This is a genomic window from Nocardioides conyzicola (genome assembly GCF_039543825.1).
GTDB lineage: Bacteria > Actinomycetota > Actinomycetes > Propionibacteriales > Nocardioidaceae > Nocardioides > Nocardioides conyzicola.
The window spans coordinates 449,692-504,473 of the sequence record NZ_BAABKM010000001.1; the positions used below are offsets into that span (position 1 = coordinate 449,692).

Annotated in this window: 56 protein-coding genes and 1 tRNA gene (2 of these 57 only partly in view); 25 read left to right on the forward strand and 32 right to left on the reverse strand. The window is 72.0% G+C overall.

All coding sequences use genetic code 11. The features are described from left to right. Nucleotides 1–171: the start of a matrixin family metalloprotease gene (locus tag ABEA34_RS02210; RefSeq protein WP_345518783.1), read on the reverse strand. 879 nt of this gene lie to the left of the window's left edge; 171 of the gene's 1,050 nt are visible here — the first part of the coding sequence; it begins with the start codon at nt 169–171; its stop codon lies off the left edge, out of view. A gap of 508 nt (nt 172–679) precedes the next feature. Here ABEA34_RS02210 and ABEA34_RS02215 point away from each other — a divergent pair. The 3 genes from ABEA34_RS02215 to ABEA34_RS02225 are packed head-to-tail and all read left to right on the forward strand — an operon-like array spanning nt 680 to nt 3,619. Next, the gene (locus tag ABEA34_RS02215) at nt 680–1,672 is read left to right on the forward strand and encodes an ice-binding family protein (RefSeq protein WP_345518785.1); all 993 of its coding nucleotides are present in this window, start codon (nt 680–682) and stop codon (nt 1,670–1,672) included. Next, on the forward strand, nt 1,669–2,397 hold the full coding sequence (locus ABEA34_RS02220; protein WP_345518787.1) for a class F sortase: 729 nt from the start codon (nt 1,669–1,671) through the stop codon (nt 2,395–2,397). The genes ABEA34_RS02215 and ABEA34_RS02220 overlap by 4 nt, the downstream gene beginning before the upstream one ends. A 13-nt stretch (nt 2,398–2,410) precedes the next feature. Continuing rightward, nucleotides 2,411–3,619: a putative glycoside hydrolase gene (locus ABEA34_RS02225; RefSeq protein ID WP_345518789.1), complete on the forward strand. Its 1,209-nt coding sequence runs from the start codon at nt 2,411–2,413 to the stop codon at nt 3,617–3,619. Nucleotides 3,620–3,756: 137 nt separating this feature from the next. On the opposite strand, the gene ABEA34_RS02230 is transcribed toward ABEA34_RS02225, so the two are convergent. The 6 genes from ABEA34_RS02230 to ABEA34_RS02255 all read right to left on the reverse strand — a co-directional run bounded on the left by ABEA34_RS02230 (nt 3,757) and on the right by ABEA34_RS02255 (nt 9,328). Then, nucleotides 3,757–3,830: transfer RNA gene (locus ABEA34_RS02230), tRNA-Met, on the reverse strand. A 48-nt stretch (nt 3,831–3,878) separates the two neighbouring features. Next, nucleotides 3,879–6,920, reverse strand: coding sequence for a UPF0182 family membrane protein (locus ABEA34_RS02235; protein ID WP_345518791.1), 3,042 nt, complete (start codon nt 6,918–6,920; stop codon nt 3,879–3,881). A gap of 13 nt (nt 6,921–6,933) precedes the next feature. After that, entirely contained in the window at nt 6,934–7,509 is a 576-nt protein-coding gene (locus tag ABEA34_RS02240) for a PPA1309 family protein (protein WP_345518793.1), read from the reverse strand. Then, nucleotides 7,506–8,558 (reverse strand): YlbL family protein, encoded by a 1,053-nt coding sequence (locus tag ABEA34_RS02245; protein ID WP_345518795.1) that lies wholly within the window; start codon nt 8,556–8,558, stop codon nt 7,506–7,508. Before ABEA34_RS02245 ends, ABEA34_RS02240 begins: the two co-directional genes overlap by 4 nt. A gap of 51 nt (nt 8,559–8,609) precedes the next feature. Next, nucleotides 8,610–8,855, reverse strand: a complete 246-nt coding sequence (locus ABEA34_RS02250; RefSeq protein ID WP_345518797.1) for a hypothetical protein — start codon at nt 8,853–8,855, stop codon at nt 8,610–8,612. Nucleotides 8,856–8,902: 47 nt separating this feature from the next. After that, nucleotides 8,903–9,328 (reverse strand): molybdenum cofactor biosynthesis protein MoaE, encoded by a 426-nt coding sequence (locus ABEA34_RS02255; protein WP_345518799.1) that lies wholly within the window; start codon nt 9,326–9,328, stop codon nt 8,903–8,905. A 48-nt stretch (nt 9,329–9,376) separates the two neighbouring features. Between ABEA34_RS02255 and ABEA34_RS02260 the strand changes: the two genes are divergently transcribed. Continuing rightward, entirely contained in the window at nt 9,377–10,678 is a 1,302-nt protein-coding gene (locus ABEA34_RS02260) for a zinc-dependent metalloprotease (RefSeq protein ID WP_345518801.1), read from the forward strand. Then, nucleotides 10,679–11,221 (forward strand): NUDIX hydrolase, encoded by a 543-nt coding sequence (locus ABEA34_RS02265; RefSeq protein ID WP_345518803.1) that lies wholly within the window; start codon nt 10,679–10,681, stop codon nt 11,219–11,221. 84 nt (nt 11,222–11,305) lie between these two features. Here the strand turns inward: ABEA34_RS02265 and ABEA34_RS02270 are convergent, their stop codons facing one another. From ABEA34_RS02270 to ABEA34_RS02280, 3 genes are all read right to left on the reverse strand, one after another. Next, on the reverse strand, nt 11,306–11,839 hold the full coding sequence (locus ABEA34_RS02270; RefSeq protein WP_345518805.1) for a M48 metallopeptidase family protein: 534 nt from the start codon (nt 11,837–11,839) through the stop codon (nt 11,306–11,308). A 9-nt stretch (nt 11,840–11,848) separates the two neighbouring features. Continuing rightward, a complete protein-coding gene (locus tag ABEA34_RS02275) occupies nt 11,849–12,889 on the reverse strand; it encodes a PHP domain-containing protein (protein ID WP_345518807.1) in 1,041 nt (346 codons plus the stop codon). 328 nt (nt 12,890–13,217) lie between these two features. Continuing rightward, nucleotides 13,218–14,024: an enoyl-CoA hydratase/isomerase family protein gene (locus ABEA34_RS02280; protein WP_345518809.1), complete on the reverse strand. Its 807-nt coding sequence runs from the start codon at nt 14,022–14,024 to the stop codon at nt 13,218–13,220. A 200-nt stretch (nt 14,025–14,224) separates the two neighbouring features. Between ABEA34_RS02280 and ABEA34_RS02285 the strand changes: the two genes are divergently transcribed. The 7 genes from ABEA34_RS02285 to ABEA34_RS02315 all read left to right on the forward strand — a co-directional run bounded on the left by ABEA34_RS02285 (nt 14,225) and on the right by ABEA34_RS02315 (nt 21,902). Then, nucleotides 14,225–14,383: a DUF5679 domain-containing protein gene (locus ABEA34_RS02285; protein WP_165356914.1), complete on the forward strand. Its 159-nt coding sequence runs from the start codon at nt 14,225–14,227 to the stop codon at nt 14,381–14,383. Nucleotides 14,384–14,532: 149 nt separating this feature from the next. Continuing rightward, nucleotides 14,533–15,309 (forward strand): hypothetical protein, encoded by a 777-nt coding sequence (locus tag ABEA34_RS02290; RefSeq protein ID WP_345518815.1) that lies wholly within the window; start codon nt 14,533–14,535, stop codon nt 15,307–15,309. A 10-nt stretch (nt 15,310–15,319) separates the two neighbouring features. Further along, nucleotides 15,320–15,964 (forward strand): TetR/AcrR family transcriptional regulator, encoded by a 645-nt coding sequence (locus tag ABEA34_RS02295; RefSeq protein ID WP_345518817.1) that lies wholly within the window; start codon nt 15,320–15,322, stop codon nt 15,962–15,964. Between the two features lie 200 nt (nt 15,965–16,164). Beyond that, entirely contained in the window at nt 16,165–17,514 is a 1,350-nt protein-coding gene (locus ABEA34_RS02300; RefSeq protein ID WP_345518819.1) for an ABC transporter substrate-binding protein, read from the forward strand. 94 nt (nt 17,515–17,608) lie between these two features. Next, on the forward strand, nt 17,609–18,526 hold the full coding sequence (locus ABEA34_RS02305; protein ID WP_345518821.1) for a carbohydrate ABC transporter permease: 918 nt from the start codon (nt 17,609–17,611) through the stop codon (nt 18,524–18,526). Further along, nucleotides 18,523–19,398, forward strand: a complete 876-nt coding sequence (locus tag ABEA34_RS02310; RefSeq protein ID WP_345518823.1) for a carbohydrate ABC transporter permease — start codon at nt 18,523–18,525, stop codon at nt 19,396–19,398. Before ABEA34_RS02305 ends, ABEA34_RS02310 begins: the two co-directional genes overlap by 4 nt. Nucleotides 19,399–19,451: 53 nt before the next feature. Next, nucleotides 19,452–21,902, forward strand: a complete 2,451-nt coding sequence (locus ABEA34_RS02315) for a beta-glucosidase family protein (protein WP_345518825.1) — start codon at nt 19,452–19,454, stop codon at nt 21,900–21,902. 3 nt (nt 21,903–21,905) lie between these two features. Here the strand turns inward: ABEA34_RS02315 and ABEA34_RS02320 are convergent, their stop codons facing one another. The 6 genes from ABEA34_RS02320 to ABEA34_RS02345 form a co-directional block, all read right to left on the reverse strand. Next, on the reverse strand, nt 21,906–22,067 hold the full coding sequence (locus ABEA34_RS02320; RefSeq protein ID WP_345518827.1) for a hypothetical protein: 162 nt from the start codon (nt 22,065–22,067) through the stop codon (nt 21,906–21,908). A 112-nt stretch (nt 22,068–22,179) separates the two neighbouring features. Continuing rightward, the gene (locus ABEA34_RS02325; protein WP_345518829.1) at nt 22,180–22,386 is read right to left on the reverse strand and encodes a hypothetical protein; all 207 of its coding nucleotides are present in this window, start codon (nt 22,384–22,386) and stop codon (nt 22,180–22,182) included. A gap of 35 nt (nt 22,387–22,421) precedes the next feature. Further along, nucleotides 22,422–22,586: a hypothetical protein gene (locus tag ABEA34_RS02330; RefSeq protein WP_345518831.1), complete on the reverse strand. Its 165-nt coding sequence runs from the start codon at nt 22,584–22,586 to the stop codon at nt 22,422–22,424. A 68-nt stretch (nt 22,587–22,654) separates the two neighbouring features. Next, nucleotides 22,655–22,993, reverse strand: a complete 339-nt coding sequence (locus tag ABEA34_RS02335) for a WhiB family transcriptional regulator (RefSeq protein ID WP_345518833.1) — start codon at nt 22,991–22,993, stop codon at nt 22,655–22,657. A 126-nt stretch (nt 22,994–23,119) separates the two neighbouring features. After that, a complete protein-coding gene (locus ABEA34_RS02340; protein ID WP_345518835.1) occupies nt 23,120–23,344 on the reverse strand; it encodes a hypothetical protein in 225 nt (74 codons plus the stop codon). 156 nt (nt 23,345–23,500) lie between these two features. After that, nucleotides 23,501–25,531 carry an ATP-dependent DNA helicase UvrD2 gene (locus ABEA34_RS02345; protein WP_345518837.1) on the reverse strand — a complete coding sequence of 677 codons (2,031 nt, stop codon included), beginning with the start codon at nt 25,529–25,531 and terminating at the stop codon, nt 23,501–23,503. Between the two features lie 79 nt (nt 25,532–25,610). Between ABEA34_RS02345 and ABEA34_RS02350 the strand changes: the two genes are divergently transcribed. Then, nucleotides 25,611–25,865 (forward strand): mycoredoxin, encoded by a 255-nt coding sequence (locus tag ABEA34_RS02350; RefSeq protein ID WP_345518839.1) that lies wholly within the window; start codon nt 25,611–25,613, stop codon nt 25,863–25,865. Nucleotides 25,866–25,910: 45 nt separating this feature from the next. Here the strand turns inward: ABEA34_RS02350 and nudC are convergent, their stop codons facing one another. After that, nucleotides 25,911–26,819 (reverse strand): NAD(+) diphosphatase, encoded by a 909-nt coding sequence (gene nudC, locus ABEA34_RS02355; protein ID WP_345518841.1) that lies wholly within the window; start codon nt 26,817–26,819, stop codon nt 25,911–25,913. A gap of 24 nt (nt 26,820–26,843) precedes the next feature. Between nudC and deoD the strand changes: the two genes are divergently transcribed. Further along, the gene (gene deoD, locus ABEA34_RS02360) at nt 26,844–27,560 is read left to right on the forward strand and encodes a purine-nucleoside phosphorylase (protein ID WP_345518843.1); all 717 of its coding nucleotides are present in this window, start codon (nt 26,844–26,846) and stop codon (nt 27,558–27,560) included. Here the strand turns inward: deoD and ABEA34_RS02365 are convergent. Beyond that, a complete protein-coding gene (locus ABEA34_RS02365; RefSeq protein WP_345518845.1) occupies nt 27,551–28,201 on the reverse strand; it encodes a hypothetical protein in 651 nt (216 codons plus the stop codon). The two genes, deoD and ABEA34_RS02365, sit on opposite strands and share 10 nt — an antisense overlap. Before the next feature lie 64 nt (nt 28,202–28,265). Here ABEA34_RS02365 and ABEA34_RS02370 point away from each other — a divergent pair, with 64 nt between their 5' ends. The 4 genes from ABEA34_RS02370 to add are packed head-to-tail and all read left to right on the forward strand — an operon-like array spanning nt 28,266 to nt 32,006. Further along, nucleotides 28,266–29,321, forward strand: coding sequence for an NAD(P)-binding domain-containing protein (locus ABEA34_RS02370; protein WP_345518847.1), 1,056 nt, complete (start codon nt 28,266–28,268; stop codon nt 29,319–29,321). Between the two features lie 10 nt (nt 29,322–29,331). Further along, nucleotides 29,332–29,922, forward strand: a complete 591-nt coding sequence (locus ABEA34_RS02375; RefSeq protein WP_345518849.1) for a helix-turn-helix domain-containing protein — start codon at nt 29,332–29,334, stop codon at nt 29,920–29,922. 57 nt (nt 29,923–29,979) lie between these two features. Next, complete coding sequence (locus ABEA34_RS02380) at nt 29,980–31,020, forward strand: isopenicillin N synthase family dioxygenase (protein ID WP_345518851.1); 1,041 nt, start codon at nt 29,980–29,982, stop codon at nt 31,018–31,020. Next, a complete protein-coding gene (gene add / locus ABEA34_RS02385) occupies nt 31,017–32,006 on the forward strand; it encodes an adenosine deaminase (protein WP_345518853.1) in 990 nt (329 codons plus the stop codon). Before ABEA34_RS02380 ends, add begins: the two co-directional genes overlap by 4 nt. Here the strand turns inward: add and ABEA34_RS02390 are convergent. Genes ABEA34_RS02390 through ABEA34_RS02400 form a run of 3 tightly spaced genes read right to left on the reverse strand, consistent with a single transcriptional unit; the run spans nt 31,981 to nt 40,324 of the window. After that, a complete protein-coding gene (locus ABEA34_RS02390) occupies nt 31,981–33,849 on the reverse strand; it encodes a patatin-like phospholipase domain-containing protein (RefSeq protein WP_345518855.1) in 1,869 nt (622 codons plus the stop codon). The genes add and ABEA34_RS02390 overlap by 26 nt on opposite strands. 53 nt (nt 33,850–33,902) lie before the next feature. Then, nucleotides 33,903–37,100 carry an ATP-dependent helicase gene (locus tag ABEA34_RS02395; protein WP_345518857.1) on the reverse strand — a complete coding sequence of 1,066 codons (3,198 nt, stop codon included), beginning with the start codon at nt 37,098–37,100 and terminating at the stop codon, nt 33,903–33,905. Continuing rightward, complete coding sequence (locus ABEA34_RS02400; RefSeq protein WP_345518859.1) at nt 37,097–40,324, reverse strand: ATP-dependent helicase; 3,228 nt, start codon at nt 40,322–40,324, stop codon at nt 37,097–37,099. The genes ABEA34_RS02395 and ABEA34_RS02400 overlap by 4 nt, the downstream gene beginning before the upstream one ends. A gap of 46 nt (nt 40,325–40,370) precedes the next feature. On the opposite strand from ABEA34_RS02400, the gene ABEA34_RS02405 reads away from it, so the two are divergent. Further along, nucleotides 40,371–40,964 carry a DJ-1/PfpI family protein gene (locus ABEA34_RS02405; RefSeq protein WP_345518861.1) on the forward strand — a complete coding sequence of 198 codons (594 nt, stop codon included), beginning with the start codon at nt 40,371–40,373 and terminating at the stop codon, nt 40,962–40,964. 71 nt (nt 40,965–41,035) lie between these two features. After that, entirely contained in the window at nt 41,036–42,193 is a 1,158-nt protein-coding gene (locus tag ABEA34_RS02410) for a CaiB/BaiF CoA transferase family protein (protein WP_345518863.1), read from the forward strand. A gap of 223 nt (nt 42,194–42,416) precedes the next feature. Here the strand turns inward: ABEA34_RS02410 and ABEA34_RS02415 are convergent, their stop codons facing one another. The 3 genes from ABEA34_RS02415 to ABEA34_RS02425 are packed head-to-tail and all read right to left on the reverse strand — an operon-like array spanning nt 42,417 to nt 45,965. Then, nucleotides 42,417–43,874, reverse strand: coding sequence for a benzaldehyde dehydrogenase (locus ABEA34_RS02415; RefSeq protein ID WP_345518865.1), 1,458 nt, complete (start codon nt 43,872–43,874; stop codon nt 42,417–42,419). 49 nt (nt 43,875–43,923) lie between these two features. Beyond that, a complete protein-coding gene (bar, locus tag ABEA34_RS02420) occupies nt 43,924–45,018 on the reverse strand; it encodes a barbiturase (RefSeq protein ID WP_345518867.1) in 1,095 nt (364 codons plus the stop codon). A 14-nt stretch (nt 45,019–45,032) separates the two neighbouring features. Beyond that, nucleotides 45,033–45,965, reverse strand: coding sequence for a carbamate kinase (locus tag ABEA34_RS02425; RefSeq protein ID WP_345518869.1), 933 nt, complete (start codon nt 45,963–45,965; stop codon nt 45,033–45,035). Between the two features lie 147 nt (nt 45,966–46,112). Here ABEA34_RS02425 and ABEA34_RS02430 point away from each other — a divergent pair, with 147 nt between their 5' ends. Further along, nucleotides 46,113–46,487: a DUF805 domain-containing protein gene (locus tag ABEA34_RS02430; RefSeq protein ID WP_345518871.1), complete on the forward strand. Its 375-nt coding sequence runs from the start codon at nt 46,113–46,115 to the stop codon at nt 46,485–46,487. 6 nt (nt 46,488–46,493) lie between these two features. Here the strand turns inward: ABEA34_RS02430 and ABEA34_RS02435 are convergent, their stop codons facing one another. From ABEA34_RS02435 to ABEA34_RS02445, 3 genes are read right to left on the reverse strand one after another with little or no spacing between them, the layout of a single operon-like run. Continuing rightward, a complete protein-coding gene (locus tag ABEA34_RS02435) occupies nt 46,494–47,237 on the reverse strand; it encodes an SDR family oxidoreductase (protein ID WP_345518873.1) in 744 nt (247 codons plus the stop codon). Next, nucleotides 47,234–47,641 carry a cupin domain-containing protein gene (locus ABEA34_RS02440; RefSeq protein WP_345518875.1) on the reverse strand — a complete coding sequence of 136 codons (408 nt, stop codon included), beginning with the start codon at nt 47,639–47,641 and terminating at the stop codon, nt 47,234–47,236. The genes ABEA34_RS02435 and ABEA34_RS02440 overlap by 4 nt, the downstream gene beginning before the upstream one ends. 12 nt (nt 47,642–47,653) lie before the next feature. Further along, nucleotides 47,654–47,848, reverse strand: coding sequence for a hypothetical protein (locus ABEA34_RS02445; protein WP_345518877.1), 195 nt, complete (start codon nt 47,846–47,848; stop codon nt 47,654–47,656). Nucleotides 47,849–48,113: 265 nt separating this feature from the next. On the opposite strand from ABEA34_RS02445, the gene ABEA34_RS02450 reads away from it, so the two are divergent. Then, a complete protein-coding gene (locus tag ABEA34_RS02450) occupies nt 48,114–48,239 on the forward strand; it encodes a hypothetical protein (RefSeq protein ID WP_345518879.1) in 126 nt (41 codons plus the stop codon). An 82-nt stretch (nt 48,240–48,321) separates the two neighbouring features. Here the strand turns inward: ABEA34_RS02450 and ABEA34_RS02455 are convergent, their stop codons facing one another. Further along, nucleotides 48,322–48,891, reverse strand: coding sequence for a TetR/AcrR family transcriptional regulator (locus tag ABEA34_RS02455; protein WP_345518881.1), 570 nt, complete (start codon nt 48,889–48,891; stop codon nt 48,322–48,324). A gap of 118 nt (nt 48,892–49,009) precedes the next feature. On the opposite strand from ABEA34_RS02455, the gene ABEA34_RS02460 reads away from it, so the two are divergent. Genes ABEA34_RS02460 through ABEA34_RS02470 form a run of 3 tightly spaced genes read left to right on the forward strand, consistent with a single transcriptional unit; the run spans nt 49,010 to nt 51,583 of the window. Continuing rightward, a complete protein-coding gene (locus tag ABEA34_RS02460) occupies nt 49,010–50,182 on the forward strand; it encodes an acetyl-CoA C-acyltransferase (RefSeq protein ID WP_345518883.1) in 1,173 nt (390 codons plus the stop codon). Next, a complete protein-coding gene (locus tag ABEA34_RS02465; RefSeq protein WP_345518885.1) occupies nt 50,179–50,877 on the forward strand; it encodes an SDR family oxidoreductase in 699 nt (232 codons plus the stop codon). The genes ABEA34_RS02460 and ABEA34_RS02465 overlap by 4 nt, the downstream gene beginning before the upstream one ends. Nucleotides 50,878–50,905: 28 nt before the next feature. Continuing rightward, the gene (locus ABEA34_RS02470) at nt 50,906–51,583 is read left to right on the forward strand and encodes a TIGR00266 family protein (RefSeq protein ID WP_345518887.1); all 678 of its coding nucleotides are present in this window, start codon (nt 50,906–50,908) and stop codon (nt 51,581–51,583) included. Here ABEA34_RS02470 and ABEA34_RS02475 read toward each other — a convergent pair. The 4 genes from ABEA34_RS02475 to ABEA34_RS02490 all read right to left on the reverse strand — a co-directional run. After that, nucleotides 51,580–52,263: an NAD(P)H-binding protein gene (locus ABEA34_RS02475; protein ID WP_345518889.1), complete on the reverse strand. Its 684-nt coding sequence runs from the start codon at nt 52,261–52,263 to the stop codon at nt 51,580–51,582. The genes ABEA34_RS02470 and ABEA34_RS02475 overlap by 4 nt on opposite strands. Next, complete coding sequence (locus ABEA34_RS02480) at nt 52,253–52,954, reverse strand: class I SAM-dependent methyltransferase (protein WP_345518891.1); 702 nt, start codon at nt 52,952–52,954, stop codon at nt 52,253–52,255. The genes ABEA34_RS02475 and ABEA34_RS02480 overlap by 11 nt, the downstream gene beginning before the upstream one ends. A 45-nt stretch (nt 52,955–52,999) precedes the next feature. Then, a complete protein-coding gene (locus ABEA34_RS02485) occupies nt 53,000–53,674 on the reverse strand; it encodes a hypothetical protein (protein ID WP_345518893.1) in 675 nt (224 codons plus the stop codon). A gap of 64 nt (nt 53,675–53,738) precedes the next feature. Continuing rightward, on the reverse strand, nt 53,739–54,782 hold the 3' portion of the coding sequence (locus ABEA34_RS02490; protein ID WP_345518895.1) for a hydantoinase B/oxoprolinase family protein. It continues 885 nt past the right edge of the window; the window shows 1,044 of its 1,929 coding nt (coding positions 886–1,929); its start codon lies off the right edge, out of view — the gene reads right to left on this strand; its stop codon occupies nt 53,739–53,741.

Sequence of the window (54,782 nt, forward strand, 5' to 3'; positions counted from 1 at the left end):
CTTGGAGGGGAACGTCGCCGTCACGGTGGTCGTGCCCTCGGCCGTCTCGCTGGCCGCCGGAGCAACCAGGCCCGTCGTCAGGACTGCGGCGGCAACGGTTGCGGCGACGGCGACCCTGGAGGCACAACCGGTGAGCCGGCCCCGCGTGGACCTGGAGAGGCTGCTGGTCATGGGTCGTGCCCTTCGCATCGGGCACGAGCCGGTCCGGACACCCGCACGGTGTGGCGGGTCCGACGCAGCAAGTCACTGACGGGTACCTCGACGTCCGTAGAAGAGATGTCATGACGCTAGAGCTGCGTGCTGCACAGCGGTGCCACGGGAGATCCACAGGAGAGCCATCGTTGGGCCACGAAATCCGCAGGCCGGATACTGGCTCGACGGGTCCAGGCGGCTGATGTTGTCCGGTTCTTGTCGCATTCTGGCGACGGTTACGGCCAACCGCGGCGACAGGGAGGACACATCACGGTCGGACAGCAGGTTTTTCTCTCGACGGCAAGGTCAACACCCCGGTCCGGGGTTACGTTCCAACGACCACTCACCACCCCGGACTTCGTTGGCATTCGGACCACAGGCTGTGACGCCTCCGGGGAATCTCACTCTCGGAGACTTCATGAGATTGCGTCACCTTGCCCTCATCCCTGGTGCGGCCGTGGCCACTGCCGCCGTCCTGGTGCTTGCCATGAACGGCCCAGCTGTGGCCGCCCAGCCGCAGGTGGGGCTCGGGACCGCGACCCCGTTCGCGGTCCTGGCCGGGTCGACCGTCACGAACACCGGTCCGTCCGTCATCTCTGGGTCCGTCGGCGTCAGCCCCGGCCAAGCCGTGGTCGGGTTCCCACCCGGCCTGGTGAACAACGGCACCATCCACGCCGCAGACGCCGTCGCGCTCCAGGCGAAGAACGACCTGGTGACCGCGTACAACGACGCCGCCGGCCGCGGCCCGGTCGTCGACAAGACCAGCCAGAACCTCGGCGGCCAGACTCTCGTCCCTGGCGTCTACGCCGCAGCATCCGCGATGGCCCTGACGGGCACCGTCACCCTCGACGCCGGCGGCGACCCGGACGCCGTGTTCGTGTTCCAGGCCGGCTCCACACTGAACACGGCCAGCAGCAGCCGCGTCGCACTCATCGGCGGCGCCCAGGCGTGCCACGTGTTCTGGCAGGTCGGCAGCTCCGCCACGCTGGGAACCACGACCCGGTTCGTCGGGTCCATCCTCGCCCTGACGTCCATCACCCTGCTCACGGGCGCCGACGTCACCGGCCGGGTCCTGGCCCGCAACGGCGCCGTCACCCTCGACACGAACACCATCACTCGCCCTGGCTGCACGGCTCCCGTCGCGCCGACCGCCAGCCCCACGCCCACCGGCACCCCCACTGGCACCCCCACGACCGGCCCGAGCGCCACCGCAACGCCGACGACAGGTCCGGGCACGACCGCTGCGCCCACGACTGGAACACCGACGGCCGGGACCGCCCCGACCGCCCCGGCCTCGCCTCCCACATCCGGCGGCACCATCGGCGGTCCCGGTGGTGGCGGCGGGATCCCGACCGGCCACCCGCACACCGGCGCCCAGTCGGGGGTGCCCCCCACCGGCGGATGGCTCGTCGCGGGCATCCTGTGCCTCGCAGGGGCCGGCACGGCTGCGGTTCGCAGCTCTACTCGTCGACGGTCGTGACACCCGGCCGTCCCGCCACGAGGTCGCAGACCTCCTGGCGGGTCCTCGCCGCGGCGCTTGCGCTCGCCGGGGCCCTGTGCCTCGTCATCTGGGCCGACCAGTCACCCCAGACCGAGCCCGGCACATCGAGCGGAACGACGTCGACATCGACGTCGACCCGCCAGACCACCGCGCCGACGACCGCACCAGCCCTCGAGAAGGCCCCGAATGCACCCGCGCCCGTGCAGGTGACCATCCCCGCCATCGGAGTCCACTCCGACCTCGTCCGGCTCGGGAAGCAGCCGAGCGGTGAGGTCGAGGTCCCGCAGGACCCGCTGCTTGCCGGGTGGTACGCACCCGGCGCTGCGCCCGGTGCGGTGGGCTCTGCCGTCATCCTCGGCCACGTCGACTCCACCGACGGGCCTGCCGTCTTCTACCGCCTCGAGGAGCTCGGCAAGGGCGACCGGGTCAGCATCGACCGGGCCGACGGCACCACCGCGGTGTTCGTCGTCCGGTCGGTCACGACGTACGAGAACGACGAGTTCCCCGCACGCCTCGTCTACACCTCACACGGACATCGCGAGCTGAACATCGTCACCTGCGGCGGCGCCTACGACGCCGACCGCGGCGGCTACCAGGCCAACGTCGTCGTCAATGCCCGCTGGGTCTCAGGCTTCCGCACCTCGACGACCACCGACGCCCCGCTGCGCGAGCACCCGTTTCTTTCCGCTCCCGGGCGGACGTGACCAGGAGGTCGCCATGCGCAGAACCCTCTCCACCCTCATGAGTGCGCTGGCCGTCGCAGCGCTCACCGGCGGGCCCGCTCCGACCGCACACGCCGACCCGACCGAGCCTTCCATCCACCGGACCGGGCAGCCCAGACAGCCGACCGGGGTCGGCGTCCTCGCGCTCGACTGGGGCAACCTCGACCACACCCCTCGAGCCGGAGCCGGCGACTACGTCGTCGTCCAGGCCTGGGAGTACCCGCGCATCCCTGCGCTCAAGGCAGCGAACCCGTCGCTGCGGGTGCTGATGTACAAGGACGGCGCCGCTTCGGTCGCCACCGCCCACGAGACCGGCCTGTACTCCACGGGCGTCAGCTACGGCGAAGCCGCCATCCGTCACCCCGACTGGTTCCTCACCGACCCGTCCGGGCGACGACTCGAATGGTCCGACTGGGCTGGCCTGTACCCGATGAACGTCGCCGACCGCGGCTACCAGGTCGCATGGGCGGCCAACGTCCTGGCCGAGCTCCGCGCCCACGACTGGGACGGTGTCATGGTCGACGACACGCTGACGTACCTCAGCCACTCGACGGTCGGAAGCCGGACCTCCACCCAGATACCCACTGACGAGGCGATGCGCCGTGCCACCGGGTCATTCCTGTCCCACGTCGGCCCACGCATCAAGAACGCCGGATACCAGGTCGTCCCCAACGTCACCGTCGAGTGGAACACCTGGCGCACGACCCTGACGTCCTGGACGCGGTACGTCAGCGGATGGGAGAACGAGTACTTCACCAAGTGGGGACTCACCACCCAGTCCCGGTTCCAAGGAGCTGACTGGCGGTGGAAGTACGCCATGGCCCGCTGGTGCGCACGCCGCAACAAACCCCTGCTCGCCATCACCTACAGCAACCGCAGCGACCGCGCCGCCCAGATCTACCACCGCGCCACCTGGCTCCTGTCCTGGAACGGCAGAACCGGCGCCAGCATCTTCGTCCCCGCCGAAGCAACCGCCGACCACTGGCAACCACGGTCCGTGTCCCGCATCGGCACCCCAGCCGGCCCGACGAGACGAACCCGAGCCGGCGTCTACGTCCGCAGGTACTCCCGCGGCCTGGTCCTGGTGAACCCGAGCGGCACAGCGCGCCGTACCACTCTCAGGGCGGGGTACCGCACGCACGCCGGCACAGCCGTCTCGTCGGTGAAGGTTGGGGCACGCAGCGCCACGATTCTGCGGCGCTGAGGAGCGCACGAAGCCTCCCCCGCTCGGGAGAGGGGGAGGTACCCGCCGACACAGGAGCCAAGGCTGGCTTCTGGCCGACAGATCACATCCAGATGCTTTCAGGCCCGGAGATCGGTGATCTCCGGGCCTGAACTTTGTAGCGGGGGCAGGATTTGAACCTGCGACCTCTGGGTTATGAGCCCAGCGAGCTACCGAGCTGCTCCACCCCGCGCCGGTGAAACCAACCTTACAGACCGGCGTGGGGCGAGCCAAATCGGGGTCAGGAGGACGGGCTCGCCGACTCCGACGGTGTGGCAGAGGGCGACGCGCCGCTGCTCGACTTCTCGCCCTTCGGCAGCTGCTCGGCAAGCCGGACAGCCTTGGTCACGAGGGCCTTGCCCTCGTCGGTGAGCCGCACCCACTTGACCGTGTCGCCGTCGCGCTGGGCAGCGTCCGCGGCCGTGAACTTGTCCTGCGCATCGGTGAGCAGCTTGGTGATCTGCTCGGAGACGGTGCCCTTCGGGCCGTCGTCGCCACCCCCGGTGCCGGGCGTGGCGGGAGTGTCGCCGCCGGTGTCGGTGACGCCGAGGGCGTCGCCGAGGGCCTCCCCCAGGGTCGCGCCGATCCCCACCTGGTCGCCGTAGGAGACCAGCACGTACTGGAGGATCGGGTAGCCGCCGGACGAGCCGGCCCGCTCGGCGTACACGGGTTCGACGTAGATCAGGCCGTCGTTGACCGGGATGGTGAGCAGGTTGCCGTACTGGATCGGGTTGCCGCCCGTCTGGAAGGACAACAGCTTCTGCCGCACGTCCTGGTCACCGGAGAACTCGCTGGCGATCAGGGACGGGCCGTTGGTCTGCGCGTTCTGGATCTCCAGGACCCGCATCTTCCCGTAGTTCTCGGGATCGGTGGCGTCCGAGTCGACGGACACGAACGCGGCCAGGTTGCTCTTGCCGTACGGCACGAAGTCCGAGGTCAGCGACCAGACCCCCGCGTCCGCGGCGTCGGCGCCCTCCTGGTTGACGAAGAGGCGGTACGGCGGCTGCAGGAAGTTGCCGCTCGAGTTCGGGTCCTCCGCCACCTCCCAGCGGTCGTTGCCCTGGTAGAAGTCGCCCGGGTCGGTGACGTGGTAGCGGGCGTACTGGTAGCGCTGCACCTTGAAGAGGTCCTCGGGGTAGCGCAGGTGGCTGAGCAGCGCCTCCGGGATGTCCGACTTCGGCTGGACGGTGCCGGGGAACGCGCTCTCCCACGCCTTGAGGATGGGGTCCTGGGTGTCCCACTCGTACAGGGTCACGGTGCCGTCGTAGGCGTCCACGGTCGCCTTCACCGCGTTGCGCATGTAGTTGACCTCGTCGGTCGGCAGCGTGCGCAGCCCGGACTGGCCCTGCAGCGAGTCGTCGGTCATCGTCTTGAAGGACTCACGCTGGGCGTTGGGGAAGCGGTCCGTGGTCGTGTAGCCGTCGAGGATCCACTGGATCCTCCCGTCGATGATCGCCGGGTAGGCGTCGTCGTCGATGGTCAGCCACGGCGCGAACTTCTCGACACGGTCGCGCGGGTTGCGGTTGTAGAGGACCTCGCTGTTGGAGTTGACCCGGCCCGAGAGCAGGAAGTTGGGCTCGCCGAACTTCACGGCGTACATCAGCTTGTTGAAGGTGCTCCCGACGGGCACACCGCCCTTGCCGGCGTACGTCGTGGTCGCGTCGGTCGCGTTGGCCGCGTCGGCGCTCTCGCTGTCGTCGGCCGAGCCGTCCGTGTTGTTGGCGGACAGGTCGAGCTCGACGGAGGGGTCCGACTTCTTGGCCTTGCCGACGATCGAGTAGTCGGGGCTCTGCTCACCGAAGTAGACCTGGGTCTGGAAGTCGCCCGTCGACTCCTCGAGGGTCTGCTCGTCGGAGGTGCGGATGCCCTGTGCCCACTGGATGTCGGTGGCCTCCGGCTTGTTGGCCGCCGGTCGCTGGTTGGCGTAGGCCGCGATGATGCCGTTGCCGTGCGTGTAGACGGTGTGCAGGTTGGACCAGTTCCGGTCGCTGGTGTTGATCTTGCTCTGGTCGAGCTCACGCACGCCGAGCACCAGCGCCCGGTCGACGCCCTGAACGTCGTAGCGGTCCACGTCGAGGACGTCGGCGACCGAGTAGTAGGCCCGCGCCTGCTGCTGCTGCTCGAACGTCTGCCGCACCAGCTGCGGGTCGACGAGCGGCACCGAGCTGGTCTGGGACATCAGCGTCGAGAGGGCAGCGGCCGTCGCGTCGGTCGAGCTCGCCTTCTTGGCGTACTTCGTGATCTCGACGTCGGCCCCGATGTCGTACGCCGCCCGCGTGGCCTTGATGTTGGCGTCGATGTACGGCGCCTCCTTGTCGGCCTCCGACGGCTTCACCTGGAACTGCTGCACGATGCCGGGCCAGATCAGGCCGAGCAGGATCGCGGACACCGCGAGCAGCGCGAGGCCGACCGACGGCAGCAGCCACGTGCGCCGCCAGACGTTGACGAAGAAGAGGACCGCGCAGATGACGGCGATCCCGAGCAGGATGTTCTTGGCCGGCAGGATCGCGTTGTGCCCGGTGTAGTTCATGCCGGTGACGACGCCGCCGGAGCGGGTCACCAGGTCGAAGCGGTCGAGCCAGTAGTCGGCGGCCTTGGCCAGGACGAAGAGGCCGAGCAGCACCGAGATCTGCGCCTGCGCCGCGCCGGAGAGCCGGTCCCGCGAGACCTGGAGCCGGATCCCGCCGTACAGGTAGTGCACGACGACGGCCGCGATCAGCGAGACGACCAGCACGGCCATCGCGAAGTCGACGAGGTAGTGCAGCCACGGCAGGCTGAAGACGTAGAAGCCGATGTCCTTGTGGAACCAGGCGTCCTCCTGGTTGAACGGCACACCGTGCCGCCACAGGAGGTAGTCGCGCCACTCCCCGATCGCGGAGCTGCCGGCGAACGCGCCCAGGACGACCGGGATGCCGATCAGCAGCCAGGTGCGGATCGGGGTGACCGCGTCGCGGTAGCGGTCGAGACCGGACTGCTCGGGCGAGTTGGGCCGGAAGAACGGCCGGAAGCGGTAGGCGAGGTAGATGTTCACGCCGACGACCAGGCCCATCACGGCGCCGAAGACCAGGAACAGCCCGGCCTTGGTCCAGAAGAGGGTGCTGAAGACCTCAGAGTAGCCGCCGTACTTGTACCAGAGCCGGTCCGTGTAGAGGGACGCGAAGCTGGACAGCCCGAGGAACGCGAGCACGAGCACCACCGCGGTGATGATCAGCGCGCGCGAGCGTCGCGAACCACGTTGCGGCGGCGGAGTCCCCTGGGACTCCTCGTCGAAGATCTCACTCATTCCAGGTCTCTCTCTACTCCAGCTCGTCTTCGAGCGTCGCGCTCAACAGTTCCAGCAGCCCGGGCACCAGGTCGGCGCCCCCGACCACGGACTGGTCGTCGTCGTGCGCCTTCAGCCTCAGTGCGCAGTACGTCGCGCCGGCGCGGGTGACCCCGGCGACGATCCGTACCTCCTGGCGGTCCGGGTGCTCGCGGGCGAACTCCTCCGCCGACGCCGGGTCCTCGGGGATCTGCTCGTCGGCGTCCGGCGGCAGCACCAGCCGCTCGACCACGGCCGCGCACCCGGCGACACCGGCCGGCCAGATGATCGAGCCCAGCAGCTCCTCGAGCGTCTGACCGGGCGCCACCAGCTCCTGCTCGACCGGGGTCAGCGAGCCGGCGGCGGAGTCGGCGTCGAGCCCCATCGCGGCCGCGAGGGCCGGCTCCTTGGCGACGAGCGCCGCCGTGTCGACGAGGGCGTAGAGCCGTGACGGCTGGTCCCAGCCGTCGCCGGCGATGTGGGTCTCGATCTCCAGGACCGCCTCCGCGAGCGCCGGGTCGACGTCGTCGAAGCCCGGCAGCGCGGAGTCGTAGTCTTCGTCGTCGTTCACGATCCGCCCCCACAGCTCGGCAGCTCGGCGTCGGGGTCGGCGACCCACTTCTTGATCGAGTCGATCGCGCTCTCGGTGCTCGGCGCCTTGACGAGGCGCATGTCGCCGTTGCGGGCGCCGACGGCCTCGTCGCAGTTGTCGGGCGGCACCATGAACAGCTCGGCGCCGGCGTTGCGGGCGCCGACGATCTTCTGCTGGATGCCGCCGATGGGGCCGACGTTGCCCGCGGCGTCGATGGTGCCGGTGCCGGCGATCGTCTTGCCGTCGGTCAGCGAGCCCTTGGTCAGGGTGTCGTAGATGCCGAGGCTGAACATCAGGCCGGCGCTCGGTCCGCCGATCGCGGGGTCGATGCCGATGGTGACGTCGACCGGGAAGTCGGTGGTCTTGGTGGCGACCTGGATGCCGACCTGCGGACGGCCGTCGACCTGGCGGGGCGTCACGCTCAGGGCGAGCGGCTTGCCCTTGCGGCGTACGTCGAGGGCGACCGGCTGGCCGGCGGGGGCAGCGGTCACTGCGGCCACCAGCTCGTCGGAGTCGGCGACCTTGGTGTCGTTGACCCCGACGATCACGTCGCCGGTCTTGAGGGTGCCGTCGGCCGGCGAGCCCTTCTCGACGCCCGCGACGACGGCCTCGGTCACGTCGTACCCGAGCTGGGTCAGCGCGGCGGCGGTGGCGGCGTCCTGGGACGACGTCATCTCGGCCTGCCCCTCCTGCCGGTCCTTCTCGACCGAGCCGCCCTCGGGGTAGATCGCGGCCTTCGGGTAGACCGCGCGCGACGGGCTCACCCAGTCCCGCATCACCTCGAAGAGACCGTTGTGCGCGTCGCGCTGGGACACGAAGACGGTGGTCATCCGCAGCTGCCCGTCGTCGGCGTACGTCGGCTTGCCCTTGACCTCGATGATCGGCTTGCCCTCGTCGTTGTCGCCGAGCACGTTGACGGTCAGCCCGGGGCTGTAGGTGACGTACGGGAGCGACTCGAAGGCAGCGGCCACCCACAACGCCAGGAGCAGCGGCACGGCCAGGAGGCCGGCAAGGGTCCGCTGCGTCATGGCGCCAAGCCTCTCAGACCCGTCCAACGAGCGTGCGCGGCACCTGCGCGGTCAGGACGCCCGGCGTGACGGACGGACGGCGATCCCGGTGCTGCGGTCGTCCTCGGGCGGCGGCGCCGCGTAACCGGGCGCGGGCTTGCGTCGGCGCTGCGGATCGCGCTCGAGCGCGTCCGCGAGGCGGCGTACGGCGACGTCGCGGTCGACCTCGCCGCGTCCCTCGCGCCCCACCCAGGCGACCCAGGCCATGGCGAGCACGGCGACGACGACCGACGGCACCAGCCAGAGCAGGATCTCCACGGGTCGAGGCTAGGCACTGCGGGGCTCCGGAGCAGGGAGGCTCGCGGTCACGGGGTGCCGACCCACTCCTCGGTGCCGTCGCCGAACCGCTGGTGCTTCCAGATCGGCACCTCGGCCTTGAGCGTGTCGATCAGCGCGCGGGACGCGGCGAAGGCGTCACCGCGGTGCGCGGAGGTCGTCGCGACGACAACTGCGATGTCGCCGATGTCCAGGCTGCCGACCCGGTGCACGGCGGCCAGCCCCTGCACGTCGTACTCGCTCGCGATGCGCTCGCACACCTCGCGCAGCTTGTCGAGCGCGCTCGGGTGCGCGGAGTAGTCGAGGCCCAGGACGCCCTTGCCGTGGTCGTGGTCACGGACCCGGCCGACGAAGAGGGTCAGGCCACCCGAGGCGTCGTCCTCGAGGGCGTCGACGACCTCGGTGACGTCGAGAGGTGCCTCGCGCAGGTCGACGAGGCGTACGGCGGAGCTCACCTCCCAGACCCTAGGGCAGGCGACCAGCACCCGCGTACGGTGGAGGGCATGAACGACAAGCCGGGCGAGACGCCCGACGACGGCCAGAACCCCTTCAAGGGCACGCCGTTCGAGCAGCTCTTCGGAGGGGCCGCCGGCGCCGGCGGGATGCCCGACCTCAACCAGCTCTTCGGCCAGCTCCAGAACCTCTTGCAGCCGCACGACGGTCCCGTCAACTGGGACTTCGCCCTGGACCTGGCCCGCAAGACCGTGGCCCAGCAGCCCGACCCGACGCCGAGCCAGCGCCAGCGCGACGCCGTCGCCGACGCGATGCGCCTGGCCGACCACTGGCTCGACGAGACCACCGCGTTCCCGTCCGGCGTCACGACGCCGGCCGCGTGGAGCCGTGCGGAGTGGGTCGTCGGCACGACCGACGTCTGGAAGGTGCTGGTCGAACCGATCGCCGAGTCGTCGGTGCAGGCGCTCGGCAGCGCCCTGCCCGGCGAGGCGAAGGAGATGTCGGGCCCGCTGCTCGGCATCCTCGGCCAGGCCGTCGGCGGCATGCTCGCCGGCCAGATCGGCTCCGGACTCGGCACGCTCGCGTCCGAGGTGCTCAGCGTCTCCGACATCGGGCTGCCGCTCTCGGCTCCCGGCAAGGGCGCCATCGTGACCGCCAACCTCGACGCGTTCGCCGCCGACCTCGACGTCAGCGCCGACGACGTGCTGCTGTACGTCGCGCTCCGCGAGGCTGCCCACCAGCGGCTGTTCGCCGGGGTGCCGTGGCTGCGCGACTACCTCATCGGCGCGGTGACCGACTACGCCCGCGGCATCGAGATCAACGCCGAGGGCATGCAGGCCCGCATCGAGGAGCAGATGCGCGGGATCGACCCCACCAACGCCGAGGCCATGCAGGAGCTGCTGGACGGCGGCATGTTCGAGCTGGACAGCTCGCCCGCCCAGGTGGCGGCGCTGCAGCGGCTCGAGGTCGCCCTCGCGCTGGTCGAGGGCTGGGTCGACGAGGTCGTCAGCCAGGCCACGGCCGAGCGGATGCCGACCGCCGGCAAGCTGCAGGAGACGTTCCGTCGCCGCCGCGCCGCCGGTGGTCCGGCCGAGCAGACCTTCGCGACGCTGGTCGGTCTGGAGCTGCGCCCGCGCCGGCTGCGCGACGCCTCGACGCTGTGGGGCTCGCTGCGCACCCGGCAGGGCACCGAGGCCCGCGACGGCGTGTGGATGCACCCCGACCTGCTGCCCACCCCCGCCGACCTCGACGACCCGCTGGGCTTCCGCGAGGACGCGTCCGCGCCGCCCGAGCTCACCGACGAGGACTTCGACACCGAGCTGCAGAAGCTCCTCGGCACCGACGAGACCTGAGTGACCCTGCACGCCGACGCGCTCGCCGCGCTGAGCGACTGGCGCGCGCCCACCCCGGCGCAGGAGGCGCTGCGGGTGAGGTACGTCGCGCACCTGGCCGCCCACCCCGACGGCCTGAGCCGCGACTGCGTCCCTGACCACCTCACCGCCAGCACCGTGGTGCTCAGCGCCGACGGCACCCAGGTGCTGCTGACGCTGCACGCCAAGGCGCAGCGGTGGTTCCAGCTCGGCGGGCACTGCGAGCCCGGGGACGAGACCCTGGCCGGCGCCGCGCTGCGCGAGGCGACCGAGGAGTCGGGCCTGGCCGGGCTCGTCCTCGACCCGGTGCCGGTGCAGCTCAGCGAGCACGCCGTACCGTTCTGCGGCCCGACGGGGGGCGTCCACCACCTCGACGTACGGTTCGTCGCCCACGCGCCTGCCGGCGGCGTGCACGCGGTCAGCGACGAGTCCCTCGACGTGCGGTGGTGGCCGGCCGAGGCGCTGCCGGACCCCGAGTCCGACCTGGTCGAGGCGGTCGCGCTCGCCCGGGCACGGATGGTCTGAGCCGCCCGTGGAGTTTCTCTGCTACCACCGCGACAGCCCGGGATCGAGGTCCACCGTGGCGCCCCGGAGGGCGACCCGCCTGAGCTAGTCGACCTCGTCGTGGTCGTCCGGCGGCGGGTCCAGCCGGGCGGCCGCCGACCATCCGGCCAGGTAGCCCTTGGCGCGCTCGGCCTGCGGGAAGCGGTCCACCCAGGCCCAGAACTTCGCGTCGTGGTTGGCCTCGAAGAGGTGCGCGAGCTCGTGGACCAGCACGTAGTCGACCACCCACGATGGCATCCCCTGGAGCCGCACCGACAGCCGGATCGACCGGTCGCCCGGGGTGCACGACCCCCACCGGGACTCCTGGTTGTCGACCCAGCGCACGGACTCCGGCAGCGCGAGGCCGCCCAGGTAGCGGTCGCTGAGCCCCTTCGCGCGCTTCATCAGGTCGTCGTCGCTGGGCTTGCGGCGGCGCTCCGACTTCTCGAGGCGCGCGATCATCGTCTCGACCCACTCCGCCTCCTCCTTGCGGGACAGGGAGGCGGGGATCAGCACGACCACCCGGTCGCCGTCGCGGTAGGCGGAGACGGTACGGCGGCGCCGCTTGGAGCGCCGTACCTCCACCTCGGGCCGGTCCATGGACAGAAACTAGCCGTTCGCCCAGGCCAGCAGCCGCTCCCGCGGCCACGTGTTGACGATCCGTTCGGCGTCGATCCCGGCCTCCTCGGCGCGCTCGCAGCCGTAGACCTGGAAGTCGAGCTGCCCCGGCGCGTGCGCGTCGCTGTCGATCGAGAAGAGGCAGCCGAGGTCGCGCGCGAGCTCCAGCAGCTTGGTCGGCGGGTCGCGCCGCTCCGGGCGGGCGTTGATCTCCACCGCGACGTCGTGCTCGACGCAGGCCTCGAAGACCGCCTTCGCGTCGAACTGCGAGCTCGGGCGGGTCCCCCGGTTGCCCATCACCATCCGGCCCGTGCAGTGCCCCAGGACGTTGGTCCGCGGGTTGCGGACCGCGCCGATCATCCGCTTCGTCATCGCGGGGGCGTCCATCTTCAGCTTGGAGTGCACGCTGGCGACCCGGACGTCGAGCCGGGCCAGCAGGTCGTCGTCCTGGTCGAGCGAGCCGTCGTCGAGGATGTCGACCTCGATGCCCTTGAGCAGCGTGAAGCCGTCGCCCAGGTGGGCGTTGACCGCCTCCACCACGCCGAGCTGGCGGGTCAGCCGCTCGGGGCTCAGCCCGTGGGCGACGGTCAGCCGGGGCGAGTGGTCGGTCAGCACGAGGTAGTCGTGGCCGAGCTCCATCGCGGTGAAGGCCATCTCCTCGATCGGCGACCCGCCGTCGGACCAGTCGGAGTGCGAGTGCAGGTCGCCGCGCAGCGCCGCCCGCAGGTCGGCTCCCCCGGCGGTCAGCGGCCCGCCGTGGTCGCGCTCCAGGGCCGCGAGCCGCTCGGGCAGCTCGCCCCGGACGGCCTGGGCGATCACCTTCGCCGAGCTCGCACCGACCCCGGGCAGGTCGGTGAGGGTGCCGTCCGCCACCGCGCGCGCCACGTCCTCGGCCGGCAGCGGCAGGATCGTCGCCGCGGCACCCCGGAAGGCCTTGACCTTGTAGGTGTCCTCGCGCGCCCGCTCGAGCAGGAACGCGATCCGGCGCAGCGCTGCGACCGGGCCGCCGTCGTACGCCGCGCCGTCCGACACGCCGACACCTCCGGAAATTGCTGGTGGGTTTCTTTCGTCCACACCCCGTGGACAGCCATTGTCGCTGGTCAGCGACCCGTCACGGGACCGCCCTCGCCGGTCGTCCACAGGCGTCTCCCGCCGACACGCCCCCTCGTCCACCGCTGCGGACGGTCATCCACAGGTTTATCCACAACGTTGTCCACAGGGTGGGGTGGCGCCACGTTGACCCGCGACGGTGCGGCTCCTAGCGTCGGGACCAGACGAGGCCTCCGGGTCGTCGACGGACGCTCGCAAGGGGAAGGCAAGCGTCCGGAAGACGGCTCGGGGGCCTCTTCTCCTCCCCGGGTCAGCTGCCGGTGAAGACCGGCGAGCGCTTCTCCCGGGCCGCCCGGATGCCCTCCTGCAGGTCGGCGGTCGCGAGCGTGATCGGCTGGGCCATCGCCTCCCACTGCAGGCAGGCCTCCACGTCGGCGTGGCCCCCGTCGCGCAGCGCCAGCTTGGTCAGCCTGCTCGCGATCGGCGCGGTGGCGGCGATCCCCTCGGCGGTCGTGAGCACGTCGTCGAGGAACGTCGCGCGCTCGTCGACCCGCGACACCAGCCCGAGGCGCAGCGCCTCGTCGGCGTCGACCACGCGGCCGGTGAGCAGCAGGTCGCGGGCGTGCGCCTCGCCGACCACGTTGGGCAGGAGGTACGTCGCCGCCATGCCCGGGTGCATGCCGAGCTTGACGAACGGCACGCCGAGCTTGGCGCCGGCCGCGGCGTACCGGAGGTCGCAGGCGAGCGCGAGGCAGAGCCCGGCGCCGATCGCGGCGCCGTTGACCGCCGCGATCGTCGGCACCTCGAGCCGGCGGATCGACAGCCAGGCCCGGTAGAACGCGATCATCCGGGTGCGCAGGTGGTCGACCGACGCGTCCGGCTCGCTCGCGATCCAGGACGTGTTGCCGCCCGAGCAGAACGCGGTCCCCTCGCCGGTCACCACGACCACCCGCACCGAGCGGTCCGCGGCCAGCTCGTCGACGGCTGCGACCCACGAGGAGGTCATCTCGTCGGACATCGCGTTGCGCTGGTCGGGGTTGTCGAGGGTGAGCAGCGCGACGCCGTCGCGGGGCCGCTCGAGACGCAGGTGGCTGAGGCTCAGGGAGTCAGAGGGCATGCGCTCACGGTACTCATCCGGCGCCGGGGGCGCCGTGAGCGAAATCGCGCTCCTCCACGGCGCGCCGTGGGCCTCCGGCACGCTCAGCCCCGCGTGTCGTAGGGTCTGAGACGGTCCAGCGGCACCTCGCAGGACTCCGACGGGCTTCCCCTTCCTCCCCGTCGCGACGACCGTGAATGAATACAAGCAAGGAGGCCGTCATGGCGGAGACCTGGAGCGGCGAGTTCTACTGCGTGAAGTGCAAGGAGAAGCGCGAGGCAGAGGGCGAGATTCGCGTCAACGACAAGGGCACGAAGATGGCCAAGGGCGTCTGCCCCGTCTGCGGCACCAACCTCAACCGCATCCTCGGCAAGGCCTGACGCACCAGCGCACAGCGCCCCACGTTCAACGGCGGCGCCGTCCCGGACCTCGGTCCGGGACGGCGCCGTCTGTCGTCTCGGCCGTCAGGTCCGGCGAACTCGCCTGTGGACAACCGACGGAGGCGTCTCCGAACGGGTAGGTGGGCGCCATGAGCCTCCTGCGCACCGGCCTCCACGTCGTACGCCGCGACGACCGTCATCTCCAGATCGGCCTGGACCCGCCGTGGCGGGCCGTGGTCCCCGACGAGCCCGACGTCCAGGCGGTCCTCGACGACCTGGTGGCCGGGCGCGCCCCGTCGCCCGCCACCGCCGCCGGGCACCGGGCGCTGCGCGAGCTGCATCGCGCGGACCTGCTCCGCCCCGAACCCGTGGCGCCGCCCGCTCGGACGGTGAGCATCGCCGGCGACGCACGCCCGGCCGCCGAGGCGGAACGCCTGCTCCGGGCCTCCGGGGTCGTCCCGGACACCGCTGACCGCGCGGACCTCGCTGTCGTGCTCGTCTCGGGTGAGCCCGCGCGCGACCTGGTCGACGACCACCTCCGGACCGGGCGCCCGCACCTGGTCGTCGGCGCCCACGCCCGCGGCTACCGGGTGGGGCCGTTCGTCGAGCCCGGGACCACGGCGTGCCTGCGGTGCGTCGACGCCCACCTCGCCGAGCGCGACCCGCGGCGGGGTGTGGTCGTCGAGCAGCTCGCCGGACGGACGGCGGCTCCCGACGACCTCGCGCTCGAGGCGCTGGCCGTCACCTGGGCCGTCCGGGATGCGCTGCGCTACCTGGCCGGCGCCGAGCCGTCCACCTGGTCGGCGACCGTCGACCTGGACCTCGAGCTCGACCCGGCCCGGCGTACGTGGTCCCGGCACCCGCACTGCGGGTGCGCCTGGGATGCGCTTCTCGCCCCAACTGACCGGGTGGTAAGTGCCGAGTAGGCTGCGCCGCATGACGACCTCCGGACCTCCGCGTCAGCGCGCACCCCGCGTGCCGGCCGAGCAGCGCCGCCAGGAGATCCTGGTGGCCGCCCACGAGGTGTTCGGCGGGCGCGGGTTCCACAAGGCCTCGCTCGGAGAGATCGCGGAGCGGGTGGGGATCACCCACCAGGGGATCCTCCACCACTTCGGCTCCAAGGAGCAGCTCTTCGTCGAGGTGCTCGCCTACCGGGAGCGCCTCGACGTCGAGGGCTTCGAGAACCACGAGCCACCGCGTGGTCCCGGCCTGCTGCGGCACCTCGTGCACACCGCGGTCGTCAACACCGGACGGATCGGGCTCGTGCAGTCCTACGTCGTCATGTCGGCCGAGTCGGTGACCGACGGCCACCCCGCCCAGTCGTCGTTCCGCGACCGGTTCGCCGTCCTCCGCCACCTGATCGCGGCCGCCCTGGCCGAGTGCGTACCCGCCGATCGGCAGCCGGCCGACGGCGAGGTCGCGAGGGCCGCATCCGCGATCATCGCCGTGATGGACGGCCTCCAGGTGCAGTGGCTGCTCGAGCCGGACGCGATCGAGATGCCCGCGACCGTGGCGCTGGTCATCGACTCCATCCTGGAGCGCTGGGGCAGCGACATCCGCTCCGTCGACGAGCTCGGCTGACCGGAGCGCTCGGATCGGATCGACCGGATAACTATTTGGTCTCCACTACTTACTTACCTGTCAGCAAGTGTGCTTAGATCGGCCGCGGCCACCTCCTGTGAGCCCCATCACAACTGTCACAGGCTCGGCCTGCACCCCTCGTGAATCCGCAATCTCGACATCGCGACCGGTCTCGTGGCCGGACGGGAAGGGACAGCCAGATGCGCACAGCTCGTAGGCGCCGCACGGGAGCGCTCGCCGCCCTCGTCTCGGCGGCACTGCTGCTCACCGCCGCGTGCGGCAGCAGCGACTCCGACGGGGACGGCTCCTCCGCCGCCGGCTCCTCGTGCAAGCCCGCCGGCAAGAAGGTGACCCTGACGTTCACGTCCTGGGTCCCGGGCATGCAGGACACGGTCGACCTCTGGAACAAGGACAACCCCGACATCCAGGTCGACTACAAGGAGGTCGTCGGCGGCAACCAGGGCACCTACCAGGCGTACTCGAACCAGATCAAGGCCGGGAAGACGCCCGACATCGGCATGATCGAGTTCGACAACCTGCCGTCGTTCCGCCTCCAGGACGGTCTCCAGAACGTCGGCGCCTGCGAGCCGGTGAAGGAGGCCGAGGGCAAGTACGTCGACTGGGCGATCTCGCAGGTCGGCTTCGGCGAGAAGGATGCGGTCTACGGCATCCCGATGGACATCGGCCCGATGGCGCTCTACTACCGCAAGGACCTCTTCGACCAAGCCGGCATCGCGGTCCCCACCACGTGGGACGAGTACTACGCCGCCGCTCAGAAGATCAAGGCCCAGGGCGCCACCATCGGCGACTTCCCGACCGACCAGCCCGCGTGGTTCACGTCACTCGCGTGGCAGAACGGTGCGAAGTGGTTCGGGGTCGACGACGACACCTGGACCGTCAGCCTCGACGACGACCCGACGAAGCAGGTCGCGGACTACTGGCAGAAGCTGATCGACGAGAAGCTCGTCGACACCATCCCGGGCCTCGGGGACCCGCAGTGGAAGGCCCTCGACTCCGGCAAGGAGTGGTCGATCATCGGGGCCGCCTGGACCACGAAGCTGCTCGAGAGCTCGGCACCCAAGACGGCCGGCAAGTGGGCCGTGGCTCCGATGCCGCAGTGGACCGCCGGCGACAACGCCGCCGGCAACTGGGGCGGCTCGACGGCCGTGGTCTTCAAGAGCTCGAAGTACCCCTACGAGGCCTCGAAGTTCGCGACGTGGGCGTTCAGCAACCTGGACGCGCTGACCCTCAACAACAAGAACGGCGGCCAGTACCCCGCCACCACCGAGGGCCAGGAGGACCTCCCGGCACTGACCGAGGGCCTGTCGTACTACGGCGACCAGAAGGTGTGGGAGGTGTTCGCGCAGGCGTCAGCCGGTGTCGACCCGAGCTTCCAGTGGGGTCCGACGATGACCGACACGTACGCCGCCCTCGCCGACGGCATCGGCAAGGCCGTCAACGGGCAGGGCACGCTCGACGAGGCCCTCACCTCCGCGCAGGACAAGACGGTCGAGACGATGAAGTCGCAGTCGCTCACCGTCGCGGACTGACCCGCGGCACCCACCGACGTGCGGCCGGCCGGCCGTCGACCTCTCCCGGCCGGCCGCACGCACACTGCTCGAGGACCTGGAGGACTTCCACCCGATGACGGCACTGCCCCCGACGACGACGGTCGTCCCCCCAGCCGCACCGTCCGGAGCCCGACGACACCGGCGGGCGGCGATCGGTTTCCTGGCGCCGTTCCTCGCCGCCTTCACGCTCTTCTACCTGGTGCCGATCGGGTACGCCGTCTACCAGTCGTTCTTCAAGGTCGAGCGGCAGGGCACCTTCGGGGTCGCCCACGACGTCTGGGGAGGCTTCAGCCAGTACGGCGAGGTCTTCAGCGACTCGGAGTTCTGGCACAGCCTCACCAACGTCGCGCAGTTCTTCCTGATCTCGGTGCCGCTGCAGCTCGGCCTCGCCTTGGTCTTCGCGCTGCTCCTGGACTCGCCGGTCCTGCGGGCGCACCGGTTCTTCCGGCTGGCGCTCTTCGCGCCGTACGCCGTCCCGGGCGTCATCGCGGCACTGATGTGGGGCTTCCTCTTCTCCCCCGGCACGACCCCGATCCCGTCGATCGCCGACCGCTTCGACCTGCTCGGGCCGGACCTGGTGATGTTCTCGATCGCGAGCGTCGTGAACTGGGTCTACACCGGCTACAACATGCTGATCATCTACTCGGCGCTGAAGGCCATCCCGTCCGAGGTGATCGAGGCGGCGACTGTCGACGGCGCGGGTCAGCTGCGCATCGCGTGGTCGATCAAGATCCCGCACGTCACACCGGCGTTGGTGCTGACCGGCGTCTTCTCGATCATCGGCACCCTGCAGCTCTTCAACGAGCCGCAGATCTTCCGCACGATCTCGAGCGCCGTCAGCAGCACGTACACGCCCAACATGGTCGTCTACTCGACCTCGAGCATCCCCAACTACCACCTGGCCGCGGCGTACTCCGTCGTCCTCGCCCTGATCACCTGCGCCCTGTCGTTCACCTTCCTCAAGGTCACCCAGCGGAGGGCGTTCCAGTGAAGAGCACGAGCACCATCGACCGGACCCGGTTGCGCGATCGCCCGGTGTCCGTGCTGGCCGCCACGCTCTTCATGCTCGCCTGCACGGCGTACTTCCTGCTGCCGCTGTGGTGGATGGTCGTCGCCTCCAGCACCACCCGCGGCGGCCTCACCGACACCAGTCTGTGGTTCCACGGGCAGTTCGAGCTGTGGACCAACATCAAGAACGTCGTCACCTACCAGGACCACATCTACGTCCGCTGGGTGCTGAACAGCATCGTGTACGCGACACTCGGCGCGACGATCGGCACGCTGTTCGCCGCGATGGCGGGCTACGGCCTGGCCAAGTACGTCTTCCCCGGCCGCGAGGTCGTCTTCAACGTCATCCTCGCCGGGGTCCTGGTGCCCGCGACGGCGCTCGCGCTGCCGCTCTTCCTGCTCTTCAGCAAGCTCGACCTGACCGACACCTTCTGGGCGGTGCTGCTGCCCAGCATCGTCTCGCCGTTCGGGGTCTACCTCGCCCGCATCTACGCCGCGGCGTCGGTGCCCGACGAGCTGCTCGAGTCGGCACGCCTGGACGGCGCCGGCGAGTTCCGGGCGTTCTTCACGATCTCGACGCGGCTGATGGCCCCGGCACTGGTGACGATCTTCCTCTTCCAGTTCGTCACGATCTGGAACAACTACCTGCTGCCGCTCGTGATGCTGCAGAACACCAAGCTCTACCCCGTCACCCTCGGGCTCGCGACCTGGAACAGCCAGAAGGCGATCGCCGGCAACCTCCAGCTGTACGTCGTGGTCGGCGCGCTCCTCTCGATCGTGCCGCTGATGATCGCGTTCCTGGCACTGCAGCGCTTCTGGCAGAGCGGCCTCGGTGAGGGCGGCGTGAAGTCGTAGTCGTCCCGTTCCCGCCCCCGTCCCACCCGATCCTCGACACCGGGAGATCCCCCATGTCCTCGTCCCTCTCCGCCCCCGACCTGGCGGCGCTCGTCGCCCGGCTGACCCTCGAGCAGAAGGTGCGGCTGCTGACCGGCGCCGACTTCTGGGCGCTCTACGACGAGCCCACCATCGGGCTGCGCCGGATCGTGACCTCCGACGGGCCGGCAGGCGTCCGCGGTGAGCTGTGGGACGAGCGCGACCCGTCGACCAACATCCCCTCACCCACAGCCATTGCCGCGAGCTGGGACCCGGAGCTGACCGCCACGCTCGGCCGGCTCCTCGCCCACGAGGCGCGTCGCAAGGGCGTCGACGTGGTCCTCGCGCCGACCGTCAACCTGCACCGCTCGCCCTACGGCGGCCGCCACTTCGAGTGCTTCAGCGAGGATCCGGTGCTCACCGGGTCGATCGGCGCCGCCCTGGTCGAGGGGCTGCAGTCCCAGGGCGTCGCCGCGACCGTCAAGCACTTCGTCGCCAACGACTCCGAGACCGACCGGCTGACGGTCGACGCCCGGGTCGACGAGCGCCCGCTGCGCGAGCTCTACCTGGCACCGTTCGAGACGATCGTGCGCGACGCCGGCGCCTGGTCGGTGATGGCGGCGTACAACACGGTCAACGGCCACTCGATGACCGAGAGCCCGATGCTGCGCGACGTCCTGCACGAGGAGTGGGGTTTCGACGGTGTCACCATGACGGACTGGTACGCCGGCCGCACGACCGAGCCGGCCGCGCGTGGCGGGCTGGACCTGGTCATGCCCGGACCGACCGGCCCGTGGCGCGAGGCCCTGGTGACCGCCGTGCGCGAGGGCCGGGTGGACGAGGACGCCGTCGACGCGAAGGTGCTGCGCCTGCTCCGGCTGGCCGCCCGCGTCGGCGCGCTCGCCGACGGCCCGGAACCTGCGCCGGTGACGCCGTGGACCGACGACGAGAGCGACGCGCTGGTGCAGCGCGCGGCTGCCGCCGGGTTCGTGCTGGTCCGCAACGCACCGGTCGGCGACGCTCCGGTGCTGCCCGCCGACCCCACGCGCCTGCGCCGGGTGGCGGTGATCGGGCCCAACGCCCGCGAGGCCCGGTTCCTGGGTGGTGGCAGCGCGCTGGTCTTTCCCCCAGCGACGGTCTCGCCGCTCGCGGGGCTGATCGCGGCGCTCGGGCCGGACGTCGAGGTGACCTACTGCCTGGGTGCCCGCGGCCACGAGCGAGTCTCGGCCGCTGATGCCGACCTGCTCACCACCCCCGACGGCGAGCGCGGGATCCGCGTCGAGTTCCGGGGGGCGGGCGGTGAGGTGCTCGGCGTCGACCGTCGCCTCGGCTCGGCCTTCAACTGGAACAACGCCTTCGAGGGCGTCGACCCGGCCTTGATCACCGAGATCGCGCTGGACACCGTGGTCACAGCCGACCAGACCGGCGAGTACCGGATCGGCGCCTCCGGGGTCGGGCGCTACCGGCTCCGGCTCGACGACCGGCCCGCGTTCGACGAGCTGCTCGAGCTGGCCCCGGGCGCCGACCCGGTGGAGGGCCTGATGCGTCCGCCCCAGGAGTGGGCGACCGTGCCCCTGACTGCCGGTCAGGCGATCCGGGTCTCGCTCGTGCACGTGGTCAAGGACCACACCGCCGACGAGGACCTGCTCGTCTCGATGCAGCTCGCCGTCGACTGCACGGTCGAGGACGACGACGCCTCGCTCGCTCACGCGGTCACCGACGCGGCCGCCGCCGATCTCGCGGTGGTCGTGGTCGGCACCAGCGAGGAGGTCGAGAGCGAGGGCTTCGACCGCACCAGCCTGGCGCTCCCGGGGCGCCAGGACGAGCTGGTGCACCGGGTCGCTGCGGTCCGCCCCGAGACCGTGGTCGTCGTCAACGCCGGCGCCCCGGTGCTGATGCCGTGGCGGGACGAGGTCGCCGCGACCCTGCTGGCGTGGTTCCCGGGCCAGGAGTTCGGCGGGGCCCTGGCCGACGTGCTCCTCGGTCAGGTCGAGCCAGGCGGCCGCCTCCCCACGACGTGGCCGGCCGCGGAGGACTCGGTCCTCCCGTCGACCACGCCTGTGAACGGGCGCCTCGACTACACCGAGGGTCTCCACCTCGGCTACCGGAGGTTCCTGCGCGACGGCGTCGAGCCGGCGTACTGGTTCGGTCACGGCCTGGGCTACACGACCTGGTCGTACGACGAGGTCGCGGTCGCCGGGGAAGAGGTCTCGGTGACGGTGACCAACACCGGCCCGCGCGCCGGACGCGAGCTGGTCCAGGTCTACCTCGCCCGCCCGGACAGCACGGTCGAGCGGCCGGTCCGGTGGCTGGCCGCGCACACCTGGGTCGAGGCCGAGCCCGGGACGAGCGCCACCGCGCGGGTCGTCGTACCGCAACGGGCCTTCGAGCACTGGGACGGCGGGTGGAACCGTGAGGCCGGGGCGTTCATCGTGGAGATCGGTCGCTCGGCTGCTGACATCGTGCTCCGCACGGAGATCGGCTGAGGCTCACCACCACTCGCTGTCGAGCTTGCCCTCCATGGCGCGCAGGTGGGCGCGGGAGCACTCGTCGCAGTAGTAGCGGGTGCGGCCGCGCTCGACCGCGGTCGTCCAGGTGAGCGTCTTCGCCTCGTCGCTCTCGACGCGTCCACAGAAGTCGCAGGTGGTCACGGGATCCAACGTACGCCTCCGGAGACGCCGAGAGCCGGCCCCGACGTCGTACGTCGAGACCGGCTCCCGGTCATCGGTCACCCGCGATCAGGGTGAGGTGGTGTCCTCTGGATCAGAGCGCGCGGGCGAGGGCCAGACGCGCCTGCTGTGCCGCCTGCTCGGCCTTGCGGCTGAGTCGACGAGCACGGGCCAGCTGGTAGCCCAGCTGGAGCTGGTGCGCCTCTCCCAGGCGCTCGGACATTTGCGCTCGGGCCAGATTTTCGTGGAGAAGATTCATCTCGGTGAGTCCGTTCGGGTTCGTGTTCGCGGTGGTGGTCATGGGAGTCATGTCGACTTTCTGGATCTGCGGCGTGCTCAGAGGGTGCGAGCGATGGCGAGTCGAGCCTGCTGAGCGACCTGCTCGGCCCGGCGGCCGGTGCTGATCACGCGGGCCAGACGGCGGCCCTGTCGGCAGTGCTGCGCCTCGTCGAGTCGCGTGCTCACCTGAGCGCGGACCAGGTCCGGGGTGCTGATGTTCATGTCGGTGTCCTTTGACGTCGTTGTCGGAAGGGGGTGCTGCGGTCACTTCTCGGGGACGCTGCCTCGGCTCAGGCGGCGACTTCGTTCTTGCGGGGGCGGCCGCGTGGACGCTTGCGCGGGATCACGACGCCCTGGAGGAAGAGCTGGCCTCCCCAGACGCCCCAGGGTTCGCGGCGTTCGAGGGCGCCGTCCAGGCACATCGACCGGACCGGGCAGTCCAGGCAGAGCTCCTTGGCGAACTCCACGTCGGTGGGCGACTCGGCGAACCAGAGCTCCGGGTTGTTGATCCGGCACGGGAGCAGCTCTTCGTCGACCCTGTTGGCCTCGTCGTGGAGCTGGCCCAGGGTGATCTCCTGGGGCAGGACCTCGGCAGTCCCATCGGTGCGGACGAGTTCACTGATGGTCATGTTGTCACCTCCTTCTTCTGACCTGATCGCTGTGGGTGTGCGGTGCTCGTGGTCTTCGGAAAAACAGAAAGGCCGCGAATCCCGGTGGGGGATTCGCGGCCTGGAGGTTGCCGAGGCTGTTGGGTGTCAACAGGTCGGTGGTCTCCAGACAGAGTTCCCCGGGAGGTAGGACTGGGTCAGGACCCGGTCCGCCTTGGCGGCTCCCTTGATGCCGGCGATGTCCGCCACTCGCTCACGCGAGACGGCGGTCGTCGTGCCATCGGTCATGCCAGCGCCGAAGGCGTGGCCGGACATGGGCATGCCAAAGCCGGACGGGATCTGAGCCGTCATCCAGAGCTTGTTGCTGTTCATCGAGGCCACCTCCTTCAGTGCTTTCGTGCGCCGGCCGTGCCAGGACCGTGGTGCGCGGGTTGGTAAGTGAGAGAAAACTATCGGCTCATACAGGTAAGGGGCAAATGATTTACTGCCCATTTCTCAAAAAGTTTCTGCCATCTCCTCGGACCGGGGTCAGCCGACCAGGGCGAGGACGTCCTCGCCGTACTTCTCGACCTTGGACCGGCCGATCCCGTTGATCTTCAGCAGGGCGTCGGGGGTCTGCGGCTTGTGCTCCGCGATGAGCTGCAGGGTTGCGTCGGTGAAGACCACGAACGCCGGCTTGCCCTCCTCGTCGGCGCGCTCCTTGCGCCAGGTGCGCAGCTGCTCGAAGAGCGCCTCGTCGTACGACGCCGGGCAGTCCGCGCAGCGTCCGAGCTTCTTCTCGGCGCCGGTGGACAGTGGGCGGCCGCACTCGCGGCAGCTGGCGACCTTGCGGCTGCGCGGCTGGTCCGCGGTGGCCCTGACCGCGTCGGGCAGCAGCGGGTCCAGGAAGCGCGAGGGCTTGCGCGAGCCGCGCCCGCCCGGGTTGCGCGCGAGCGACCACGAGAGCGAGAGATCGACGCGGGCGCGGGTCATGCCGACGTAGAGCAGCCGGCGCTCCTCCTCGATCGCCGCCGGGGTCTCGGCGTACGTGATCGGGAGGGTGCCGTCCTGGAGGCCGCACAGGAAGACCGAGTCCCACTCCAGGCCCTTGGCCGCGTGGAAGGTGGCGAGGGTGACCCCGTCGGCGACCGGTGCGTGCTGCTCAGAGGCTCGGCGGTCGAGGTCGTCGACGAACGCGTTGAGGTCGGCGCCGGGCGTGGAGGCAAACTCCGTCGCCTGGTGCACCAGCGCCTGCCAGGACTCCCACCGGTCGCGGGTCTGGCCGCGACCGGTCGGCGGCTCGGGGGTCCACCCCATCCCGCCGAGGATCCCGGTCACCGACGCGACGACGCCGTCCTCGGCGCCCTCCCCGGAGCGGGCGGCGCCGCGGAGCCGGGTGACCGCCTCGCGCACCTCCGGCCGGTCGAAGAAGCGGGCGGCGCCGCGGACGACGTACGGGACGCCGCGGGCGGAGAGCGCCTCCTCGAAGGACTCCGACTGGGCGTTGATCCGGAACAGGACGGCGACCTCGGCGAGCGAGCGGCCGCCGTCGCGGAGCCGGGCGATCTGGGCCGCGACCGCGTCGGCCTCCGCCACCTCGTCCGGCCGCGCGGTGTAGGTGACCGACGGACCCGACGGGCGCTGCGCACGCAGGTCGACGCCGCGGCTGTCCGACCCGGCCAGGAGCGTGTTGGCCGCGTCGACCACCTCGGGCGTCGAGCGGTAGTTGCGGACCAGCTCGATCGAGGCGGCGCCGGGGAACTCGGTGCGGAAGTCGCGCAGGTAGCGGGCGTCGGCGCCGGCGAAGGAGTAGATCGTCTGGGCCGGGTCGCCGACGACGCACAGCTCGTCGCGGCCGCCGAGCCACAGCTTGAGCAGCGCCCACTGGAGCGGCGAGACGTCCTGGAACTCGTCGACGACGAACCACTTGTACTGGCGGCGTACCTGGGCGGCGACCCGCTCGTCCTCGTCGAGGAGCCCGGCGGTGAGCAGGAGGACGTCCTCCATGTCCATCCGGCCCTGGCCGCGCTTGACGTCCTCGTACGCCGCGAACACCCGCGCCACGGTGTCGTGGTCCTGGCCGGAGACCGACCGGCCGCGGGCGCGGGCGACCTTGGCGTAGTCGTCGGGGCGGACGTTGCTGACCTTGGACCACTCGATCTCGGAGGCGAGGTCGCGGAGCAGTGCCTGGTCGGCGTTGAGCCGCTGGCGGCGGGCAGCGGACGCGAGCAGGCCGATCTTGGACTCGATCAGGGTGGGCAGCTCGGTGCCCTGGACGCGCGGCCAGAAGTAGCGGAGCTGGCGCAGCGCGGCGGAGTGGAACGTCCGCGCCTGGACCGAGCCCGCCCCCAGCTCACGCAGGCGTCCCCGCATCTCGCCGGCCGCCCGGGTGGTGAAGGTGACCGCCAGCACCTCGGTGGGTGCGTAGACGCCGGTGGCGACACCGTGGGCGATCCGGTGGGTGATCGCGCGGGTCTTGCCGGTCCCGGCGCCCGCGAGGACCCGGACCGGGCCGCGGAGCGCCTCGGCGACCTGGCGCTGCTCGGGATCGAGGGCGGAGAGCAGGTCGGGGGCGGGCATCCGGGGAACAACTCCTGCGTCACGATGGTTGGATCAGGCGGACGAACCACACCCTAGACGTCGGAGGCGACAGTCCCAGATGAGCAGCTCCTTCACCATGTACACCACCCCCTGGTGCGGCTACTGCCACCGGCTGAAGAGCCAGCTCGACCGTGAGGGCATCCCCTTCGACATCGTCGACATCGAGCAGGACCCGAGCGCAACGCAGATCGTCGAGTCGGCCAACAACGGCAACCAGACGGTCCCCACGCTGGTCTACTCCGACGGCACCGCCCAGACGAACCCGTCGCTGGTCCAGGTCAAGGCGAAGCTCGCGGAGCTGGCGAGCGCGTGAGCTGACGCGGGTTTCACCGGCTGACCGCCGAAACCCGCAGCGCTGCTACCAGGCGCCGGGGAGCGGGCCGCCGTACCAGTGCTCGACGAGTGAGCGGCTGATCGAGACGCCGCCGGGGAGCACCAGCGTGCCCGCCTCGGCGAGCGTCTTCATCTCGGTGCGGGTGAACCAGCGGGCTTCCTCGATCTCGTGCTCGTCGACCGTGATGTCGGTCGACACGGCCCGGCCGATCATGCCGAGCATCAGGCTCGCGGGCAGCGGCCAGGGCTGGTTGCCGAAGTACTCCACCTCGCCGACCTCGACGCCGACCTCCTCGGCCACCTCACGGCGTACGGCGTCCTCGAGCGTCTCGCCGGGCTCGCAGAAGCCGGCGAGCGTCGAGAAGCGGCCCTCAGGCCAGACCGCCTGGCGGCCGAGGAGGCAGCGCTCGTCCTCGGAGCCGGGCTCGCCGTGGGTGACGACCATGATCACGGCCGGGTCGGTACGCGGGAACTGGGTGTGCCCGTTGGCGCAGGTCAGCTCGTGGCCCGACTTCGCCGGGGCGAGCGGCTCGCCGCAGCGCGGGCAGTAGCGGGTGACGAAGAGCCACTCGGCCAGGCCGAGCGCGTGGAAGACCAGCGGCGCGCCGGCCATCGCGTCGTCGGCCAGAGAGGGCAGCAGCCCGCGCAGCGGGGTCCACTCCCCCTGGGCGGCCTTCGAGATCCCGGCGTCCACGATGACGGCGAACCAGGCCCGCCCGTCGTGCTCGCCGAGCAGCACCCGCAGCCCGTCCGGCGCCTCGGCCGGCGCGACCCAGTCGATGGCCCCGTCGACGGGCTTGATCCGGGTCCCGGAGACCACGAGGACGCGGGTCTCGGGGTCGGCCCAGCGGTCCTGCAGCCAGGCGTCGTCCGCGCGGTGCACGGCCGTCCGGTCGTGCGGGTTGGCCGACAGCTGCTCGTGCGGGTACGTCACGATCCCAACGCTAGTCTCCTCCCAGTGAGCACCCACATCGGAGCCCAGGCCGGCGACATCGCACCCCTCGTCCTCATGCCCGGCGACCCCTTGCGCGCGAAGTGGATCGCGGAGACGTTCCTCGAGGACGCCCGCTGCTACACCGAGGTCCGCGGGATGTACGGCTTCACCGGCACGTGGCAGGGCCAGCGCGTGTCGGTCCAGGGCTCCGGCATGGGCCAGCCGTCGCTCGCGATCTACGCCCACGAGCTGATGGCGGAGTACGACGTGCAGTCGATCATCCGAGTCGGCTCCTGCGGCGCGATGACCGAGCGGGTCGCCGTACGCGACATCGTGATCGCGTCGGGCGCCTGCACCGACTCGTCGATGAACCGGATCCGCTTCGAGGGCCTCGACTACGCGCCGGTCGCCGACTTCGGGCTGCTGCGGGCGGCGTACGACGCCGCGACCGCACAGGACCTCGACGAGGCCGTGCACGTCGGGCTGATCTACAGCAGCGACTCGTTCTACCCAGCGCGACCCGAGCTGTCCGCGCGGATGGTGGAGTACGGCGTGCTCGCGGTCGAGATGGAGGCCAGCGCGCTCTACACCCTGGCCGCCCGGCACGGCCGCCGCGCGCTGGCGATCTGCACGGTGTCCGACCACCTCGTCACCGGCGAGGAGACGACCTCGCAGGAGCGCGAGCAGACCTTCGGCGCGATGATCGAGATCGCGCTGACGGCGGGGCTGGCTCAGGCCTGAGTCCGGTCCTCCTCGGCGAGGCGCTCGGCCTCGGCGACCGTGTGCTGCACGGCCGCGTCCAGGCCCTGCCGGGCGCGCTCGAGCTCGGCGTACTGCCGGGCGCGGACCTCGTCGTTGAGCCACGTGGCGAAGGCCCGGGTGTCGACGGCGAGGTTCGGCGGCAGCTGCAGGATGCCGAAGCGGCGGCGGCGGGGTCTCCGGGCGAGCAGGCGCATGAACGGGGAGCGCGACCGGACCCAGGCGTCGTAGGAGTCGGGGCTCATCGTGAGCGCGACCCACCGGTTGTACTTCAGCGTGTAGGCGGTCGCGCCGTACAGGTCGGCCCAGGCGATGCGCATGAAGCCGTGCCGCACCGTCAGACCCTCCGCGTCGACGAGCACCTGCGGCGAGCGCCACGAGCCGACGCGCAGGACCTGCTGGACGGTCAGGACCAGCATCGGCACCGCGACGAGCGCGAGGAGCGCACCGCAGACGATGCCGGAGACCCCGCCGCTCACCAGCAACCCGGCGGCCAGGGCGGTCATGGCGACCCCGACGACCAGGTAGACGACGCTGCGGCCGCGGCTGACGTCGACGCAGACCCGACCCGAGCTGCGCAGCTCGACGTTCCACGCCACCGCCTGCGGATCCGTCGACACCATGACGGGGTTGTTCCGCCGGCAGCGGTCCCGGAAACACCCGGGCGGCTGCCGGTGTTCACCCCTCGTGGAGACGTACGACGCGGTGGTGATCGGGGCCGGGCAGGCCGGGCTGTCGGCGTCGTACCACCTCCAGCGCCGCGGGATCCCGCACGTCGTGCTCGACGCCGACGAGTCGCCGGGGGGCGCGTGGCGGCACCGGTGGGACTCCCTGACCATGGACGACGTGCACGGCATCGCGGCACTGCCGGACGCCGACGCCCCCGGCACACCGGACGGCCGGGCCAACCAGGTCGTGCCGGCGTACTTCTCCGACTACGAGCGCGCCCACGACCTGCCGGTGCTGCGGCCGGTCCGCGTCGACCGGGTGGAGGAGCGGGGCGACCTGTTGGTCGTGCACGCGGGCGACCGCAGCTGGACCACGCGCACCCTCGTCAACGCGACCGGGACCTGGACCCAGCCGCACCTGCCGTACTACCCCGGAGCCGCGGACTTCCGCGGCGAGCAGCTGCACACGGTCTCCTACCCGGGTCCCGAGCACTTCGCCGGCAAGCGGGTCGTGGTCGTCGGCGGCGGCGCCTCCGCGGTCCAGCTGCTCGGCGAGATCGCGCCGGTCGCGGCCGACACCCTGTGGGTCACCCGGCGCGAGCCGGTCTGGCGCACCGACGACTTCAACCCCGACGCCGGCCGTGCGGCCGTGGCGCTGGTCGAGGAGCGGGTACGCCGCGGCCTGCCACCCGCCAGCGTGGTCAGCGTGACCGGGCTGGCGTTGCGCGAGCAGGAACGCGCGGCTTCGCTGCTCGGCGCCTACGAGCGGCACCCGATGTTCAGCCGGATCGAGCCCGACGGCGTACGACTCCCCGACGGCGAGGTGTGGCCCGCCGACGTGATCCTCTGGGCCACCGGCTTCCGGCCCGCGGTCAACCACCTCGCTCCCCTGCACCTCCGCTCCGAGCACGGCGGCATCCAGCTCGACGGCACCACGGCGGTGGCCGACCCGCGGGTGCAGCTGGTCGGCTACGGCCCGTCGGCCAGCACCATCGGCGCCAACCGCGCCGGGCGGGTGGCCGCCCGTGGGGTCGCCGCCTGGTTGGCCCGGCGCGACACGGAGGATGTCGCCTAGGGTTCGGCGCGTGACGACTCCCGCCAACGAGGGCCAGGACGAGGCGGCGATCGCGGTCGCGCTCGGCCGGTCGATCGCCGCGGCCCGTGCCGCCCGCCAGCTCTCGATGCGCGCGGTCGCCACGCAGGCCGGCATCAGCCAGCCCTTCCTGAGCCAGATCGAGAACGGCCGCACGATGCCGTCGCTGCTCACCCTCTACCGGATCGCGACCGCGCTCGGCCTGTCACCGGCCGAGCTGATGCCGGCCGAGCCCGAGTCCGAGCCGGTCCACCTCGTACGCCGCGGCGAGGGCCCGGTCGTCCGGGTCTCCGAGGCACCCAACGCCGGGTCGGGGCGCCTCGTCACGGCGGCCGGCGCACGGACGGTGATCAGCGAGTACCGCGTCACCCCCGACCAGGACCTCGGCGACTGGTTCCGCTCCGACGGCGAGCTGGTCGTGTACGTCGCGGACGGACGGATCGCGGTCACCATCGACGGCCGCGGCGAGTGGGAGCTCGACGCCGGCGACACGATCACCTACTCCGGCGACCAGCCGAACGTGTGGAGGGTGCTCGGCCCGGGCCCGGCGACGATCCTGCTGGTCTACTCACCGGACCTGTAACAGCGTCGTCATCTGATTGTTGCCAGCAATCAGATGATTGCTCATTACTATCGGCGCATGGCCGCACCCTTCGTCGTACCGACCGTCGACCTCAGCCCGTACGTCCAGGACCACGGGCCCGCCGAGCGGGCCGTGGTCGCGGCCGACCTGGCCCGCGCCTGCCGCGAGGTCGGCTTCATCCAGGTCGTCGGGCACGGCGTCCCGACCGCGGTGACCGACGGGCTGGCCGCGGCGATGGACGACTTCTTCGCGCAGGACCTGGCGGCCAAGAAGCGGTGGGTGCGCCCCGCCGCCGAGAACCGAGGCTACAGCCCACCGAAGAGCGAGTCCCTCAGCTACACGCTCGGCGTCGACCCGGTCACCCGGATGAACGACTTCTTCGAGGCCTACAACGTCGGGGCGTCGGACGATGACTACCCCGGCTTCACCGCGACCAGCGACGACTACGCCGCCAACACCTGGCCGGACACCGCCGACTTCGAGCCGCGGGTCACGGCGTACTTCGCCGAGGCGCGGCGGGTCGCGCACGTGCTGCAGGACGCGTTCGCTGACGCGCTCGGCACCGACCGGGAGCGCTTCGCGGCCGTCTCCGACCACGCCATCAACGTGCTGCGGATGAACAACTACGCGCTCCCGCCCGGCGAGATCGACCTCGGCGCCGACCTGACCGGGATGGGCGAGCACACCGACTTCGGCTTCGTCACCGTGCTCTGGGCCGACCAGGTCGCGGGCCTCCAGGTGCTCGGCCAGGACGGGACCTGGCACGACGTGATGCCGGCCGACGGCGCCCTGCTCGTCAACCTCGGCGACATCGCCGCCCGGGTCACCAACGACGAGTGGATGTCCACCCTGCACCGCGTGAAGCCGCCGGTCGTCGACGGCACCATCAGGCGCCGGCGGTCGGCCGCGTTCTTCCACGACTGGAACGCCGACGCGCTGATCGAGACCCTGCCCGCCGCGCTCGAGCGCGGCGAGGCGTTCTACGAGCCGGTCACGGTCTCCGAGCACGTCGCCGCCAAGCTGCGCGGCTCGCGGGCCGGCGTCAAGAACCCGAGTGCCGCGCGCGAGCAGGCCCGCGTCGAGGCGGTGCTCGGATGACCGACTGGTCCGCCGTCCCCAAGGCCGAGATCCACCTGCACCTCGAGGGCGCGCTGGAGTCGGAGCTGCTCGTCGAGCTCGCCCAGCGCAACGGCGTGCCTCTCCCGAGCTACGACCCGGCCGTGCTCGACGCGCGCTACCGCTTCGGCGACCTGCAGGACTTCCTCGACGTCTACTTCGTCAACCTCGCGGTGATGCGCACCGAGCAGGACTTCCACGACCTTGCCGCGCTCTACCTGCGCCGCGCCCGCGAGGCGGGGGTCGTGCGCGCCGAGTCGTTCTTCAACCCGATGGTGCACGTGCGGGCCGGCGTACCGCTCGAGGCCGTCATGCACGGGTACGCCGGCGCGTTCGCCGACGCCCGGCGCGACGGCCTGTCCTGCGCGCTCGTGCTCGACTTCACCCGCGACCTGGGCGCCGAGGCCGCCGACGAGATGCTCACGGCGGTCGCGCCGTACCGCGACCTGATCATCGGCGTCGGGCTGGACTCGACCGAGATCGGCTATCCGCCGTCCCTCTTCCGCGACGTCTTCGCGCGGGCGGCGGCCAACGGCCTGCACCGGACCTGCCACGCCGGTGAGGAGGGCGACGCGGAGTACGTGCGGCAGGCGCTGGACGACCTCGGCGTCGAGCGGGTCGACCACGGGCTGCGGGCGATGGAGGACCCGGAGCTGGTCCGGCGCCTCGCGGACGAGCAGATCGCGGTCAACGTGTGCCCGCTGTCCAACGTCGCCCTGCGCGCCGTCGACCGGATGGAGGTGCATCCGGTGTTCGCGATGCTCGAGGCCGGCATCCGCGTCACGGTCTCGAGCGACGACCCGGCGTACTTCGGCGGCCAGGTCGACGCCAACTTCGCCGCCCTCGAGCAGGTCGGCGCCACGGAGGAGCAGCTCGCCGCAATCGTGGCCAACTCCTTCGCCGCCGCCTGGGTCGACGATGCCGAGCGCGCCGAGCTCGAGGTCAGGTCCGCGGCACCCGCCGGATGACGCCCTCCGGGTTGGGGACGCCGGTGAGGTCGGCGAGCGTCTCCGAGTCGGCGGCGGCGACCACGGCGGCGGCGCGGTCGAGCGCCTCGGTGAGCTCGTCGGCGAGCGCCCGGGTGGCGGTGCGGTTGAAGGGGTACGACGGCGGCGGGTCCGGCTCGATGCCGAGCGCCGCCCGGCCCCGCGCGTACGAGCCCAGGAACGCCGGCATGCAGGCGAGCAGCGCGCGGTAGCGCACCCACCGGTGGTTGTCCCAGCCGGTCGCGTGCGGCGGCTGGTAGTGGTCGGTGCCGAACTGCTCGACCATTGCGTCGGCGGCGGCTCGCCCCCGGGCGCCGAGGTCGTCGATGACGCCCTGCTCCATGTCGAGGTTGAGGCCACCCTCGCGGTCGGTCTGGAAGACCTTGACGATCCGGTCGCGGTAGCCGGGGAACTGCAGGTGCGAGGAGTCGCTCCAGTTGCGAGCCGTGTCGAAGGCCAGGCCGGCGAAGCCGGTCAGCGCACCGAGCCCCGAGGCCGGGAGACCGGAGTACGTCGCCGGGATGACGTCGTTGGTGCGCGCGTACTCGACGTTGTGGCGCTGGTCGGCGTCCGGCGCGCGGCCGTCGGGGAACGAGCCCAGGTTGATCGCGAACGTCGGCCGCGTCGGCAGCGCACCGTCGAAGAAGTGCACGGGGAAGTTGCTGCACAGCCCGCCGTCGGAGAACCACAGCTCCCGAAACGTCGCCGAGCCGTCGGGCGGCGTCGTGTCCGCCCGCAGCGCGTCCCGCACCGCAGCCATCGCCGTCCGCGTGTCCTCCGCAGCGAAGTCGACGTCCCACATCGGGACGGCCGAGATGAGGACCGGGAAGCTCAGCGAGAGCCGGGTGGCGACGATGACCGGCAGCGACCGCGCGGGCGGCAGCCTGCGCAGGCCGCGCCGGGACGCGACGAGGTCGAGCCACCCGGTCTCGCTGGTCACCGCGTCGAGGTCGGCGGGCACCGGGTCGCTCCCGGCCCGCAGCGCCGCCATCACGGGCGGCGGGAAGAGCGTCGCCCAGACCTCCTCGTCGTAGAAGAAGGTCCGCGCGTCCATCGGCAGCTCGTACGGGCGGCCGAAGCTCAGGCACGTCGTGATCATCCGGAGGTCGATGTCCGGGTCTGCCGTGATCGGCGTGCCGAACCCGGCGACCGGCCGGGCCGCCTCGCCGGTCCACAGGTCACCGAAGAGCAGCGGGCGCTGCTCGCCCGTGAGCCCCGCCGCTTCGTCGATCGCGTCGCCGAGCCACTCGGTGAAGCCGGGCCTGCCGTCGGCGCCGAGGCCGCGGCAGATCCCGAAGAGGTTGGCCGGCAGGTCGACCGTGGCGATCCGGTAGAGGCGGAGGCCGACCGCGAGCGCCCAGCCGATCGGGATCAGCACGACCCCGACGGCCGCGAGGACGACGCCGGCGACGCCACCGGACAGGACTCCGATCACGAGAGCCGCGATCCCCGGCAGCACCCCCAGCACGGAGGCCACGGGGAACGCCGCGACGGCGGCCAGGAGCACCCCGCCCGTGCCCGAGCGCAGGGAGGCGAAGAGCAGTCGCAGCAGCCCCGCCGTACGCCGCTGCGGGTGGAACAGCTCGCCGAGCGCGCCTTCGCCCAGCGAGTCCGGCAGCTCGGCCAAGCGGGCGAAGCCGCCGGTCTCGCGGCCGAACTCCGCCGCCGCCCCGACGGCCGCGCCGATCGCGCCCGCCGAGGTGCCCCCCAGCCCGCGGAAGCGGTAGCTCTCCGCCAGCCGCACCAGCGCCGCGGGATAGATCACCCCCGACGTGATGCCGCCCTTCATCACCAGGTCGCACTGCTGCAGGTCGCGCTGCTCCACGTTGCCTCCGAGATCGTGATGCTCGGCCCCAGTCTGGCGCAGGCAGGCGTCGTTCAGGATGACCCAGATGGGGCACCCAGCAGGGCCTCGAGCTCGGCCCTCCCCGGCAGTCCTTCGGGCTCGACGAGGTCGCCGGTGCGGACGTAGTAGAACGCGGCGCGCACCCGCTCGAGGGGTACGTCGTGCAGCTCCGCCCAGGCCAGGCGGTAGATCCCCAGCTGGAGCGGGTCGGCGCTCGCCGACCGGTTGGTCTTCCAGTCGACGAGCAGGTAGCCACCGTCGCCCATCGTCTCGTCCGCGTAGACCGCGTCGATCCGGCCGCGGACCACCTGGCCGTCGAGGACGAGCGCGAACGGCGCCTCGACCTGGTGCGGGACGCGGGTCGCGAACGGGCCGGCCTCGAACGTGGCGATCAGGTCCTTGAGGTCGGCGTCGTCGTCGATGCCGGCATCGCCCCGCCCGGGCAGGTCGCCGTAGTCGAAGAGGTCCTGCTGGCCGAACCGCGCCTCGACCCACGCGTGGAAGCGGGTGCCGAACCGCGCCGCGGACGACGGCGCTCGCGGCATCGGCCGGGCCAGGTCGCGGGCGAACGTCTCGGGGTCCTCGTGCAGCCGACCGAGGGCCGTCGCGGACAGGCTGCTGGGCAGAGGTACGGCGATGTCCGAGCTGCGGTCGCGGCGCGCCTCGGCCAGCAGCCGGTCGAGCTCCGCGTCCCACTCGGCGACCCGGGCCGCCTCGATCATGTCCAGGCCGTGGTCGGCCGAGGCGGGGTCGACGTCGCGGACCCGCTGCGCGGCCGCGATCCGCAGTGCCGCCTCCCGTCCGGTGCCGGTCGGCGGCCACGGGCGGGACGGGTCGACGGCGTCGTACGGGTTGGGGTCGCCCTTGACCGGCTTGTCGAGCCAGCCGTCGTCGGGCTCGCCCCACGCGCGGAGCTGGTCGCGGACCGTCGCCTGGTAGGACGACGGCCCGAACGGCGTCGCGCGGGTGCTCCAGAGGTAGGACGTGACGGAGAGGTGGTGCGCCGCCCGGGTGAACGCGACGTACCCGAGCCGCAGCTCCTCCTCGGCGTCGTGGTCGCGGGTGTCCTGCCGGTAGGCGTCCAGCGCGGCCTTGTCCCAGCCCTGCAGCTGCGGCAGGTCGTGGGCGTCGCCGCGCAGCGGTGCCGGCAGGATCGACGGCGACGAGGTCCACAGCGTGCGCGACCGGTTGGACGGGAAGCGGGTCTCGCAGACCCCGACCAGGAAGACCGAGTCCCACTCCAGGCCCTTGGACCGGTGCACGGTCAGCAGCTTGACCGAGTCGGCCTCGGTCGGGGTGGCGACGTCGAGGCCGTTGCCCTGGTCGTCCTCCGCGGTCAGGTAGGCCAGCAGCGCGGGCAGCGTGACGTCACCGTCGACGGCCTGGAACTCCGCCACCGCCTTCACGAACAGGTCGAGGTTGTCGCGGCGGGCGGTCGCGGCCGGGCTGACCGCCGACGCGAGCTCGACGTCGGTGCCACTGGTGTCGATGATCCGGCGGACGATGTCGAGCAGGGGCTCCCCGACGTACGTCCGGAGCATGCGCAGCTCGCCGGAGAGCAGGGCGAAGCGCTCCAGGGCCTCGGCGGAGTAGGGCGCCTCCCCCGGGTCGCGGAGCGCGTCGTCGAGCGACGGGATCTCCGCGGGGTCGATGCCGTCGGCGATCTCGAGCAGGTGGTCGGTGATCGACGCCGACTCGCCGCCGCGCCCCTGCCGGCCGGCGATCTCGAGGGCGCGCCGACTCAGCAGCCGGAGGTCACGGGGCCCGATCGCCCAGCGCGGGCCGGTCAGCAGCGTCAGCAGCGAGGCGTTGGCGGTGACGTCGTGGAGCAGGTGCAGGGTCGCCACGACCTCGGCGACCTCCGGCAGCCGGAGCAGCCCGGAGAGGCCGACGATCTCGACGGGGACGCCGGCGCCGGTGAGCGCGTCGAAGACGTCCTCGGCGTGCGCGTTGTCGCGGGTGAGCACCCCGATCGCGGCCCACGACTCGTGGTGCGCCTCCTGGACCGCCGTCACGAGGTGGTCGAGCTCGTCGGCGTGGGTCTCGAAGACCCGCATCGCGACCGAGCCGACCTCGGCGCCGGGCTTGGCGACCAGGGGCTCGACCTGCTGGTACTTGTCGTAGAGCGGCGCCGCGAGCCGGTTGGCGACCTCGAGGATGCGGGCGTCGGAGCGGCGGTTGACGGTGAGCGGGTACGTCGGGACCGGGCCGGTCGCCGAGGGGAACGTGTCGCCGAAGTTGAGGATGTTGGAGACCGACGCGCCCCGCCAGCCGTAGATCGCCTGGTTGGGGTCACCGACCGCGGTGACGGCGTGCCCCTCGCCGAAGAGCCGGGACAGCATCGTGGCCTGGGCGACCGAGGTGTCCTGGTACTCGTCGAGCAGCACCACCTTGAAGCGCGAGCGCTCCAGCGCCCCGACGTCCGGCTGCTCGCTGGCGAGCCGGGCGCCGAGCTCGATCTGGTCGGAGAAGTCCATCAGCCCGAGGTCACGCTTCAGCCGGCGGTAGGCCTCGACCAGGCCGAGCAGCTCGGTGCGCCGGTCGATCGCGTGCATCGCCTTCTCGGGCGGCTCGCGGTAGGTGGTGCGGTTCTTGCCGGCCACCTCCTCGGCGAGCGCCCGCTCGAAGCCGACCCGGGCCTCCGCGTCGAGCGCGCGCACGGCGTCGGGCGAGACGAGGTGCTCGCTCATGGCGCTGTCGAGCGCGAGCAGGTTCTGGATCGCGGTCGCCGGGTGGTCGGTGAGGTGGCGGACCTCGCCGGTGAACCGGTCGACCGCGCGGGCGCCGAGCTGGTAGCGGGCCGCGTCGGTGATCACCCGGGTGTCGGGCTCGTGCCCGATCCGGAGACCGTGGTCGGTGAGCAGGGTCGAGGCGTAGGCGTTGTAGGTCGCGACGGTCGGCTCGAGGACGTCGTCGCTCTCGCCCGTCTCCTCCAGGGCACCCGCGGTGCTCAGCGCGCCGCGGATCCGGTGCCGCAGCTCGCTCGCGGCCTTGGTGGTGAAGGTCAGGCCGAGCACCTCGTCGGGACGCACCTGACCGGTCACCACCAGGTAGACCACCCGGGCGGCCATCAGCGTGGTCTTGCCCGAGCCGGCACCGGCGATGACCACCGCCGGGCTCAGCGGCGCCGAGATGGCCGCCCACTGCTGCTCGCTGGGCGCGTAGTCGGTCCTCATCACCCGCTGCAGGTCCGCGGGGGTGGCGATGTCCACGGTCACCGGTCCCGTCATTGCGACGTCACCGACCCGGCGCCCTTGATCGGGCAGATCGGCACGAAGCTGCACTCGCGGCAGTGCTGGCCGGCGACGGCGGGGAACTCCTCCGCGCGCAGCAGCGAGGCGGTGTGCCCCAGCCGCTCGCGCAGCAGCTCGCGGTCGGGACCGTCCTCCGGCTGGGGCGACTGGGGCTGGACGACCGCCTCCGGGCCGCCGTCGAGCATGCCGAGCTGGATCAGCTCGGCGCCACCGGCACGGGCCCCGCCCCCGACCAGCTCGTCGACGGCACCGTGGTCGACGGCGTACTGGTAGAGCCCGAGCTGGACGTGGCTCTCCACCGCCTTGTTGCTGGGCTTGGTGCGGCCGGTCTTGAGGTCGACCACGACGACGTTGCCGTCTGCGTCGAGCTCCAGCCGGTCGGCGTACCCGGTCAGCGTGACCTGCTCGCCGTCGTCGAGCCGGACCACGGTCGAGAACTGGGTCTCGGTGCCGACGAGCCGGCGCGGGTTGGTGACGTGCCATTGCAGGAACCGGCCGAGCGCCGCCCGCACTCGTTCGTGCTCGCGGGCCTTCGACCACGGCGTGCGGAAGTCGAGCCGGTCCCAGACGGCGTCGACGTGCTCCATCAGGACGTCGACCGCGGGCTCGACCTCACCGGTCGCGACGCGTTGCGCGAGCGCGTGCAGCAGCTCGCCGAGGTTGGCGGACTGGTGCGCACGGGCGACGCCGCCCGCCTCGCGCTCGAGGAACCACTGCGTCGGGCACACCAGCAGCGACTCGAGCACGCTCGCCGACACCGGCACCGGCTGGTCGGGGTCGCGCACCGGCTGCACCGACCGGCTGAGGGCGCGGGTGCCCCACCACGTCGACGGGTCGGCGCTCGGCACCAGCGCGCGGTGGCCGACCGACTCGCCCGCCAGCCGGGCGAGGCGGCGCGCGGCCGCGTCGCGCAGCGGCTGCGTGGTGTCGGGATCGGCGAGGGTACGGCGCAGCTCGCTGACGAGGCCGGGCATCGAGAGAGGGCGCAGCGGCCGGCCGACCACCTTCTCGACGGTGACGCCGAGCTCGTCGAGGAAGCGCGACGGCTGCTCGCCGTCGTCCTCGGCCGACGCGACGGCCGTGACGACCAGACGCTGCCGGGCGCGGGTGCACGCGACGTAGAAGAGCCGTCGCTCCTCCATCAGCAGCTCCCGGGTCGACACCGGCGGGACGAGGCCGTCCTCGCCGATCCGGTCGGCCTGGAGCAGGGTCGAGCGGCGGCGCAGGTCGGGCCAGCCCTCCTGCTGGACGTGGGCGACGACGACGAGGCGCCACTCCAGCCCCTTGGAGCGGTGCGCGGTCAGCAGGCGTACGGCGGCGCCGCGGGCGCCCCGGTCCGCCAGCGTGTCGGCCGGGATCTGCTGCTGCACCAGGGTCGCCAGGAACGCGCGGACCCCGACGTGGTCGCGCTGCTCCTCGGCCCGTGCGGCCACCTCGAAGAGGGCGCAGACCGAGTCGAGGTCGCGGTGCGCCCGGCGGGCGGCACCTCCGCCGAGGTCGACCGAGCGGCGCAGCCGCGCCGGCCAGCCGGTGCGGGACCAGAGGGTCCAGAGCAGCTCCTCGGCCGACCCGCCCGCGGCCAGCTCCTCCCGGGCGTCGACGAGGAGCTGGGCGAGCGAGCGGGCGCGGACCACCTCGGGTCCCTCGAGGCCGTCGAGGCAGGCGGGCTCGACGACGGCCGCGCGGACCAGCTCGCGCGAGGTGCGGGGCGCCCGCTCCTCGGCCTTGCTCTGCTCCTTCTCGCGGGCGCGCAGCTGCCGCGCCAGGCGGCGTACGTCGCCGGCGTCCAGGCCGCCGAGCGGGCCGAGCAGCAGCGCCTCCGCGCGGGCCGGGTCGACGTAGTCGAGGTGGTCGACCTGGGTGTTGTCGAGGTTGACCACGGCCCGCAGCGCGTCGATCAGCGGCAGCACCGCGGGGTCGCGGACGAGCGGCACCTCGTCGCTGGCGACCTCGACCGGGACACCGGCCGCGCCGAGCGCGCGGCGGAGCGGCGGGATCGACGTACGCCCGGAGCGGACCAGCACGGCCATGTCGTCCCAGGCGATGCCGTCCTCGAGGTGCGCGCGACGGAGCAGGTCAGCGAGGTGCTCGGCCTCGGCCCGCTCGGTGTCGAAGGTGCGGACGACCACCCGGCCGTCGCCCAGCTCGTGGGGCGCCGCCTGCGGGTCGAGGAACGCCTCTCGCGCCTCGATCGGGATGGAGCCCGGCAGCGCCAGCCGGTGCGCGAGCCGCTGCGACGCGACCAGCACCCGCGGGCCGAACCGACGGGTCGTGCGCAGCGCGACCACGTCGGCGGGGGCACCGTCCGCGCGGGGGAACTCGGTCGGGAAGTCGAGGATGCCGCGCACCTCGGCGCCGCGGAAGCCGTAGATGGACTGGTGCGGGTCGCCGACGACCGTGAGGTCGCGGCCGTCGCCGCCGAGCGCCCGGAGCAGCGCGACCTGCCCGGGATCGGTGTCCTGGTACTCGTCGACGAAGACGTGGCGCAGCCGGGCGCGCAGCTCGTCGCGGTGGACCTCCGCCTCGATCGTCGCTCGGCGGATGAGGTCGGCGTAGTCGATGGCTCCCTGGCTGTCGAGGCTGTCGAGGTACTGGTCCAGGAAGAGCCCGGCGGCCACGAACTCCGGCAGCCCCTCGGCCTCGCCGAGCCGGCGCAGCTCCTCGCCGTCGAGGCCCTTCTCGCGGGCGCGGGACAGCACGGTGTGCACCTCGCGCGCGAAGCCGCGGGTGCCGAGCGCCCGGGACAGGGAGTCGGGCCAGGTGACCGACTCCGGGTGGTCGGTGAGCAGCTCGCGGAGCACGACGTCCTGCTCGGGTGCGCTCAGCAGCCGCAGCGGCGCCTCGTAGAGCTCCGCCGGCGCGTAGCGGCGGATCAGCGCGTAGGCGAACGAGTGGAAGGTCGAGCTGAGCGTGGTCGACATGGTCCGACCGAGCCGGGCGGTGACCCGGTCGCGGAGCTGCTCGGCGGCCTTGCGCGAGAAGGTGAGTGCCAGGACCTCGTCGGGCCGGGCGCCCCGGTGCTCGATCCGGTCGACGATCGCCTCGACCAGGGTCGTGGTCTTCCCGGTGCCGGGACCGGCGAGCACCAGCAGCGGTCCGCCGGGGTGGTCGACGACGCGCTGCTGGTGCTGGTCGAGCGTGGGCACGTCGACCGCGACGTCGGGCCGCACCAGGCGGTACGTCGTCGCAGAGGTCGTCATGTGGCTACCCAACCACCCGACGCCGACACGTCGGGACAATGACCCCATGAGCAGTCACCGCACCGTTGCCATCCTCGCCTTCGACGACATGGAGGTGCTCGACTTCGCCGGCCCCTACGAGGTCTTCAACGTGGCCGGGGAGCTGGGCGAGGGCAGCCCCTTCTCCGTGTTCTCGGTCGGGCTCACCGAGGCCCCCGCGGTCGGTCGCGGCGGGTTCACCGTCACGCCGACGTACTCCCTCGACGACGCGCCGCCGGCGGACGTGCTCGTCATCCCCGGGGGCGCCGGGACCCGGCCCCTGCTGCAGGACGAGCGGCTGCTCGCCTGGCTGCGCGAGCGCGCGGCCGAGGTCGAGCTGCTCCTCTCGGTCTGCACCGGGGCGCTGCTGCTGGGTGCTGCCGGTCTGCTCGAGCGGAGGTCGGCGACCACGCACCACGACGCGTTCGACGAGCTGGCCGCGCTGTCGCCGACGACGAAGGTGGTGCAGGGCCAGCGGTTCGTCCGCAGCGACGAGCGGATCGTGACGTCCGCCGGGGTGTCCGCGGGTGTGGACGCCAGCCTGTACGTCGTGCAGGAGCTCACCGGGCCGGAGACCCGCGACCGCACCGTGTCCGAGATGGAGTGGATGTGGCAGTCCTGAACCCCCGCCGTACGTCGTCGTTGGCACCTCTGGCCGTTTGCGGGGTCGGTCGGGCTCAGTAGCGTGCAGGCATGACCGACGGCCCGCTCTCCGACCTGATCGTCCTCGACCTGACCCGCGCGCTCGCCGGCCCGCACGCCGCGATGATGCTCGGCGACATGGGGGCCCGGGTCATCAAGATCGAGTCGCCGACCGGGGACGACTCGCGCGGCTGGGGCCCGCCGTTCGTCGGCGCGGACGACGAGCGCGAGTCGACGTACTTCATGTCGGCCAACCGCAACAAGGAGTCGCTGGTCCTCGACCTCAAGGCCGATGCCGACCAGGACGTGCTGGCGCGCCTGGTGGAGCGCGCCGACGTGCTGATGGAGAACTTCCGGGTCGGGGTGCTCGACCGGCTCGGCTTCCCGGTCTCGCGGCTGCACGAGCTCAACCCGGGCCTGATCATCTTGTCGATCACCGGCTTCGGGCACGACGGGCCGGAGGCCAAGCGCGCCGGCTACGACCAGATCGCGCAGGGCGAGGGCGGGCTGATGTCGATCACCGGCACCGCCCAGCCCACGAAGGTGGGGGTGCCGATCGCCGACCTGATCGCCGGCATGAACGGGGCGTACGGCGTGCTCGCGGCCCTGCACGAGCGGACCCGGACGGGCCTGGGCCGGGTCGTCCGGACCTCGCTCCTGGCCGGCATGGTCGGGGTGCACGCCTACCAGGGCACCCGCTGGACCGTCGGGGGCGAGGTGCCCGGTCTCGCGGGCGACCACCACCCGTCCATCTCGCCGTACGGCATGTTCGCGACGGCGACGGCGCCGGTGCAGATCGCGTGCGGCTCGGAGGGGCTGTGGCGTGCGCTGTGCGGAGCCTTCGGCTGGGATCCCGCCGAGCCGGAGTTCGCGACCAACGCGCTGCGGGTGGCCAACCGCGACGCCCTGATCGAGCGCATGGAGACGTTCTTCGCCGACGAGCCGGCCGAGCACTGGCTCGCGGCGCTGTCGGTGGCCGGCGTGCCGTCGGGCAAGGTGCGCTCGATGGACGACGTCTACAGCTGGGACCAGGTGCTCTCCCAGGGGCTCCTGCTGACCGTCGACCACGCGACACAGGGCTCGCTGGACCTGCCGGGCTCGCCGATCCGCTTCGACGACAACCCCTACTCGGGGGGTCGGTCCGAGCACCTCGCTCCCCCGACGCTCGGCCAGCACGACGCGTCGATCCGCGAGTGGCTCGACTCGTGAGCCGCGACCGGCACGCCTCGCACCAGGCGTCCCACGACGCCGTCCGTGTCGGCGTGCACCGGTGGCCGGGGCTGCCGGCTCGCTGGCGCCCGGCGTGCGGATGTTCGACTTCGTCTGACGCGTGGGTTGTCCGCCGAAACCCGCGGACACGCCGGTGCTGCACCGGCGTGTCCGCGGGTTTCACCGGGCACCCGGTGAAACCCGCAGCCGATCTGTCGACGGCTCAGAAGGGGTACGGCGCGACGTCCGGCCGCATCGTGAGCCACTGGATCTCGGTGAAGGACTCGATGTTGGCCTGAGCGCCGCCGACGCGCGACCCGTTGCCGGACGACTTGGTGCCACCGAAGGGCGCGTTCGCCTCGTCGGAGACGGTCTGCTCGTTGATGTGCACCTTGCCGGAGCTGACGCGGTCGGCGAGACGCATCGCCTCGCCGACGTCACCGAGGATGCCGACGGACAGCCCGTACTCGTTGTCGTTGACGAGCGCGACCGCCTCGTCGAGGGTCGAGTACGACACGACCGGGGCGACCGGGCCGAAGATCTCCTCGGTCCACGCCGGGTTGTCGCGGGCGACGTCCGCGAGCACGGTGGGCTGGTAGTAGGGGCCGTCGTTGGTGCCGCCGGCCAGCAGCCGGGCACCGTGCTGGACCGCGTCCTGGACGATGGCGTCGATGTGCTTGAGCTGCTTCTCGTCGATGATCGGGCCGAGGGCCACCGTGCCCGACTTCGGGTCACCGACGGGCAGGTGCTGCGCCTTCTCGGCGAGGGCCGCGACGTACTCCTCGTAGAGCGACTCGTGCACGATGTGGCGCCCGGACGTCATGCAGATCTGGCCCTGGTGCATGAACGAGCCGAAGGCGCCGGCACTGGCCGCCCGGGCGACGTCGGTGCCGGGGAGCACCACGAGCGCGTTGTTGCCGCCGAGCTCGAGGTGCGCGCGCTTGAGGCCGCGGGCGGCGGCCTCACCGACCTTGCGTCCGGCCGCGGTGGAGCCGGTGAAGGCGATGACGGCGACCTCCGGCGCCTCGACGACCGCCGCCCCGATCTCGCCGCTCCCCGGGAGCAGCGAGAGCAGCCCGTCGGGCAGACCGGCCTCCTGGAAGACCCGGACCAGCACGACGCCGCCGCAGACCGCCGTGCGCGGGTCCGGCTTGAGGAGCACGGCGTTGCCGAGCGCCAGCGCGGGCGCGACGGCGCGGATGCTGAGGATGAGCGGGAAGTTGAAGGGCGCGATGACGCTGACGACGCCGACCGGTCGCCGGCGGGCGAACGACCAGCGATCCTCGTTGGAGGTCAGCACCTCGCCCGCGGGGTGGCCCGGGAGCCCCGCGGCCTCGAAGCACTCCGCGGCGGCGATGTGGGTCTCGAGACCGGCCTTCGGCGGGATGCCGCCGGACTCGCGCACGATCCAGCCCTGGATCTCCTCGGCATGATCCTCGAACAGCTGGCCCGCCCGACGCAGCACGGCCGCGCGCTCCTCGGGCTTGCGGGACGCCCACTCCCGCTGCGCCTCCGCGGCCCGGGTCGCCGCACGCCGTACGTCGTCGGGCGAGGCGACGCCGTACTCGCCCAGCGTGTCGCCGGTCGCGGGCTCGACGGACCGCGCCGTGCCGCCGGCGCCGTCCGTCCAGCCGTCGATGAAGATCTTGCCGGTCCAGGTCTCAGCGTCGAGGAGCGTCATGCCCCCGAGTGTTGCTCGGTCGACCCCACGAGACCAGGGACGCGACCTCTCAGCCCAGGTCGACGATCGCGGCCACGGGGCCGCCACCGTCGGGTCCCTGGTGGGCGGCCGAGACGGAGACGAAGACCGCGGGGTCGCCGGTGACGGCAGCGGTGACGCCCCCGACGGCGGCCTTGATCTGCCGGTGCCAGTGCACGTCGGAGTCGTCGAGCATCGCGTTGCGGCGACCGCGGACCTGGCCGTCCTGCGACACCTCGCACTTGAGGAACACGTTGACCAGGCGGCCGTCGAGGTCGCTCGTGCGCGGCCGGTCCGGCAGGTCGAGGCCGGCGTCCTTGATGGCGGCCCAGATGCCGTCGGAGTCGAGCGCGTCCTTCATCACCGAGTGGCCGACGCGGTAGCGGCCGCCGACCCCGGTCGCGTTGCCGACCACGACGACCTGCGCCTGGTCGAGCTCGACCCCCGAGGAGCAGGAGGCGACCGCGGAGAAGAGCGACCGGTCGTGCATGACGTCGGCGTCGGTCGGCATCTCGATCTCGCCGAGCGCGACCGCGATGCCGAGGGCCGTGGTGCCGTTGGAGAGATCCATCGACTCGTGGGTGTGCTCGGTCCAGACGGTCTTGCCGCGCGACTTGGCGTCGCGGATCGTGTGCACGGTCAGCAGCGGCGTCTTGGTCTGCACGTAGTGGACATCGGCGACGTCGGTGATGCCGGCCCGCTCCATCGCCACCTTCACGGCGTCGGCGACCTTGGTGACCATCGCGACCCGGCCGATGTCCTCGGGCAGCAGCACCTCGCTCATCGCGAAGCCCACGGTCAGCCGCGGCTCGTCGGTCGGCTCGGCGTCGGTGGTCGCGAAGATCGTCGCGTGCGGGCTGATCACGCCGTCGGTGCCGCCGGACCACACGATCGGGACCTGCTTGACCTGGTCGGCGGGCGCACCCTTCTCGATCAGCACCTCGCGGAACGCGCGGTCGGAGATGATCCGGGTGTAGTCGTTGACGCCGCCGTTGCCCTCGGTCTTGCCGATGATCGCGATCACGCGGGACGCCTCCATCACGCCGTCGTCGATGAGCTTCGCGAGCTCGCTGGCGTCGGCGACGGAGTGGATCGGGACCTTGCGTACTTCGATGGCGTCAGGCATGGCAGTCCTTGCTACTAGTTGGGTACGACGACGGTCCCGGTCGCACCGGTCACCGCCTCGGAGAGATGAGCGAGATCGGTGATCACGGCGCGGGCACCGCCGCCCTCGACGAACCGGCAGGCGGCGTCGACCTTCGGGCCCATCGAGCCGCTGGCGAAGTGTCCGTCCGCGGCGTACGCCCGCAGCTCGGCGGCCGTCACGACGCCGACGTCGCGCGCCTGCGGCGTCCCGAAGTGGAGCACGGCGTGGGTGACGTCGGTGCCGATCACCAGCACGTCCGCGTCGACGGTGCGAGCGAGCAGGGCCGCGCCGAGGTCCTTGTCGATGACCGCCTCGACGCCGCTGAGGGTGCCGTCGACGGCCCGGACGACGGGGATGCCGCCACCACCGTTGGCGATGACCACGAACCCGGCGTCGACCAGCGCCCGCGCGGCCGGGGCGTCGATGATGTCGAGCGGCTCCGGCGAGGCGACGACGCGGCGCCAGCCCTTCTCGCCACGGTCCTCCCAGGTCTCGCCGTGCTCGACGAGCAGTGCGGCGTCGGCGGCGGGCAGGAACCGGCCGATCGGCTTGGTGGGCCGGGCGAAGCCCGCGTCGTCGGCGGAGACGAGGGTGCGGGTGACCACGGTCGCCGTACGCCGGTCCAGCCCGCGCCGCGCGAGCGCGGCGTCGAGGGCGTCCATCAGCACGAAGCCGAGCGTCGCCTGGGTCTGCGCACCGCACCAGTCGAGCGGCACGGGGGGTACGACCGCGGCGGCCAGCTCGTTCTTGACCAGGAGGTTGCCGACCTGGGGGCCGTTGCCGTGCGTGACCACGACGTCCACGTCCTGCTCGAGCAGGTCGGCGACCGCCTCCATCGCGACGGCCGCGGCGGCGATCTGGTCCTCGGGCCGGGCTCGCCCGTCCGCCGTCATGGCGTTGCCGCCGAGCGCGAGCAGGACCCTCATGCCTCGAACCTAGTGACCTCCCGGCTGCCGAGCGACGGCAGGAGTTGCCAACAGAAGCCGGCCCAGTCGAGTACGAAATGCCGCGATCCGCTGCGCGGTCGGACCGGTCCTGCCATCCTCCCGATGCGCCCATCTCGAGGAGGACCCATGACGTTCGGCGACGCGGTCAGCGTGTGCTTCAGCAAGTACGCCACCTTCGCCGGGCGGGCGACCCGTCCGGAGTACTGGTGGTTCTTCCTCTTCGGCACGATCGTCTCGGTCATCACCACGGTCATCGACTCCGCCGCCGGCCTGCAGTGGGACGACAGCGCCTACGGGCCGGTCAGCGCCCTCGGGAGCCTCCTCGTGCTGCTGCCGACCCTGGCGGTCGGCAGCCGTCGCCTGCACGACACGGGTCGGACCGGGTGGTGGCAGCTGCTCTTCCTCCTGCCGTGCATCGGTCCGATCATCCTGATCGTGCTGTTCTGCCAGGCCGGCGAGCGCCGCCCCAACAAGTACGGCGACGGAGCAGCGGCGTACTGAGCCGCGTCACCGACCGCCGGCGACCCGCAGCGTCGTGCCGGTGACGTACGACGCCTCGTCGCTCATCAGCCAGCCCACCGCGTCGGCGACCTCGTGCGGCTCGCCGGCCCGGCCGAGCGGCACCAGCGGACCGACCCGGTCGAGGCGGCCGGGCTCACCGGCATCGGCGTGGATGGTGGTGCGCACGATGCCGGGCGCGACCCCGACCACCCGGATGCCCTCGGCCGCGACCTCCTGGGCGAGGCCGACGGTCAACGTGTCGACGCCGGCCTTCGCCGCGGCGTACTGGACGTACTCCCCCGCCGCGCCCAGCGTCGCCGCGCCCGAGCTGATGTTCACGAGCACGCCGCCCTCGCCGCCGTACGACGTGCCGAGGGTGCGCACCGCGGCGCGGGCGACGAGAAGGGCGGAGGTCAGGTTGAGGTCGACGGTCGCCGCGACGATTTCCGGCGGCGTCTCGGCGAGCGGGCCGATGTGCAGGGTGGCGCCCGCGTTGTTGACCACGCCGGTCAGGCGGCCGTGGGTCGCCGCCGCCGCGAAGAGCCGGTCGACGCCCTCGGGGTCGGTCAGGTCGGCGCGGACGACGGCGCACCGCGCGCCCGCGTCCTCGACCGCGAGCCGCGCCTCCTCGGCGGCGCCGTCGTCGCGCGCGTAGCCGAGCACCAGGTCGTGCCCGTCGCGGGCCAGGCGCATCGCGATCGCCGCCCCGATGCCGCGCGTGCCGCCGGTGACCAGCGTCAGCCGGCTCACGGCTCGAGCTCGAAGTCATCGAAGTCGAAGCCCGGTGAGACCAGGCAGCTGACGAGCGCGTCGGCGTCGCCGGGGACCGTGCGCTGCCAGACCCCGGCGGGCACGTGCGCCTGCGGGTGGTCGGCGTCGACCACCGTGCTCGACCCGAGCTCCGGCGTCGCGCCGCCACCGCCGAGCTCGAGGGTGACGGCGCCCGTGTGCGCCATCCAGAGCTCGTCGGACGCGACCTTGTGCCAGGCCGACGACTCCCCCGCCGGCAGCAGGAAGTAGATCAACGTCGCGGTCGGGCGCACCCGGCCGTCGGGCAGGGTCACGTCGACCGGGGACCGCCAGGTCTGGCGGTACCAGCCGCCCTCGGGGTGCGGCGCCAGGTCGAGCGCCCGCGCGAGCGATGGCTGAGGCATGCTCCGAGTCTGTCAGTCGGGGAGCCCCGCGCGCACCAGCACCGCCACCGCCGCCAGCGTGGACGAGACGCCCAGCTTGCGCTTGATGTCGGCGAGCACCGAGACCGGCGCAGCCTCTGGGGCCAGCTCGCCCCTGCTCAGTCGTTCGAGCACGGCCATCTCGAGCTCCGTCAGCCGGCCGAGACGTTCGCAGAGCTGATGACGCACGCTCGGATCAGGATGTCCACTCGACAAGGCTCTCCTCCTCGGCACACCCCCCGGAACGCCGATTCGCATCGTTCCTGCCCGGTCATGACCACTTCCACACCTGGATCGTGACCCATGCCTCATTCCGGGCCGCGCCCGTGACGAAACGCCCGGCAGTCCGGTTGACCCATCGGGCAACGACCACGGCCCTCATCGCAAGGCCTTCAGAATTCAGGAGCCAATGGCAGTCATCCACCGAGTTCTCACCGTGCATGCGGGGACCAGCATGCCGGTCCAGCTCGCCCTGCTCGACGCGATCGAAGGCGCGCTGCAGGGCCAGGGCGTCTCACGGATCTGGATCGACGCCGGCACCAGACCCGACCTGGTCGTCCTCGCCGAGTTCGACGACTGAGCCAGGTCAGGCCCGCCATGCAAGGCGTGCGGCGCCGAGGACATCAGCCGGAGACGCGGCCGGGTCTGTCACCGTGGAGCGGCTACGCGGCGGCGAGCAGCTCCTGCACGAGACCCACGGCGGTCGTCGCCGCCTCCGTGCGGTCGCCGTACGGCGCGCTCGCGTACATCCCCTCGATCGCCAGCCAGATCCGCTCGGCCATCAGGTCCGGGTCGTCCACGCCCAGCCGCGCCACCAGCGCGTCGACCTGCCGCCGGAGGGCGCGGATCTCGGTCAGGGCGAACCGGCCCGGCACGTCGGCCGGGTCGCGCATCTCCCGCAGGTAGTTGCGGAACGGGCACCCACGGAAGCCACGCGCGGCGACCCGGTCGGCCACCTCGCGGGTGATCGCGACCAGGGCGGCGCTGGGGATCTTGTCCAGGCCCTCGACCGCGACCTCCATCGAGCCGTCGAGCTCCTCGGCGAAGCGCTGGAGGTAGGCCAGGACCAGGTCGTCCTTGCTGGGGAAGTGCCGGTAGAGGACGTTCTTGCCGCAGCCCGCGGCGGTCACGATCTCGGCCATGCCGACCGCCCGGATCCCGCGCGTGTAGAAGAGCGTGCTCGCGGCGGCGAGGATCCGGTCGCGGGTGGCGGGGTCGGCGGAGCGGGGCATGGGGCGATCGTACGGACCGATCGGTCCAATTCCAGGTCGCCGGGAATGAAAGCGTCGCGTCGGTGGCTGGGAGACGTGACGGACCGATCGGTCCGCATCACTCTCCCAGGAGGTAGCCATGCGCGACGCCGTCATCGTGGACGCGGTCCGCACCCCGCTCGGCAGGGGCAAGCCCGGCGGTGCGTACGCCGACGTGCACCCGGTCGACCTGCACGCCCACGCCCTGAAGAGCCTCGTCGAGCGGGTGGGTCTCGACCCCGCCGAGATCGACGACGTGATCGGCGGCGTCGTCGGCCAGGTCGGCGAGCAGAGCACCAACACCACCCGGATGGCCGCGCTGGCCGCCGGCTTCCCCGAGTCGGTCCCCGGCGTCACCGTCGACCGTCAGTGCGGCAGCAGCCAGCAGGCGTTGAGCTTCGCCGCCCAGGGCGTCGTCGCCGGCGCGTACGACGTCGTCGTCGCCAGCGGCGTCGAGTCGATGAGCCGGGTGCCGATCGGCAGCTCCCAGCTCGGCCGCGACTTCGCCGGGCCGTCGGTCGCGGCGCGCTACCCGGGCGGCCTCGTCCCCCAGGGCGTCAGCGCGGAGCTGATCGCCCAGAAGTGGGGCCTGTCCCGCGAGCAGCTCGACGAGTTCGCGTTCACCAGCCACCAGCGGGCCGCCGAGGCCTGGAGGCAGGGTTGGTTCGACGCCGAGGTCGCACCTCTGAACGACCTGCGCACCGACGAGACGATCCGCCCCGAGACGACTATGGAGGCGCTCGCCGGGCTGCGCACGCCGTTCGCGGACCCGCACTGGGAGCAGCGGTTCGGGCACATCGACTGGAAGGTCACGGCCGGCAGCAGCTCGCCGTACAACGACGGATCGGCGGCGCTGCTCGTCACCAGCAGCGAGGTCGCGGCCGCCCACGGCTGGACCCCGCGCGCCCGCATCCACACCGCGACCGTCGCGGCCGACGACCCGATCCTGATGCTGACCGGCATCATCCCGGCGACCGCGAAGGTCCTGCAGCGCGCGGGCCTGAGCATCGCCGACATCGACGCGTTCGAGGTCAACGAGGCCTTCTCGCCCGTCGTGCTCGCCTGGCAGGCCGAGACCGGCGCCGACCTCGCCAAGGTCAACGTCCACGGTGGCGCGATCTCGATCGGCCACCCGCTCGGCGCCTCGGGCGCACGTCTCGCCACCACCCTGCTCGGCGTCCTCGACCGGACCGGCGGCCGCTACGGCCTCCAGACCATGTGCGAGGCCGGCGGCACCGCCAACGCCACCATCATCGAAAGGCTCGACTCATGACCATCTCCCTCGGCCAGTCCAACGTCCTCGTCACCGGCGCCAACCGCGGCCTCGGCAAGGCATTCGCCGAGGCGCTCGTGGCCGCCGGCGCGACCGTGTACGCCGGAGCCCGCGACCCGGAGTCCGTGACCACGCCGGGCGTGACCGCCGTCCGCCTCGACGTCACCGACCCGGCGTCCGTCGCCGCGGCGGCCGCCGAGCTGGGCGACGTCACCGTCGTGGTCAACAACGCCGGCATCGGGCGCAGCGGCTCGCTGCTGACCGGCGAGTCGCTGGACGGCTTCCGCGAGGAGCTCGAGACCAACGTCATCGGGCCGCTCCACGTGACCCGCGCCTTCGCCCCGGTCCTGGCGGCCAACGGCGGCGGCGCGATCGTCAACATCCACTCGGCGCTCTCCTGGATGACCAGCCCGCAGGTCGCCGGCTACTCCGCGACCAAGGCGGCGCTCTGGTCCCTGACCAACGCGACCCGCGGCGAGCTGCGCGAGCAGGGCACGCTCGTCGTCGGTGTCCACGTCGGCTACATGGACACCGACATGACCGCCGACGTCACGGCGCCGAAGTCCGAGCCGGCCGACCTCGTGGTCCAGGTGCTCGACGCGCTCGAGAAGGGCGAGGAGGAGGTCCTCGGCGACGAGACCAGCCGCTTCGTGAAGTCCGTCCTGTCCGGACCACCTGCGCAGCTGGTCCTCTGATCGCGCGCGGGCGGCCTACTGTCGGTCCATGCAGACCGAGATCCTCTACAGCCCGGCGTACGCCGCCGCCAAGCTCACCATGTCCGCAGGGGAGGTCGTCCGCGCCGAGTCCGGGGCCATGCTCGCCATGTCACCCGGCATCGCCATGGAGACGACCACCCAGGGCGGCATCCTCAAGGGCCTCAAGCGATCGGTTCTGGGCGGTGAGTCGTTCTTCATGAACACCTTCACCGCCCAGTCCGACGGCGCCGAGCTCTACCTCGCGCCGACGCTCTCCGGCGACATCGTGCACTGGCCGCTCAACGGGACGCTCTTCGTGCAGTCCGGCTCCTACCTCGCGTCGTCGAGCGGCATCGAGATCGACACCAAGTGGGGCGGCGGCAAGACCTTCTTCTCCAGCGAGGGCCTCTTCATGCTGCGCGTCGCGGGCCAGGGCGACTTGGTGCTGTCGAGCTACGGCGCGATCCACTCGATCGACCTGCAGCCCGGCCAGACCTACACGGTCGACACCGGCCACATGGTCGCGTGGACCGAGGGCATCCAGTACAACGTCCGCAAGGTCGGCAACTGGAAGTCGACCTTCTTCTCCGGCGAGGGACTGGTCTGCGACCTGACCGGCCCCGGGCGGATCTACCTGCAGACCCGCAGCCAGGACGCGTTCCTGAGCTGGCTGATCCCGCAGCTGCCGACCCAGAGCAGCAGCTAGGTCTCCTTCCCCAGCAAGGCGCTGAGCGGGAGCGTGCCGACCGGGAGCCCGTGCCGGTCGTAGTACGCGAACATCGCGCTCAGCCACGCGTGCGTGCCGGGGTCGTCCACCCGTTCGGCGGCGACCCCGGCCTCCGCCGCGAGCTCGGCGACGGTCGCCACCCGCGACGCCAGCTCGTACGTCGCGCCGACGTGGCCGTCGTCGAGCAGCACCGTCGCGGCGGCGGCGCCGAGGTCGGCGAGGTCGAGGAAGCCGAAGGTCGCGTGCACGTCGTACGGCACCCGCACCGGCCCGCTGAGGTCGAGGTTCTGCAGGTAGGCGCCCGGCTGGAGGATCGTCCACGCCAGCCCCGAGCGCCGTACGACGTCCTCCGCCGCGGCCTTGCCCAGGTGGTGCGGCATCGCGGGGACGTAGGGGGACGCGACGGAGTGGTAGACCATCCGGCCCACCCCCGCCTCCTGGGCCGCGACCACCACGTCGGCGACGTACTCCGGCTCGTCGGGATGCAGGTTGGGCGCGATCACGTACGCCGCGGCACAGCCGGCCAGGGCACCCGCCAGGTCGGACCACTCGGCGCGACCGAGCGGCACGCCGACCACGCCCCGGTCCTCGAGGGCGGCCGTCACCGCACGTCCGGTCTTGCCCCGGCCCCCGAGCACCCCGACCCGGCTAGTCGTCATCGCCGACGTACGTGCCCCGTCGCTTGCCGATGGACCGCCGGCCGGTCTTCTCGGCGTGCGGCGGCGCCACGGTGCCCCGCTCGAACACGATGATGCTGTCGTAGAAGTGCATGGACCGGGTGGTGCGGGTGAACTCGTCCACGACGAGGTCCGGATCGGTCGAGTGCCAGGCGTTCAGCTGGTCGGTGAGCCCCTTCGCGTACTCCACGAAGGTGCCCGGACGCCGGTAGCCGCCACCGAACGACTTCCAGTAGCTCGTGTGCAGGTCCTCGACCAGGTACACCCCGTCGGTGCTCATCTGCGGGTAGAAGACCTCGAACGTCGCGATCTGCTGACCCATCGTGTGGCCGCCGTCCTCGATCAGCACGTCCACCGGCCCGATCTCGTCGGCGATCGACTGGAGGAACGCGCGGTCCTCCTGGTCGCCGATGAAGATCGTCGCGTACCGCCCACCGAGCCGTGCGCAGCGCGGGTCGATGTCGACGCCGTACAGCCGCACCTTGCGGCCGAAGTAGTTGCGCCACATCTGCAGCGAGCCGCCGTGGCTGACCCCGAACTCCAGGACCGTCACCGGCTTGCCCCGGAACCGCTCGAAGTGCCGGTGGTAGATGTCGAAGTAGTGGACCCACTTGTGGATCAGCCGCTTCTGGTTCGAGCGGAAGTACGTCTCGAGGGGGTTGTCGGCGGACATCGTGCTCCCGAGTGAGGGCGGTGGTGGACCCGGACGCACCGGAGCCTAGCGAGAGTCCGGCGCCTCCTCGTCGAATCGCGGGTCGGCCAGGAGGTACTGCCCCATCCGCCCGGGACGCTTCTTCGGCTCCGGGACGGGTCCGGGCACCATCCGGCCCTCGGCCGCGTCCCAGAACCCGTCGACCGCGTGCATCACGCGCCGGGCGACGGCGCCCAGCGCGCCGGTGTGCGGCGTGTACGGGTGCGGGCGGCTCGGCGCCGTGAGCTCCACGTCGACGAGCCGGTGGGCGAGCGCGTCGAGGTCGTCGTCGGGCAGCGTCGCGGTCAGCCGGCTCCCGAGCACCTGCTCGTGCCGATGCTGGTCCGCCATCGCGGTCGCCACGTCGGCCCACACGTCCGTCCAGCCGTACGGCCGCTCGTAGACCGACCCGTACTCGTGCGCCTTCACGTGCACGAGCACGACCTCCAGCGCCTTGCTCGAGCGGAGGTAGTCGTGCACGAGGGACCCGCCGTCGACGACCTGCCGCCGGGTCGGTGGCAGCAGCACCGCGTCGACCGCGTGCAGGTGCCTGCTCGTGATGGCCAGGAAGGCGTCGATCCGCTCGTGCCCGTCACGCGGCCGGTCGCGGGCGGCCCCCATCGACCGTGCGTCGGCGAGCCGGCCCCGGAGCCGTCCCTGCGTGTGCTGGATCGCGTCGTGGAGGACATCGGTCGTGCCCATCGGCATCACCTTCTTCGTGCGCCGCGCCTCCATCGTGCGCCTGCGCAGGTGCCGACGACAAGGCTCAGACCAGGTCGACCTCGGCGTACGCCGCCCCGTCGGCCAGCGCCGCGTAGCCGGGACCACGGTCGAAGAAGGCCTCGGACCCGGCCGGGCGGGCGGCCCGCTCGGCGGTCGTCGCGGCCTCGTCGTACGACAGCGAGTCGTCCTCGAGCGAGCCGGTGAGGACCACGCCGTACGCCGTGAGCGCGGCCTGCGGCGAGACCTTCCGCCAGACGACGTCGCGGACGACCAGCGCGGGGTCGCGGTCGAGCGGGTTGCCCCAGCCGCCACCGCCGGTGGTGCGGATCCGGATCACCTCGCCGGCCGCGACCGGCTCGGCGTCGGCGAGGGCGTCGACCTCGCGCTCGTTCGGGCCGCCGGCGTCGATGACGACCTGGAACGGCTGGCCCGCGAGCCCGCCCTTCACGCCCCAGCAGGCCAGGATCGACCGGTCCGCGATGGACATGAAGTGGCCGTCCTTGAGCATCCGGATGTGCTTCTCGTAGCCGAGGCCGCCGCGGAACTGACCGGCTCCCCCGCTGTCCATGGCCAGCGACAGCGACTCCACCCGGAAGGGGAAGCGCGCCTCGGTGAACTCGGAGGGCAGGTTGCGCGAGTCGGGGACGACGTGGATCGTGTCCTCGCCGTCGGCGTAGTAGCGGCCGCCGGAGCCGCCACCGAGGACCTCGCGCATCAGGTAGGGCCGGCCCTCGAGGTCGTCGCCGTAGACGCCGGTGTAGCGGATCGTCTCCTGGTCGGCGGGCATCCGGCCGTCGACGGCCTTGGCGACCACGCCGGCGAGCACGCCGAGCAGCCGCAGGATCACGAAGGTGCGCGCGTTGGTCGGCGCCGGGAAGACCGGCGTGAGCAGGGTGCCGGGCGGCGGGAAGCGCATCTCGATCAGCGGCACGATGCCCTCGTTGACGTCGAGCTCGGCCATCCGCTCGGGGTCCTTCGCGAGGTTGCGCAGGATCGGGGCGAGCCACTTCTTCAGGAAGACGCCGTCGCTGTAGTCGCCGCAGTGGTTGATCGGGCCCTTGGCCTGCGGCGAGGTGCCGCCGAAGTC

Excerpts from the sequence above, each read along its gene's own strand:
- ABEA34_RS02215 (WP_345518785.1), top strand. The coding sequence starts at position 680 with ATGAACGGCCCAGCTGTGGCCGCCCAGCCGCAGGTGGGGCTCGGGACC.
- ABEA34_RS02225 (WP_345518789.1), top strand. The coding sequence starts at position 2,411 with ATGCGCAGAACCCTCTCCACCCTCATGAGTGCGCTGGCCGTCGCAGCG.
- ABEA34_RS02235 (WP_345518791.1), bottom strand. The coding sequence starts at position 6,920 with ATGAGTGAGATCTTCGACGAGGAGTCCCAGGGGACTCCGCCGCCGCAA.
- ABEA34_RS02245 (WP_345518795.1), bottom strand. The coding sequence starts at position 8,558 with ATGACGCAGCGGACCCTTGCCGGCCTCCTGGCCGTGCCGCTGCTCCTG.
- ABEA34_RS02260 (WP_345518801.1), top strand. The coding sequence starts at position 9,377 with ATGAACGACAAGCCGGGCGAGACGCCCGACGACGGCCAGAACCCCTTC.
- ABEA34_RS02270 (WP_345518805.1), bottom strand. The coding sequence starts at position 11,839 with ATGGACCGGCCCGAGGTGGAGGTACGGCGCTCCAAGCGGCGCCGCCGT.
- ABEA34_RS02280 (WP_345518809.1), bottom strand. The coding sequence starts at position 14,024 with ATGCCCTCTGACTCCCTGAGCCTCAGCCACCTGCGTCTCGAGCGGCCC.
- ABEA34_RS02285 (WP_165356914.1), top strand. The coding sequence starts at position 14,225 with ATGGCGGAGACCTGGAGCGGCGAGTTCTACTGCGTGAAGTGCAAGGAG.
- ABEA34_RS02290 (WP_345518815.1), top strand. The coding sequence starts at position 14,533 with ATGAGCCTCCTGCGCACCGGCCTCCACGTCGTACGCCGCGACGACCGT.
- ABEA34_RS02295 (WP_345518817.1), top strand. The coding sequence starts at position 15,320 with ATGACGACCTCCGGACCTCCGCGTCAGCGCGCACCCCGCGTGCCGGCC.
- ABEA34_RS02300 (WP_345518819.1), top strand. The coding sequence starts at position 16,165 with ATGCGCACAGCTCGTAGGCGCCGCACGGGAGCGCTCGCCGCCCTCGTC.
- ABEA34_RS02305 (WP_345518821.1), top strand. The coding sequence starts at position 17,609 with ATGACGGCACTGCCCCCGACGACGACGGTCGTCCCCCCAGCCGCACCG.
- ABEA34_RS02315 (WP_345518825.1), top strand. The coding sequence starts at position 19,452 with ATGTCCTCGTCCCTCTCCGCCCCCGACCTGGCGGCGCTCGTCGCCCGG.
- ABEA34_RS02325 (WP_345518829.1), bottom strand. The coding sequence starts at position 22,386 with ATGACCACCACCGCGAACACGAACCCGAACGGACTCACCGAGATGAAT.
- ABEA34_RS02330 (WP_345518831.1), bottom strand. The coding sequence starts at position 22,586 with ATGAACATCAGCACCCCGGACCTGGTCCGCGCTCAGGTGAGCACGCGA.
- ABEA34_RS02335 (WP_345518833.1), bottom strand. The coding sequence starts at position 22,993 with ATGACCATCAGTGAACTCGTCCGCACCGATGGGACTGCCGAGGTCCTG.
- ABEA34_RS02340 (WP_345518835.1), bottom strand. The coding sequence starts at position 23,344 with ATGAACAGCAACAAGCTCTGGATGACGGCTCAGATCCCGTCCGGCTTT.
- ABEA34_RS02345 (WP_345518837.1), bottom strand. The coding sequence starts at position 25,531 with ATGCCCGCCCCCGACCTGCTCTCCGCCCTCGATCCCGAGCAGCGCCAG.
- ABEA34_RS02350 (WP_345518839.1), top strand. The coding sequence starts at position 25,611 with ATGAGCAGCTCCTTCACCATGTACACCACCCCCTGGTGCGGCTACTGC.
- ABEA34_RS02365 (WP_345518845.1), bottom strand. The coding sequence starts at position 28,201 with ATGGTGTCGACGGATCCGCAGGCGGTGGCGTGGAACGTCGAGCTGCGC.
- ABEA34_RS02380 (WP_345518851.1), top strand. The coding sequence starts at position 29,980 with ATGGCCGCACCCTTCGTCGTACCGACCGTCGACCTCAGCCCGTACGTC.
- add (WP_345518853.1), top strand. The coding sequence starts at position 31,017 with ATGACCGACTGGTCCGCCGTCCCCAAGGCCGAGATCCACCTGCACCTC.
- ABEA34_RS02395 (WP_345518857.1), bottom strand. The coding sequence starts at position 37,100 with ATGACGGGACCGGTGACCGTGGACATCGCCACCCCCGCGGACCTGCAG.
- ABEA34_RS02400 (WP_345518859.1), bottom strand. The coding sequence starts at position 40,324 with ATGACGACCTCTGCGACGACGTACCGCCTGGTGCGGCCCGACGTCGCG.
- ABEA34_RS02405 (WP_345518861.1), top strand. The coding sequence starts at position 40,371 with ATGAGCAGTCACCGCACCGTTGCCATCCTCGCCTTCGACGACATGGAG.
- ABEA34_RS02410 (WP_345518863.1), top strand. The coding sequence starts at position 41,036 with ATGACCGACGGCCCGCTCTCCGACCTGATCGTCCTCGACCTGACCCGC.
- ABEA34_RS02415 (WP_345518865.1), bottom strand. The coding sequence starts at position 43,874 with ATGACGCTCCTCGACGCTGAGACCTGGACCGGCAAGATCTTCATCGAC.
- bar (WP_345518867.1), bottom strand. The coding sequence starts at position 45,018 with ATGCCTGACGCCATCGAAGTACGCAAGGTCCCGATCCACTCCGTCGCC.
- ABEA34_RS02425 (WP_345518869.1), bottom strand. The coding sequence starts at position 45,965 with ATGAGGGTCCTGCTCGCGCTCGGCGGCAACGCCATGACGGCGGACGGG.
- ABEA34_RS02430 (WP_345518871.1), top strand. The coding sequence starts at position 46,113 with ATGACGTTCGGCGACGCGGTCAGCGTGTGCTTCAGCAAGTACGCCACC.
- ABEA34_RS02440 (WP_345518875.1), bottom strand. The coding sequence starts at position 47,641 with ATGCCTCAGCCATCGCTCGCGCGGGCGCTCGACCTGGCGCCGCACCCC.
- ABEA34_RS02450 (WP_345518879.1), top strand. The coding sequence starts at position 48,114 with ATGCCGGTCCAGCTCGCCCTGCTCGACGCGATCGAAGGCGCGCTGCAG.
- ABEA34_RS02455 (WP_345518881.1), bottom strand. The coding sequence starts at position 48,891 with ATGCCCCGCTCCGCCGACCCCGCCACCCGCGACCGGATCCTCGCCGCC.
- ABEA34_RS02460 (WP_345518883.1), top strand. The coding sequence starts at position 49,010 with ATGCGCGACGCCGTCATCGTGGACGCGGTCCGCACCCCGCTCGGCAGG.
- ABEA34_RS02465 (WP_345518885.1), top strand. The coding sequence starts at position 50,179 with ATGACCATCTCCCTCGGCCAGTCCAACGTCCTCGTCACCGGCGCCAAC.
- ABEA34_RS02470 (WP_345518887.1), top strand. The coding sequence starts at position 50,906 with ATGCAGACCGAGATCCTCTACAGCCCGGCGTACGCCGCCGCCAAGCTC.
- ABEA34_RS02475 (WP_345518889.1), bottom strand. The coding sequence starts at position 52,263 with ATGACGACTAGCCGGGTCGGGGTGCTCGGGGGCCGGGGCAAGACCGGA.
- ABEA34_RS02480 (WP_345518891.1), bottom strand. The coding sequence starts at position 52,954 with ATGTCCGCCGACAACCCCCTCGAGACGTACTTCCGCTCGAACCAGAAG.
- ABEA34_RS02485 (WP_345518893.1), bottom strand. The coding sequence starts at position 53,674 with ATGGGCACGACCGATGTCCTCCACGACGCGATCCAGCACACGCAGGGA.